Source organism: Coprococcus sp. TF11-13 (assembly GCF_003481085.1).
In the GTDB taxonomy this organism is placed as follows: Bacteria; Bacillota; Clostridia; order Lachnospirales; family Lachnospiraceae; genus Coprococcus; species Coprococcus aceti.
In genome coordinates this window covers 461,371-519,041 of sequence record NZ_QUKK01000001.1, presented here as the reverse complement: position 1 = coordinate 519,041, position 57,671 = coordinate 461,371, and the positions used below count along the sequence as shown (strand labels likewise).

At 42.3% G+C, this 57,671-nt stretch carries 56 protein-coding genes, 1 tRNA gene and 1 pseudogene (2 of these 58 only partly in view); 10 read left to right on the top strand and 48 right to left on the bottom strand.

The annotated features are described in order from the left end of the window. The 9 genes and pseudogenes from rhuM to pflB form a co-directional block, all read right to left on the bottom strand. Positions 1-230, bottom strand: the 5' portion of a protein-coding gene (rhuM, locus tag DXD11_RS02280; RefSeq protein WP_330426597.1) for a RhuM family protein. It extends 268 nt beyond the left edge of the window; the window shows 230 of its 498 coding nt (coding positions 1-230); its start codon is at positions 228-230; its stop codon lies off the left edge, out of view. Positions 231-609: 379 nt separating this feature from the next. Next, positions 610-1,230: a DUF6796 family protein gene (locus tag DXD11_RS02275; RefSeq protein ID WP_147343964.1), complete on the bottom strand. Its 621-nt coding sequence runs from the start codon at positions 1,228-1,230 to the stop codon at positions 610-612. A 304-nt stretch (positions 1,231-1,534) separates the two neighbouring features. Further along, entirely contained in the window at positions 1,535-2,134 is a 600-nt protein-coding gene (locus tag DXD11_RS02270; protein ID WP_118016602.1) for a TetR/AcrR family transcriptional regulator, read from the bottom strand. Between the two features lie 23 nt (positions 2,135-2,157). Beyond that, a complete protein-coding gene (locus DXD11_RS02265; RefSeq protein WP_118757691.1) occupies positions 2,158-4,395 on the bottom strand; it encodes an ABC transporter permease in 2,238 nt (745 codons plus the stop codon). Position 4,396: 1 nt separating this feature from the next. After that, positions 4,397-5,095 carry an ABC transporter ATP-binding protein gene (locus DXD11_RS02260; protein WP_118757690.1) on the bottom strand — a complete coding sequence of 233 codons (699 nt, stop codon included), beginning with the start codon at positions 5,093-5,095 and terminating at the stop codon, positions 4,397-4,399. 388 nt (positions 5,096-5,483) lie between these two features. Beyond that, positions 5,484-5,870, bottom strand: a pseudogene (locus DXD11_RS02255) (L-2-amino-thiazoline-4-carboxylic acid hydrolase); the annotation flags it as partial. Between the two features lie 121 nt (positions 5,871-5,991). Beyond that, positions 5,992-6,627: a DUF6796 family protein gene (locus DXD11_RS02250; RefSeq protein WP_118757688.1), complete on the bottom strand. Its 636-nt coding sequence runs from the start codon at positions 6,625-6,627 to the stop codon at positions 5,992-5,994. 314 nt (positions 6,628-6,941) lie between these two features. After that, the gene (locus DXD11_RS02245; protein WP_118757687.1) at positions 6,942-7,784 is read right to left on the bottom strand and encodes a radical SAM protein; all 843 of its coding nucleotides are present in this window, start codon (positions 7,782-7,784) and stop codon (positions 6,942-6,944) included. A gap of 210 nt (positions 7,785-7,994) precedes the next feature. Further along, on the bottom strand, positions 7,995-10,271 hold the full coding sequence (gene pflB, locus DXD11_RS02240; protein WP_118757686.1) for a formate C-acetyltransferase: 2,277 nt from the start codon (positions 10,269-10,271) through the stop codon (positions 7,995-7,997). A 402-nt stretch (positions 10,272-10,673) separates the two neighbouring features. Between pflB and DXD11_RS02235 the strand changes: the two genes are divergently transcribed. Continuing rightward, on the top strand, positions 10,674-11,369 hold the full coding sequence (locus DXD11_RS02235) for a Crp/Fnr family transcriptional regulator (protein WP_055222757.1): 696 nt from the start codon (positions 10,674-10,676) through the stop codon (positions 11,367-11,369). Positions 11,370-11,558: 189 nt separating this feature from the next. Here DXD11_RS02235 and ftsH read toward each other — a convergent pair whose 3' ends face one another. From ftsH to DXD11_RS02180, 11 genes are all read right to left on the bottom strand, one after another. Next, positions 11,559-13,379: an ATP-dependent zinc metalloprotease FtsH gene (gene ftsH, locus DXD11_RS02230; protein WP_118757685.1), complete on the bottom strand. Its 1,821-nt coding sequence runs from the start codon at positions 13,377-13,379 to the stop codon at positions 11,559-11,561. A 285-nt stretch (positions 13,380-13,664) separates the two neighbouring features. Next, entirely contained in the window at positions 13,665-14,510 is an 846-nt protein-coding gene (locus DXD11_RS02225) for a TIGR02452 family protein (RefSeq protein ID WP_055222759.1), read from the bottom strand. A 167-nt stretch (positions 14,511-14,677) separates the two neighbouring features. Further along, positions 14,678-15,634, bottom strand: a complete 957-nt coding sequence (locus DXD11_RS02220) for a hypothetical protein (RefSeq protein WP_118757684.1) — start codon at positions 15,632-15,634, stop codon at positions 14,678-14,680. A gap of 16 nt (positions 15,635-15,650) precedes the next feature. Further along, positions 15,651-15,872 (bottom strand): helix-turn-helix domain-containing protein, encoded by a 222-nt coding sequence (locus DXD11_RS02215; protein ID WP_055222763.1) that lies wholly within the window; start codon positions 15,870-15,872, stop codon positions 15,651-15,653. 21 nt (positions 15,873-15,893) lie between these two features. After that, positions 15,894-16,748, bottom strand: a complete 855-nt coding sequence (locus tag DXD11_RS02210; protein ID WP_118016610.1) for a hypothetical protein — start codon at positions 16,746-16,748, stop codon at positions 15,894-15,896. A 374-nt stretch (positions 16,749-17,122) separates the two neighbouring features. Continuing rightward, positions 17,123-17,680, bottom strand: a complete 558-nt coding sequence (locus tag DXD11_RS02205) for an HD domain-containing protein (protein ID WP_118757683.1) — start codon at positions 17,678-17,680, stop codon at positions 17,123-17,125. A 78-nt stretch (positions 17,681-17,758) separates the two neighbouring features. Then, positions 17,759-18,523: an alpha/beta fold hydrolase gene (locus tag DXD11_RS02200; protein WP_118757682.1), complete on the bottom strand. Its 765-nt coding sequence runs from the start codon at positions 18,521-18,523 to the stop codon at positions 17,759-17,761. A gap of 48 nt (positions 18,524-18,571) precedes the next feature. After that, positions 18,572-19,519: a cation diffusion facilitator family transporter gene (locus DXD11_RS02195; RefSeq protein WP_118757681.1), complete on the bottom strand. Its 948-nt coding sequence runs from the start codon at positions 19,517-19,519 to the stop codon at positions 18,572-18,574. A gap of 199 nt (positions 19,520-19,718) precedes the next feature. Further along, positions 19,719-22,355 (bottom strand): pyruvate, phosphate dikinase, encoded by a 2,637-nt coding sequence (gene ppdK / locus DXD11_RS02190; protein WP_015534133.1) that lies wholly within the window; start codon positions 22,353-22,355, stop codon positions 19,719-19,721. Between the two features lie 436 nt (positions 22,356-22,791). Further along, a complete protein-coding gene (locus DXD11_RS02185; protein ID WP_118757680.1) occupies positions 22,792-24,036 on the bottom strand; it encodes an aspartate aminotransferase family protein in 1,245 nt (414 codons plus the stop codon). A 53-nt stretch (positions 24,037-24,089) separates the two neighbouring features. Next, a complete protein-coding gene (locus DXD11_RS02180) occupies positions 24,090-25,487 on the bottom strand; it encodes a glycine--tRNA ligase (protein WP_118016614.1) in 1,398 nt (465 codons plus the stop codon). Between the two features lie 273 nt (positions 25,488-25,760). Between DXD11_RS02180 and pdxR the strand changes: the two genes are divergently transcribed. Next, positions 25,761-27,167: a MocR-like pyridoxine biosynthesis transcription factor PdxR gene (pdxR, locus tag DXD11_RS02175; RefSeq protein WP_118016615.1), complete on the top strand. Its 1,407-nt coding sequence runs from the start codon at positions 25,761-25,763 to the stop codon at positions 27,165-27,167. Between the two features lie 90 nt (positions 27,168-27,257). Here the strand turns inward: pdxR and recO are convergent, their stop codons facing one another. The 8 genes from recO to DXD11_RS02135 all read right to left on the bottom strand — a co-directional run bounded on the left by recO (position 27,258) and on the right by DXD11_RS02135 (position 36,745). Then, positions 27,258-28,001 (bottom strand): DNA repair protein RecO, encoded by a 744-nt coding sequence (recO, locus tag DXD11_RS02170; RefSeq protein WP_118757679.1) that lies wholly within the window; start codon positions 27,999-28,001, stop codon positions 27,258-27,260. Positions 28,002-28,098: 97 nt separating this feature from the next. After that, positions 28,099-28,998 carry a GTPase Era gene (era, locus tag DXD11_RS02165; RefSeq protein ID WP_015534137.1) on the bottom strand — a complete coding sequence of 300 codons (900 nt, stop codon included), beginning with the start codon at positions 28,996-28,998 and terminating at the stop codon, positions 28,099-28,101. A 143-nt stretch (positions 28,999-29,141) separates the two neighbouring features. Continuing rightward, positions 29,142-32,051: an insulinase family protein gene (locus tag DXD11_RS02160; protein WP_118757678.1), complete on the bottom strand. Its 2,910-nt coding sequence runs from the start codon at positions 32,049-32,051 to the stop codon at positions 29,142-29,144. 108 nt (positions 32,052-32,159) lie between these two features. Then, positions 32,160-32,663 carry a cytidine deaminase gene (locus DXD11_RS02155; protein WP_118016618.1) on the bottom strand — a complete coding sequence of 168 codons (504 nt, stop codon included), beginning with the start codon at positions 32,661-32,663 and terminating at the stop codon, positions 32,160-32,162. 185 nt (positions 32,664-32,848) lie between these two features. After that, complete coding sequence (locus tag DXD11_RS14665; RefSeq protein WP_270227137.1) at positions 32,849-33,526, bottom strand: DUF4190 domain-containing protein; 678 nt, start codon at positions 33,524-33,526, stop codon at positions 32,849-32,851. Positions 33,527-33,690: 164 nt separating this feature from the next. Then, a complete protein-coding gene (groL, locus tag DXD11_RS02145) occupies positions 33,691-35,322 on the bottom strand; it encodes a chaperonin GroEL (RefSeq protein WP_118757677.1) in 1,632 nt (543 codons plus the stop codon). A 91-nt stretch (positions 35,323-35,413) separates the two neighbouring features. Continuing rightward, complete coding sequence (locus DXD11_RS02140; protein WP_015534141.1) at positions 35,414-35,701, bottom strand: co-chaperone GroES; 288 nt, start codon at positions 35,699-35,701, stop codon at positions 35,414-35,416. 168 nt (positions 35,702-35,869) lie between these two features. Next, the gene (locus tag DXD11_RS02135; protein ID WP_118016620.1) at positions 35,870-36,745 is read right to left on the bottom strand and encodes a DNA-3-methyladenine glycosylase family protein; all 876 of its coding nucleotides are present in this window, start codon (positions 36,743-36,745) and stop codon (positions 35,870-35,872) included. 147 nt (positions 36,746-36,892) lie between these two features. Here DXD11_RS02135 and DXD11_RS02130 point away from each other — a divergent pair, with 147 nt between their 5' ends. Beyond that, on the top strand, positions 36,893-37,612 hold the full coding sequence (locus tag DXD11_RS02130) for a DUF6062 family protein (RefSeq protein WP_117548826.1): 720 nt from the start codon (positions 36,893-36,895) through the stop codon (positions 37,610-37,612). Positions 37,613-37,666: 54 nt separating this feature from the next. Here the strand turns inward: DXD11_RS02130 and DXD11_RS02125 are convergent, their stop codons facing one another. Both DXD11_RS02125 and DXD11_RS02120 read right to left on the bottom strand, forming a co-directional pair. Beyond that, positions 37,667-38,314 (bottom strand): hypothetical protein, encoded by a 648-nt coding sequence (locus DXD11_RS02125; protein ID WP_118757676.1) that lies wholly within the window; start codon positions 38,312-38,314, stop codon positions 37,667-37,669. Positions 38,315-38,410: 96 nt separating this feature from the next. Next, positions 38,411-40,087, bottom strand: a complete 1,677-nt coding sequence (locus tag DXD11_RS02120; RefSeq protein WP_055144198.1) for a glutamine--tRNA ligase/YqeY domain fusion protein — start codon at positions 40,085-40,087, stop codon at positions 38,411-38,413. A gap of 201 nt (positions 40,088-40,288) precedes the next feature. Between DXD11_RS02120 and DXD11_RS02115 the strand changes: the two genes are divergently transcribed. Continuing rightward, positions 40,289-40,361: transfer RNA gene (locus tag DXD11_RS02115), tRNA-Thr, on the top strand. Positions 40,362-42,445: 2,084 nt separating this feature from the next. Here the strand turns inward: DXD11_RS02115 and DXD11_RS14660 are convergent. The 4 genes from DXD11_RS14660 to DXD11_RS02100 all read right to left on the bottom strand — a co-directional run bounded on the left by DXD11_RS14660 (position 42,446) and on the right by DXD11_RS02100 (position 44,268). Further along, complete coding sequence (locus tag DXD11_RS14660; protein WP_279220439.1) at positions 42,446-42,574, bottom strand: hypothetical protein; 129 nt, start codon at positions 42,572-42,574, stop codon at positions 42,446-42,448. Between the two features lie 254 nt (positions 42,575-42,828). Then, positions 42,829-42,990 (bottom strand): hypothetical protein, encoded by a 162-nt coding sequence (locus tag DXD11_RS14175; protein WP_158579415.1) that lies wholly within the window; start codon positions 42,988-42,990, stop codon positions 42,829-42,831. 188 nt (positions 42,991-43,178) lie between these two features. Beyond that, the gene (locus DXD11_RS02110; protein WP_118757675.1) at positions 43,179-43,787 is read right to left on the bottom strand and encodes a hypothetical protein; all 609 of its coding nucleotides are present in this window, start codon (positions 43,785-43,787) and stop codon (positions 43,179-43,181) included. Positions 43,788-44,052: 265 nt separating this feature from the next. Then, positions 44,053-44,268 carry a hypothetical protein gene (locus DXD11_RS02100; RefSeq protein ID WP_118757673.1) on the bottom strand — a complete coding sequence of 72 codons (216 nt, stop codon included), beginning with the start codon at positions 44,266-44,268 and terminating at the stop codon, positions 44,053-44,055. A 180-nt stretch (positions 44,269-44,448) separates the two neighbouring features. Here DXD11_RS02100 and DXD11_RS14170 point away from each other — a divergent pair, with 180 nt between their 5' ends. The 3 genes from DXD11_RS14170 (at position 44,449) to DXD11_RS02090 (ending at position 45,498) form a co-directional block, all read left to right on the top strand. Continuing rightward, complete coding sequence (locus DXD11_RS14170) at positions 44,449-44,619, top strand: hypothetical protein (protein ID WP_158579414.1); 171 nt, start codon at positions 44,449-44,451, stop codon at positions 44,617-44,619. Then, positions 44,600-45,037 carry an HIRAN domain-containing protein gene (locus DXD11_RS02095; RefSeq protein ID WP_118757672.1) on the top strand — a complete coding sequence of 146 codons (438 nt, stop codon included), beginning with the start codon at positions 44,600-44,602 and terminating at the stop codon, positions 45,035-45,037. Before DXD11_RS14170 ends, DXD11_RS02095 begins: the two co-directional genes overlap by 20 nt. A gap of 74 nt (positions 45,038-45,111) precedes the next feature. Continuing rightward, positions 45,112-45,498, top strand: coding sequence for a S24 family peptidase (locus tag DXD11_RS02090; protein WP_330426608.1), 387 nt, complete (start codon positions 45,112-45,114; stop codon positions 45,496-45,498). A gap of 754 nt (positions 45,499-46,252) precedes the next feature. On the opposite strand, the gene DXD11_RS02085 is transcribed toward DXD11_RS02090, so the two are convergent. The 8 genes from DXD11_RS02085 to DXD11_RS02050 form a co-directional block, all read right to left on the bottom strand. Further along, a complete protein-coding gene (locus tag DXD11_RS02085) occupies positions 46,253-46,534 on the bottom strand; it encodes a BRO-N domain-containing protein (RefSeq protein WP_118757670.1) in 282 nt (93 codons plus the stop codon). Between the two features lie 92 nt (positions 46,535-46,626). Continuing rightward, on the bottom strand, positions 46,627-47,460 hold the full coding sequence (locus DXD11_RS02080) for a sigma-70 family RNA polymerase sigma factor (protein ID WP_118757669.1): 834 nt from the start codon (positions 47,458-47,460) through the stop codon (positions 46,627-46,629). Between the two features lie 14 nt (positions 47,461-47,474). Continuing rightward, positions 47,475-48,110 (bottom strand): replicative helicase loader/inhibitor, encoded by a 636-nt coding sequence (locus DXD11_RS02075; RefSeq protein WP_118757668.1) that lies wholly within the window; start codon positions 48,108-48,110, stop codon positions 47,475-47,477. Then, the gene (locus DXD11_RS02070; protein WP_199688719.1) at positions 48,110-48,949 is read right to left on the bottom strand and encodes a phage replication initiation protein; all 840 of its coding nucleotides are present in this window, start codon (positions 48,947-48,949) and stop codon (positions 48,110-48,112) included. The genes DXD11_RS02075 and DXD11_RS02070 overlap by 1 nt, the downstream gene beginning before the upstream one ends. Before the next feature lie 14 nt (positions 48,950-48,963). After that, positions 48,964-49,266 (bottom strand): hypothetical protein, encoded by a 303-nt coding sequence (locus DXD11_RS02065; protein ID WP_118757667.1) that lies wholly within the window; start codon positions 49,264-49,266, stop codon positions 48,964-48,966. A gap of 33 nt (positions 49,267-49,299) precedes the next feature. After that, positions 49,300-49,647 (bottom strand): hypothetical protein, encoded by a 348-nt coding sequence (locus DXD11_RS02060; RefSeq protein WP_118757666.1) that lies wholly within the window; start codon positions 49,645-49,647, stop codon positions 49,300-49,302. An 11-nt stretch (positions 49,648-49,658) separates the two neighbouring features. Then, on the bottom strand, positions 49,659-49,829 hold the full coding sequence (locus tag DXD11_RS02055; protein WP_243105796.1) for a helix-turn-helix domain-containing protein: 171 nt from the start codon (positions 49,827-49,829) through the stop codon (positions 49,659-49,661). Position 49,830: 1 nt separating this feature from the next. Continuing rightward, the gene (locus tag DXD11_RS02050) at positions 49,831-50,013 is read right to left on the bottom strand and encodes a hypothetical protein (RefSeq protein ID WP_118757665.1); all 183 of its coding nucleotides are present in this window, start codon (positions 50,011-50,013) and stop codon (positions 49,831-49,833) included. A 322-nt stretch (positions 50,014-50,335) separates the two neighbouring features. Between DXD11_RS02050 and DXD11_RS02045 the strand changes: the two genes are divergently transcribed. Together DXD11_RS02045 and DXD11_RS02040 are read left to right on the top strand one after the other, a co-directional pair. After that, entirely contained in the window at positions 50,336-51,064 is a 729-nt protein-coding gene (locus tag DXD11_RS02045; RefSeq protein ID WP_158579413.1) for a helix-turn-helix domain-containing protein, read from the top strand. A 152-nt stretch (positions 51,065-51,216) separates the two neighbouring features. Continuing rightward, positions 51,217-52,485, top strand: coding sequence for a tyrosine-type recombinase/integrase (locus DXD11_RS02040; RefSeq protein ID WP_118757663.1), 1,269 nt, complete (start codon positions 51,217-51,219; stop codon positions 52,483-52,485). Positions 52,486-52,804: 319 nt separating this feature from the next. On the opposite strand, the gene DXD11_RS02035 is transcribed toward DXD11_RS02040, so the two are convergent. From DXD11_RS02035 to cysS, 5 genes are all read right to left on the bottom strand, one after another. Further along, complete coding sequence (locus DXD11_RS02035; protein WP_015534147.1) at positions 52,805-52,984, bottom strand: hypothetical protein; 180 nt, start codon at positions 52,982-52,984, stop codon at positions 52,805-52,807. A 201-nt stretch (positions 52,985-53,185) separates the two neighbouring features. Beyond that, a complete protein-coding gene (locus DXD11_RS02030; protein ID WP_117548824.1) occupies positions 53,186-53,776 on the bottom strand; it encodes a sigma-70 family RNA polymerase sigma factor in 591 nt (196 codons plus the stop codon). Positions 53,777-53,787: 11 nt separating this feature from the next. Further along, positions 53,788-54,570 carry a 23S rRNA (guanosine(2251)-2'-O)-methyltransferase RlmB gene (gene rlmB, locus DXD11_RS02025; protein ID WP_015534148.1) on the bottom strand — a complete coding sequence of 261 codons (783 nt, stop codon included), beginning with the start codon at positions 54,568-54,570 and terminating at the stop codon, positions 53,788-53,790. Then, complete coding sequence (locus DXD11_RS02020) at positions 54,560-55,117, bottom strand: Mini-ribonuclease 3 (protein WP_015534149.1); 558 nt, start codon at positions 55,115-55,117, stop codon at positions 54,560-54,562. The genes rlmB and DXD11_RS02020 overlap by 11 nt, the downstream gene beginning before the upstream one ends. Further along, positions 55,102-56,493, bottom strand: coding sequence for a cysteine--tRNA ligase (gene cysS, locus DXD11_RS02015; RefSeq protein WP_015534150.1), 1,392 nt, complete (start codon positions 56,491-56,493; stop codon positions 55,102-55,104). The genes DXD11_RS02020 and cysS overlap by 16 nt, the downstream gene beginning before the upstream one ends. Before the next feature lie 276 nt (positions 56,494-56,769). On the opposite strand from cysS, the gene DXD11_RS02010 reads away from it, so the two are divergent. Next, the gene (locus DXD11_RS02010; RefSeq protein WP_015534151.1) at positions 56,770-57,072 is read left to right on the top strand and encodes a DUF1292 domain-containing protein; all 303 of its coding nucleotides are present in this window, start codon (positions 56,770-56,772) and stop codon (positions 57,070-57,072) included. 11 nt (positions 57,073-57,083) lie between these two features. Here the strand turns inward: DXD11_RS02010 and DXD11_RS02005 are convergent, their stop codons facing one another. Beyond that, positions 57,084-57,671, bottom strand: partial view of an ATP-dependent helicase gene (locus DXD11_RS02005; RefSeq protein WP_118016623.1) — the 3' end only. 1,410 nt of this gene lie beyond the right edge of the window; 588 of the gene's 1,998 nt are visible here — the last part of the coding sequence; its start codon lies beyond the right edge, outside the window; it ends in the stop codon at positions 57,084-57,086.

Below are 57,671 nucleotides of genomic sequence, written 5' to 3'. Positions count from 1 at the left end.
ATCTTGTTAGCCCACCTTCTAAATGCAATACCACGTTTAGAGTTCACACGATATCCAACAGAAAGAATCATATCCAGATTATACATCTTTGGTTTTCTTCCTCCAGTACTTTTGTCGGAAAATCCGACAGAAGTTTCATCCAGCTCTCCAGAAGATAAAATATTAGAAATGTGCTCACTTATCGTAGCATGTTTTACTTCAAATAACTCTTCCATCTGTTTCTGTGTCAACCAAACCGTCTCCTGTTCAGGACTTATCTAAACTTCAACATTTACATCTCCATCTGAAAATAATACGATCTCATTCTCCATTCATAACCCTCTCATTTCAAAACCACACTCACTGTCACCCACATATTTTCACTATATACTATCTCTCATTATATCTTAACAAATCCATTTAAGCTATAACCTCATAATATAAAATGAACCCGCCAGCCCTGTAGTAGTTGCTGACGGATTCGTTCTTTTCTAATATTCTCATTTCCACACATCTTCAATCCCGGAAATGCAGGTGTTAGGTACATGCGAACCTATCAGGCATAGACAGACGCCCCATAGTTCTTTGTCTGCCTCCTGCATTATTAATTACATTTGCCGAGCTATCAGTTCATATCAGGAACAATAAGCCTGCAAACATAACAACTCCTATAACATTTGCTTTTGCCGGCAGTTTCGTTGGCATAATGACAATTGCCAGTGGCAGCAGATTGAAAATACATGCCCAGGCTGGAAGTGATGTTGTTCCAGTCACAACTGCTATCAGAAAACTGACAGCAAATACCAGCATTCCTGCATATCCCAGATACATAGTGTAGCATGTTGTCTTGAAGAAATCCCATACCGCACACAATGCCTCCTCTGTCAGATTTAATTTTACAAAAAACCATTCCACCAGACAGCAGAACAGATGATGCAGTGCCAGATTGATAAACATAACAAGAGTTGCAACAAACATTATCATATAATACGTTTCAGAAAACTGGCGCATCCAGTCACACAGAGCCAGATATCCGAAAATCTCAAGTGTCATGGCAACTACGCCGAGCGCCATGGCAAACGACAGATTTTTAAGCGGCATCCCCTTAAATGCAGTACTTGTTTTTTTATAATCCTTAAAACTGGCAAGATCCACTTTACCATTTGGTGCATATGTCAGTAAACAATCCGAGATTCCACAGAACACATGACCAACCAGTGCCATGATCATAAATATTTTCCATTGTAACATTGTTATTATCCCCCTTGTTATCTATTTTTTTATATCCCATAATTTTTCAATCAATCAATCATTCACTAGGATTTTCCTCTCTAAGATATGACTGCCCTGAATGTTAGTTTTTCCTAACCAGATTACCATATTTTTTTTCCAAAGTAAATAATTGCAGATAAATAACTGTTCATAAAAAAAACAGATGACTGAATTTTCAGCCACCTGTCAGATATTATCTACTTCTCAGATTAATATTGATTACCAAACATATGTTCGATTCACATTATCCTTTTTTCCTTTGGATAATGCTGTGCTAGCTTATTCACCTACTGTCAATTTTTCCGAAAATCTCATACAATATCAGATCTCTCATACGTTCCATCGTCTCTTCATAGACAGCCTGGTGAAGGATATCTCTTCCCTCCGCAGCAAGCACATATATCTTGATAAGATTTGCCACAAGTGGAATGTTCACATCTGGGCGGACGCCCTCCATAATCTGAAAAAAACGCTTTCCGATACCTGTCTCTTTATTAAGATCAGGTCTTGCCTGCTCCGGAAGCATCTCAAGTAGTCTCTGTTCATCCTCCGGTGTCAGACTTGGGAATACACTGTATCTGTCATCTATCATCATCTTCAGATACGTCCTCGCCTCAGCAGGTCCAGCCTTTTCTTTTCCATTAAGTGCAAGCTGCAAATATTCCGGAATCTTTCTCCGCCTGTATGCCATCACTTCATACACATACTGCTCCTTTGACTCAAAGAAATTGTAAAATGTACTTACACCGATTCCGGCAGCCTCTGTAATTTTGGCAACCGACATATGTGTCATCCCATATTCCTTCAGCAGATCAAATCCCGCATCCAGCATTTTTTCTCTGTACTCTGTCCGCTCTTCCTCTGTAAATACACGCTTTGCCATGTGGACCCCCTTAAGGTAAAATTCTACTCATTCCTATTATTTTCCTTCAAAGCCTCCACCATGTCAATCCTTGATATTTTTCTTTTCTGAAGAAACAGTGACAACTCATACGTGATCCATGTAAGTACAAATCCAAGGACAATAGCTTTTACAGTCAGGACAGGAGCCAGGAGCATTCCATAATTTTCTATGGTGTCTGAATATCCAACCTTTACAAATGCATAAGCTGCCGGAATTCCTATCAGGAAACCTACGCATACAAGAATATGATTAACATTGAGCACTCTGTTTACTATCTCTTTTCTGCTAAACCCAAGAACCTTCATGACTGATATATTGGTCCCGGTCTCGGACACGATCATATTTATGACCAGATACAGGATAAATACTCCAAGCACTATTCCAAGTATCTCTATGCCGATAATGATAGCCTTCATCGGTCCCATCAGGTTTTCCATTGTATCCGCAGATACTTTCATACTCGTCTCGCTGGCCACCAGATTCTTGTCGAGATCCAGCTTTTTATCACTTATGATACAGTTATAGGTCCCCGGATCAACACCTGCAAGTTTTGTTGCATTATCCCTGGAGGTGTACAGATAGCAATGGGTATTGTCCGTCACCACGCCGCTTATCTTAACCCTGTGTTCCTTTAGATCTGCAATATTGTAAAATGTCAGCTCATCTCCGGCATTTACCCCATAAGTTTCAGCAGCCGCACTTGTGAGATAACATTTGTCCAGATCCAGTTTTTCGCCTGTATCCGTCTTATCTATAAAATACTTAGATCCTTCATCTATCCCCTGTGTAGACAGCTGAACAGTATTTCCTTTGATCTCATAATAATTCTGGAACAATGCCTCGCCTTTATCCGGAGATCCATTTCCAAGAGTTTTTAATCTGTAAAGATATTCATATTTAACCGAGCTTGTGAGCCCGTCATGCATAAGAATGTCGAGACTGTCTCTCATGATAAATCCGGCAAGAATACAAAAGGCTGCCACACATACACCGATGATCGTAACTACACTTCTGCCCGGGTGCCCTATGACACTTCTCACTCTCATCTTAAGCTGCGTTTTTGCATGACTGTTTCTCATTATACGGATTGCCCTGCTGTCCCTGCCTGTATTTCTGAGAAGGTCAACCGCAGACTTCCTGAGCAGCTTTGCAGCCTGCAGGGCTATCGCCAGGCAATATGCAAAAGATGGCAGAATAAGCGCAGCCAGTATGGACGCTGTATCATACCGCACTGTATAATCAATCGTCTCAAAATCGTATGCTATATAGAAATATGTTATAGCCTTTGTGACCGGGATGGATGCTATCGTTCCAAGTACACTTCCCACAATTCCCGGAATCAGACCGAATCGCATATAATGTCCTATTATCTGCTCTCTGGAAAATCCGAGAGAAATGAATGTACCGAGAAGATACTGTTCATTTCTGATATTTCTTCCCAGCACCATCACTATAAGTGCCAGTACTATTATGAACATAACCGGCGCATACATGGCAGCTATTTTTGATACTTCGTCACCCTCATTTATAGGCATTGATATTCTCGTATTCGTGGTTGCCGCCAGATAATTTGCTATGACATACTCGTCATTCAGCTTTTCCCTGACTTCCTTCTCATTATCCCTGTTATATTTTATCGAATAATACCCAGTCTCATCAGCTGATATCTTCTCATAATCATCATGTGTCACAACCATGACCGCAAATTTTGATTTTTCAACGTACCCCGACTGCTTTTCAAGCATATATATGTAATCTGCCTTTGTCGCAAATGCTGATACCTTATATGAATAATCGCCGAGGCTTACCTCATCGCCAACTTTAATTCCATGAAGATCTGCAAAATTCTGAGTTAAGAGAGCCTCGCCGCTTTCCGGCATGCTGCCGTCCCGGACATTACACAGATTGAGTTTTTCCGGCATATCAAATACTCGTACCGTAAGCCCATCCATGTCTCCGCCACTAAACTTCATATCTTTATATCTGCTATATTCCATAACCACATCATAATCACTTTCAAGAGTCTTCATGTCGTCCTCTGATATCGGATTATACGTTACAAATTCAGCGTCCTCAGTCTTATACTTCGCCACAAAATCATTTATAACCTTCTTCATGTTGTGTCCTGTCGATAACGGTGCAATAATAAGTATCGATATGAGCACAGTAAGAATGGTGCTTATTATATAGAAGGATATATTTTTCTTTACGCTGCGCACAGCTCTTTTGTTGATCGTCATATTACAGCTCCATCTCCTCTACACTTTGTTTATTTTCATTTCTTACATTTGCCACTGCCTTACCGTCCTTGATCCTTATAACACGATCCGCCATTCCTGCAATATTCTCATTGTGTGTAATTATCACAATTGTTGTTCCGTATGTATCGTTCATCGCCTGAATTCTTCGCAGCACATCCCGTGATGACTTTGAATCCAGCGCACCCGTTAGCTCATCACACAGAAGAAGATCCGGTTTCTTCACCATCGCCCTTGCGATAGCCACCCTCTGCTGCTGTCCACCGGAAAGCTCCTTTGGAAAATGCTTTTCATATTTTACAAGTCCCAATTCCTCCATGAGTTCATCTACTGGTAATGGCTCTTTTACAAGCTCAGCCGTCATCTCGATATTCTCTCTGGCTGTAAGGTCAGGTGTGAGGTTATATGACTGGAATATAAATCCAAGTCTGTCTCTCCTGTAAAGTTCAAGTTCTTTGGCAGACATCTTTTCCAGATCCACCCCATCCACCATAAGGCATCCTTCCGTGGCCTTATCAAGTCCTCCAAGTATGTTCAGAAGTGTACTTTTACCACTTCCACTAGGGCCAAGGATCACGACTATCTCTCCTTTTTCCATACTGAAACCCGTGTGGTCCAGGGCATATACTGTTGCCTCTCCCTTTCCGTATTTCTTTACAAGGTTTTTTCCTTCAATATACATTCTGCATCCTCCATACTTTATGTGAATATTTTTTATATTTCATTCGCATATATGTTAGTCTACGCTAACCAGGATGTCAATAGTATTTGCGAATATTTTTAATATTTTATTCGCATATAATTTTCACTACGTTAAAAATATCAGATTATGAGAATACCTCTCTTCAAAATTCTCAGGTTATCGTGTCAATTTACCGTGTCAATCGCCAAGTCTTGTACAGCCACCGATTCCAACTCGCACTTCGCAAAAAAAACAGGCTTACGTCGAGTAAACCTGCTTTAAACCTTATTTTTCAATATATTTTAATCTTGTACCAACTCTCTTCTGGCAGATATATTTATCCTAACCCCCAGACTTCCCTGCAGTTCTTCTTGAGACATGCACTGTATCACTTCTTATAGAAATGAAAATCACAGCAGTCCCCTCCGTATCCAAGTGTCTTTGTGCGTGAGAACCCCAGCTTTTTCAAACCGCCATACGTCACATCGTCGACATCACAGAACAGCGAACACAGCTCGCTGCAGCCATTTTCCACACAGGCTGTATGCCAGAGACATTTTGTGATCGTGATGTCATAGTAATCTTTCCCGCTATCCTGCGTACTCACCTGTAAGTCAGTCGTTCGCATGATTTTAAGAAATATTTTACTGTATATGGAGTAAAAGCCAGGTACTATCTCCATCTTTGCAGTTGACGAATGTTTCTTTGCCGCAACGATATCCATCATATATTTGCGCATATATCTGTACACCTCATCACCTGCTAAACTTTCATATGATTTTTTCCTTAACTTGAACTTTAACCCTTTTTTACCATTCTACACATTTGATTTGCATTATATCTTCTTTTGCCTGCACTCAGCAATCGTTTACAGATTAATTCTTGTTAAATATGGTTTATACCCCTGCAATAATAAGCAGCACCGAAAGCAGCACAAATCCAAATCCGAGAGCTCCGATGATTCTGACACCACACTTCTTGAGTGGCATGAGAACTATAAGTGAACCTATAGGATTAAGGAAGGCGCACCACTTTGGAACAGGAAGTGCCCCGGTAAGGATCGCTGCTATCACTGTAACCGCAATGCCGAGCCAGAGCATTACGCCTGCCAGGTACATTGGCGGATTAAAAATCGGATCGATGGCTTTGATAACCTCTTTGCTTTCATCGTCAGACATTTTCCTGCAGAGTTTCTGGTACAGGAGCGGTTTCAGACAGAACACAACATGACTCATAAGACCTGTATAACATCCAAGCAATGTTACGATCTTAAGAATACATGCAAGCGTTGTATTCTCTTTTGATATCATATCAGCAAGAAGCCACATGACTATATATCCTCCCGGCTGTCCTAGGAATGAAAGCCAGAACGACACCTTAAATCTCTTTGAGGTCGCATCTGCCCACCAAGGACAAACTCCGGCAAGATTAATATTTTCACTTTGATTTGGCATGACAAGCGGTACATCCGCAAAAGCTGCCAGAAATCCACTTATTATTCCAAATATTCCCCATGCAACATAACTATTCATGATTTTATCCTCCTTAACTGAACACCAGCCATGCAAAATTTGCCTTCGGCAAATGGCTGTAGCTATATCTCACGTATTCATAGAAAACCTAACACATCCATCTTTTTCTATGTCAGATTGTTTCAGTTTCCTAATTCTTGTTTGTCTTCACTAACCATATTATAACACCCAAACAAAAAAATCTATTCCAAATATCCGTTTTTATTCCATTTCTAAAACAAAACCTGTGTACACAAAAAACAAGTGCATTTTAGCCGATTCATAATCTGATTATGTTTCGGCAAAATGCACTTGTTTGTCAAAATTATTATATTTTATTCCAGAATACCCTTTGCAAGCTTCTGCTCCTCATCAGTAGGCGGGTCGATTCCCTCAAGCTTATATGGTATTCCAAGTCTCTCCCACTCAGTGATTCCGAGCTTGTGATATGGAAGTACCTCAACCTTATCGACAGTCTTAAGAGTGTCGATGAACTCCTTTGTCTTCTTCAGATCATCCTCATCAGTTGTGATGGTTGGCACCAGTACGTGTCTGATCCACATATGCTTACCCTGATCTGACAGGTACTGTGCAAGATCAAGAATGTTGCTGTTGGAGAATCCTGTGAGATCTCTATGCTTGTCATCATTGATCTGCTTGATATCGAGCAGGAACAGATCTGTGAGCTTCATCAGCTCATTGAACTTGGAGAAGAATGGTTCCTCCCTTGTAAATGGATTGCCGGCTGTATCTATTGTCGTATGAATACCCTCAGCCTTTGCAAGCTTAAAAAACTCGATGAGGAAATCCATCTGCAGCAGTGCCTCACCGCCGCTCACTGTTATACCACCGCCGTTTTTCCAATATGGCTTATAGCGGAGTGCCTGCTTTAACAGATCCTCAGGAGTCCTCGCCTCGATCTTGACGCCCTTATCCTTCAGCAGCTTTGTATTCTCCTCAATCTTCTTCTCCAGTTCTTCTCTCTCAGCATCGCTTGTTTCATCTGAATAAAGCTTACTATAGTCTGTCACAAGATTCCATGTCTCTGGGTTGTGACAATATTTACATCTCATCTTGCAGCCCTGTAAAAAAACTACAAATCTTATGCCCGGACCATCTACTGCTCCAAAGCTCTCTGTCGAATGGACATATCCTAAAACCTGTTTCTTTTCAGACATATTTCACCTCTAAGTTCTTCCTATTCAAATACAATTTTCAATTAATGAAAGTAATTACAAACAAAACTACATGTCTATTATCTCTTGTAAAACTGATATAAATACATATTCTTAAAAAAAGTCCCGGAGAGGTTATCCCCGGGACCATGGTTCTTGTTATATCTGACAAAGCATCTATAACTTCACTGAAAATCCAGCGTCAGCTAAGAATTAAAGTGAGTCATGGAATGTTCTGTTGATAACATCGAGCTGCTGCTCACGTGTAAGTGATATGAACTTAACAGCATATCCTGATACACGGATTGTGAAGTTAGCGTACTCTGGCTTATCTGGATTCTCCATAGCATCAAGGAGCTTATCCTTACCAAATACGTTTACGTTCAGATGATGAGCGCCCTGATCGAAGTATCCATCCATTGCGCTTACAAGCTTTGTAGCTCTCTCTTCCTCATCATGTCCAAGTGCTGATGGGTTCATTGTCTGTGTATTTGAGATACCATCCAGTGACCACTCATAAGGAATCTTTGCAACAGAGTTAAGTGATGCAAGAAGTCCTGATGTCTCAGCGCCGTAGCTTGGGTTAGCACCTGGTGCAAATGGTGTCCAAGCACGTCTTCCATCTGGAAGGTTACCTGTGTACTTACCATAAACTACGTTAGATGTGATTGTAAGGATAGATGTTGTAGGCTCTGAATTACGATATGTGTGTCTCTTCTTGATGTCTGTAAGGAACTCATGAAGAAGCCATACACCGATGTTATCAGCTCTGTCGTCATCGTTACCATACTTAGGGAACTCGCCTTCGATCTCGAAGTCCTCAGCAAGTCCTGTCTCTGCGTTACGGATAACCTTAACCTTAGCGTACTTGATTGCTGACAGTGAGTCGATTACGTGTGAGAATCCAGCGATACCTGTTGCAAATGTACGACGTACATCTGTATCGATAAGTGCCATCTCAGCTGACTCATAGTAGTACTTGTCATGCATGTACTGGATGAGGTTAAGAATATTTACATAAAGTCCTGCTAACCAGTCAAGCATCTTCTTGTACTTAGCAAGTACTTCATCATAGTCAAGGTACTCTGATGTGATAGGTGAGTACTCTGGACCTACCTGCATTGGCTTACCAGTCTTCTTGTCAAGGAACTTCTCATCCTTACCACCATTGATAGCGTAAAGAAGACACTTAGCAAGGTTTGCACGAGCTCCGAAGAACTGCATCTCCTTACCAGTCTGTGTAGCTGATACACAGCAGCAGATTGAGTAATCATCGCCCCAGATTGGCTTCATTACATCATCGTTCTCATACTGGATTGAGCTTGTTCTTACAGAAATCTTAGCAGCATACTTCTTGAATGTATCCTGAAGAGCTGATGAGTAAAGAACTGTAAGGTTTGGCTCTGGAGCTGGTCCCATGTTCTCAAGTGTATGAAGGAATCTGTAATCGTTCTTTGTAACCATTGAACGTCCGTCAACACCGATACCACCAACCTCAAGAGTAGCCCATACAGGATCTCCTGAGAACAGCTCGTTGTATGACTTAATTCTTGCGAACTTAACCATACGAAGCTTCATTGTGAAATGATCGATAAGCTCCTGAGCCTCAGCCTCTGTAAGCTTACCAGCCTTAATATCTCTCTCAATATAGATATCAAGGAATGTAGATACACGTCCAACTGACATAGCTGCACCGTTCTGAGTCTTGATAGCTGCAAGGTATCCGAAGTATAACCACTGAACAGCCTCTTTAGCGTTTGAAGCTGGCTTTGAAATATCATATCCGTATGACTGAGCCATAACCTTCATCTCTTTGAGACGCTTGATCTGCTCTGAAAGCTCTTCTCTCTGACGGATAACATCATCAAACATGTTGCCATCGCCACAGTTAGCCTTATCCTCTTCCTTCCAAGCGATAAGCTGATCAATACCGTAAAGAGCAACTCTTCTGTAGTCACCTACGATACGTCCACGACCATATGTGTCAGGAAGTCCTGTTACGATATGTGTATGACGAGCTGCCATCATCTCTGGTGTGTAAGCATCAAATACTGCCTGGTTGTGTGTCTTGTGATACTCAGTGAAGATCTTGTGGAAGTTCTCGTTTGGAGTATATCCATACATCTGAAGAGCCTCCTCAGCCATCTTGATACCACCATAAGGCATAAATGCTCTCTTAAGTGGCTCATCTGTCTGAAGACCTACAACCTGCTCAAGATCCTTTGTCTCTGGATCAATGTAGCCTGGGCCATAAGATGTGATGCTTGATACAACATCAGCATCCTCCTTTAAAACTCCACCGTTATCTCTCTCAGCCTTCTGAAGTGCCTGAAGCTTATCCCAAAGCTTGTTAGTAGCATCTGTTGGGCCTGCAAGGAAACTCTCGTCTCCATCGTACTGTGTGTAGTTGTTCTGGATGAAGTCTCTTACATTACACTCTTCCTTCCAGAGTCTACCTGTGAATGATTCCCATTCCTGGTTCTGTAACATGATAAAATTTCTCCTTTCAGTGTTTTAATATGTGAAAATGTGACACACTATTTACTTATTATACAGAATAATCCTCTATAATTCAATAATGCTTATCACATTCCTTGCTTTTCATTTGTAAGTATATTATACTTTACTCATAAATTCGGTTGTTATAACCACATAATGAAGATTTTAACAACTTTTTTTGAAAAAATTTGAGAAAATATATGAATAATATATATTGTGTATGGACAAGGGATAATTTATTACACATATACAATATACTGTGTTTTGAAAAAATATACATCCTATAGCTGAAAGCCTGATTGCACCCCTGCATCATGACACCTTGTCACTAGAATATACTACGCTGCAGACTGCTGCTCTGCATAGAAATAAATAATAAGATGGAGGTTATGTATGAAACTTAAAATTCCTCAATATCAATTGTCTGAAGTACTCAACATGATGGCATTCAAAGGAATCTCGGAAGCCGATATCAAAACCATGATGGATCTCGGGATCCTGCGCGAACACTATTACAGATACAACTCCACGATATTCAAAGCCGGCGAGATAACCGAGGAGCTTGGAATAGTCATCAAAGGCCGGGTGATTGTTGAGAATGTTGACTACTGGGGCTCCAAAAGTATCCTGAGTTCAGCACTTCCGGGAAAGGTGTTCGGTGAAACATACGCCCTGTCCGGACACAAACTCATGATCGACGCAAGAGCAACAGAGCCTACTATCGTATTCCTGCTCAACGCACAGGATATCATGTCCGGCAAATACAACAGTTATCCGTGGCATCTGCAAATGCTCAAGAACCTTCTCCTGCTGTCATCGAGAAGGAGTCTCACACTCTCACTTCATATCTTCTATATAAAGCCAAAGAAGATACGTGAGCGTGTCAGCTATTATCTCTCAGGACTTGCCAGCTCTCTTGGAACAACTGAGTTCGATATCCCATTTAACAGGGAACAGTTTGCCGACTACCTGAATGTCGACAGAACCGCACTGTCAAAGGAGCTGTCCAACATGCAGAGTGAAGGACTTATAGAGTTCAAAAAGAATCATTTCAAGCTGTTGGAGCTTGACCACGAGGAATTGACGTAATATCACGTCACTATATTTTTGTAAAATCTGTCCAATACACCGACATAATTTTTATTCCAAGTTTTTTGTCTGTCACAATAATGAATTATAACTGTATTATCCTTAATACAGTACAAGTCTATCTTATGGTTACCGGGTGCGGAATTGTAAAATGTCAGCACCCGGAAACTGAAATTATATCTAAGAGAATCATGAATTCAATATATTCATAAACTCCTCGCCTGTGATCGTCTCCTTCTGATACAGATAATTGGAAAGCTCATCAAGCTTCGCTCTGTTCTCGAGGATAATGGTTGCCGCCTTCTCATGCTGCTTTCTTATAAGCTCCACAACCTTCTTGTCTATGAGTGTCTGCGTCTCTGCCGAGCACGAAAGTGATGAATCACCGCCAAGGTATTTGTTGGTCTCTACCTCCATGGCTACCATATCAAAATCTTTGCTCATCCCATATTTGGTGATCATAGCTCTTGCAAGCTTTGTTGCCTGTTCTATATCGTTGGAGGCTCCCGTTGTAATAGACCCAAATACTATCTCCTCCGCAGCTCTTCCGCCTGTGAGTGTCGCTATCTTATTCTCAATCTCCTCCTTGGTCATAAGATAGTGATTACCCTCATCCACCTGCATGGTGTAACCAAGAGCTCCCGATGTTCTCGGAACTATGGTTATCTTCTGGACAGGCGCTGAATCAGTCTGCTTGGCAGCTACAAGCGCATGTCCGATCTCATGGTATGACACGACAAGCTTCTCCTTGTCTGTAAGTATCGCATTCTTTCTCTGGTAACCTGCAATTACGACCTCTATGCTCTCTTCCATATCGGCTTGTGTCACGAAGCCTCTGCCGGCTCTGACAGCCCTGAGCGCCGCCTCATTTACAATATTTGCGAGCTCGGCACCTGATGCACCTGATGCCATTCTGGCTATCTTATTGAAGTCTACATTGTCTCCTATTTTGACCTTCTTGGCGTGAACCTTAAGTATATCCTCACGTCCCTTGAGATCAGGAAGTTCTACAGGTACTCGTCTGTCAAATCTTCCCGGTCTGAGCAGTGCAGGATCAAGCGAATCCGGTCTGTTGGTTGCTGCAAGGATGATGACACCATTGTTGCCCTCGAATCCATCCATCTCGGTGAGGAGCTGGTTAAGTGTCTGCTCTCGCTCATCATTGCCGCCTATCTGTCCATCTCTCTTCTTACCTATAGCATCTATCTCATCGATGAACACTATACATGGAGCCTTTTCCTTTGCCTGCTGGAACAAATCCCTTACCTTTGAAGCACCCATACCTACGAACATCTCAACGAACTCTGAACCGGACATTGAGAAGAAAGGTACATTCGCCTCTCCGGCTACAGCCTTGGCAAGCATGGTCTTACCTGTTCCCGGAGGACCCACAAGAAGAATACCCTTTGGCATGGAAGCGCCGATCTCCTTGTACTTTCCAGGATTGTGAAGATACTCAACTATCTCAGTCAAATTCTCCTTTGCCTCATCCTCTCCGGCGACATCTGTAAACTTTATTCCCTCTGTGGAATTAACATATATCTTCGCATTACTCTTGCCCATTCCGAACATCATGGAATTCTTACCACCCCCGGCATGCTTCATCATCTGATTGGCAAGCATTCTTCCAAATAATGTAAATATAAGTATCGGTATAATCCAACTGAGTATAAAGCTGAGTATCGGCGATGTCTGCTTGATCTCCTGACCTGAGAACTTGGCACCCGACTTGTAAAGTCTCTCGGTTAAGTTCTCATCACTCACCATAGCTGTCTTGTACACCTTCTTGTCATCCTTGCCTGTGAAATAGATGACATTTGACTGGGTCTCAATATCTACCTCGTCGATCTTCTTGTCCTCTGTCATGGATATGAATGTACCGTAATCCACATCCTCTATACTTCTCTCAGTAAACCAGGGAACAACTATAATATTAAGAAGCATGATTACTGCGAGCACGATCAGATAATAAAATATCAGCGGCTTTTTTGGCTGTTTTACTTCCTTCATATAAAAATCCTCCTTGTAATATTTTTTAGGATATATATGTCTGACACAATACACAAACGCCATTATCCTATATATTATTCTAACCTTATATCACAAGGAGGATTTATTCAATTAATTATTTCTAAAATTTGTATAACTCTTTTAATAATCTTTTAATAATCTTTCACTATTTTCTCATTAATACTAATCCTGTAATCAAAACTCTTGCCATTTCCTGCTCATCCTCTTATATCCACATCGCCGCCCTCATGGCATGATGGTATACACCATAGGCACAAATTTCCTTTACAATGAACTTAATACGCTGTTAAACACCCTGTAATTGAAATCATCATTTGGTCTGCAGTATACAGCAAACTCGATATTCTCAAATGCGTATATATAATCACTTAGAACATTTGCAGCAGCTGATGCCACCGCATGAGGATCGTTGCGGAATGCACCACAGCCAAATGCCCCGAGTATCACTGTGTCCGCATGGTTCATAACGGCGCTGTCAAGTATCCTTCTGAGTCTTTTCTCATGAATAATCTGAAGGTCATAATTGCTTACTCCCGCTGCGCTTGCACCATTCTCGCAGTTATATATATTCCCTGGAATTTCCCGTAGATTCGGCGCAGCACATGTGATCACATCCGCTTTATACCAGTCCTTTTGCTCCATGAGTTCCGGCAGATCTGTATCCGTCTTAAACACCACTATACCAGGTGTGTATATAATATCATCATTGTGTATAGGATCTTTTGCCGCTCTGTGAGGAGTATAGAACATTCCCCACATATCAGGAGTGTTCAAACAAAAATACAGATTAGAACATCTGCAGAGACATTCCTCCTGTGCACTCGCTCCATATACAACTCCGCCACCCGGATTTACCGCCGATGCAAAGTTATGCACAGCAACATGCTGTCCCTTATAATATGCTGCTGCCTCATATGTTCTCTTTCTGGATACCACAATCCTGGTCTGTTTCTTATAAATATTAAGATTAAGTCCCGGAATCTTCTCACTTTCTGCAATAAATCGCTGCCCTGACACCGATTTCTTTGTAGCATCTGACAATGCAGCATCCGTCTTGCACATATACTCTGTATTCTGAAATATAATTTTGTTCATCTCTTTGCGATCCATCTGTAATCCTCCTTAATTCTCACTGTCATACATGAAATTATGATAATATGCCCACGCTAAATGTTCACGTTTTTCAATTTCATTCATTTTTTCTAGTCATAATTTTAAACCACAGGGAACCAATTTACCATATCCCTGTGGTTTAATCTTAAATTAATATTCACCTGTTATTCTATCTCAACTACGCCCGTATCCAGAAAGAATTTGCCAGTGCTCACACTATATTCATACACTGAATCTTCTTTATCCACAAATGAACTGTGCATCTTACCAGTCACATCCGCATAGGACACGATCACATACTGCCAGTCACAGTCAAACTTTATTGTATCTGGTATATCCCCAACATCATAGGTTTTGGCGTCCAGCTCTTTGTTATCCTCAGACATAGCTGTAAATGTATACTTTTCTCCTGCTCGTTCAAACTTCCATTCCACATGTATGACCATTTCGTTTTCATCACTTGACGAACTTTCACTACCCGAGAACGAAGTCGTCTTATACGACTCTTTTACATCCATTGCACCTGATCCGTTCTCTGCAGTCTGATCCGTGGCCGCACACCCCATTGAGCTGCCACTCGTTATATAATATGTTCCATCTGTTTTCTCATATACCTTATTGAGAATTATTTCCACATCACCATCTGAGTCTGCATAGCTATCCTTATTGTCCAGATCATAGTACACGCATCCGTTCACTGTCCGGCTTCTGGTGACACTTCCATCTGCATTCTCATTATACCCAACATTGCTGATACCAACACTTATACCATCAGATACCAGAGTCTCGTACATATCTTCCCCCTCGCCTGATCTGGCATAGATCATATAACATCCGTCAACATCAATGTCTTCATCTGTTATCTTAAGTGTACCTGCATCAATATCGATTTCGCACGGAACATCGGTAACTGTCCCAAGCCTTTCTGTTGTTACAAACACTCCAACCAGTAAATCTCTCTCATCAGTTTCAATCATTTCCTTATCCGCAAGCGAGCAGCCTGAGAGCATACATATTCCAAGCATTCCAATAATACCCACAGCAGCCAGATTGCTCTTTCGTATCACTCTATGTGTCTCATCTGATTTCCTGTCTGTTTTCTTACCCCTGCTAACTTTCATCACAGCTCCCGCCTCCTTAGTCTTCTTCTATAAGTTCACCATCAAATGTCAATATGTCTCCAACATCGCAGTGCAGGTAATAGCATATCTTGTTGATCGTGGTAAACCGCACACCCTTTGCTTTCCCGCTTCTGAGAACCGACAGATTTGCCTCTGTTATCCCCACTAGTTTGCAAAGTTCCTTCGATGTCATATTATTCTCTTTTAAAACCCTGTCCAGAGTTACTTTGATCGCCATACCTGCACGTCACCTCAAATTCTATATATATGAATCATTTTCTTCTTTTATCGCTTTTGTCTTAGCAAGGTTTCTGACACCCATATACACAACGACGAGTATTATCAGCTCATATAATGGAAGTGATATCTTGAAATCTGCATTTGAAAGAGTCATCATGATAAAAAGCTGAAGCACATTCTTCGAGAGTTCAAGAATCACCATGACTGATATCGCACTCTTGCTCGTCTTTGAAAGTCTCTCTGCCATATGGATTGTTTCATCCGAATACTCATTTTCTATTATGCTGTTGCAAAGCCTGTATCCCCTGATCAGAACCCATATGACAAGAGCAGCATTTACAAGCTGGAAAATAAACAGGATCACTGCCCATCCGGCATCACCAGGCATAGCACCGGCATTTGTCCGATTTGTTCTGACAAGCCCCGGCAGTGACACACAGACAATCACAAAAGCTGTGAATACCACTATCACACATATTATCTTCTTGATGATTTCTACTATCTGAGTGCTATCCGCCTTGTCTATACTCTCCACGATCCTGAGCACAGCATAACATGCCAGCACCGACCATATCACTGAGCTTATTGCAAGATTCAGCATATCTGAAGTTACCAGAGCATTTCCATCTATGACATACCCTGGATTTATCATCATATATATTCCTATGAAAAGCACTGCTGAAAGTCCCAGCAACAGGTAGTCAGCATCAATTTTTCTATTTCTTATACAGAGCACGATGAATCCAGCAAGTGGCACACAGCCTATCAGACAGAACATACATATTGCAAGGACATTCTGTGCTCCGCCCGCAAGAGACATCTCCCTGAGCCACTTTGCTATGTATGCAAATGCATTTAAAACACCATTAACCATAAAAGCCTCCAATCGCCAAGTAAATTATTGTTTTTCGATAATTATCTTACTTGTATAGTACCACATGATTATCGTTTGTCAATAATTATTATTGTTTTTCGATAATTAATTACAGTTGATACAAAATGTGTCTCCATATATTCGACTTCATCGCCAGCATGACCGACGACTATTTCATAGATCTGTATGAATACCTTTTCCCAAATGGGCCATACAAGGTCGACTATGTCGGATACTTTGACAACATCTGATCATAAATGCAAAAACAAATACCTCCCGGGCTGATCGTTATATTCCATCATCCGCCTGGGAGGTATTATCACATATTTTGTAATAAAAAATAACTTTTCACTATCAATTACTGGCACTATCGACTACTTGCCGGTCTGATCTGACATTTTCTCTGCAAGTTTCTTACATTCAGCCTCAAATTCACCTTCCACTTCTCGCCATGGTCTTTCGGCCACAGCAGGGACTGAACTAAGGTTGTCCGTATTCCTGTACTCCTCGCCTTTCATCAGATTCTTAAGTTCGAAATTCATCATCTCATCATCTATCTGTTTCCACATAGCATTCTCTTCTTCGCTCAGATCAGCAAGTCCAAATCGCTCAAATATAACGTTCATGATCGAACTCTCAATCTCAAGATAATTGGACAAATGTGCTTTTACCGGTCTGATTATGTCTGATATATACGCCTCGCTGGCATCGTGCAACAGACAGGCAAGCTGTAGCCGCTCTGACCATCCCCTTGACTTCGCCTCATTCATACAGTTGATGGAGTGCTGTGCCACAGAAAAGAAATATGACACATGCCCTCCGCCGCGGCACGTGAGGCTTAACGCATGCGCAATATCCTGTATTGATATGTCTGAAGCTGTCATATTCATCGGATCTATTTTGTTCCCCGTATACGTGTCCATCGTTGCCATATCACAGTCTCCTTATCCTTATTTATCAGCATTTTAAGATAGTATATCCTTGTCGTATCATATTCCACTTTTAATTCATTAAATGTCAAGCAATTCAGAAATAATATCATTGAATTGTCTGCTCTGATCTATGTTGCACACGTGACCGCAATGCTCTATTATTATCAGCTCCGCATCTGTCAGATCAGTTTCCTCCACGATTCCATTTATAAAACACAGATCACCACGCCCGGAAATATATACATTCTCCTCGTGTAATCTGCTCACGAACTCGTCACAAAGTGAAAAATGCTCAATAAAAATATTCATATACGCCTTAAATTCATGACTGTTTAATGCCTTGGCACATTTGCAGAACACCTTCCTGCTTGTCTTGCTGACTTTCCATGGCATAAATAACTTTGCCATTATTCTGTAGACGACAGGAAATGGCAGCTTGTCACCTATCTTAGCAAAGACATTGACAGCACGCCTGAGTGGTTTTCCAACCGTGCCAAGCGCACCCACAAGTATTGCTTTATCTATGTAACTTTCGCATCTCATCTCCATATATTTGATAAATATAGTTCCAAGTGATACGCCCATAAAAACAGCTCGCTGTATCCCCCGCTCATCAAGCACCTGCGTTATCTCACCCACGACAACATCCAGCGTACTTCCCATCTTGGACAATTTCAGTTCACTGTCTCCATGACTTGGCAGAGTTATCGCCAGAACATTAAACTTCTTCTGAAGCAAGGGAATCTGATTCTTCCATACCCTGTTGTTCCCTCCAAATCCATGAAGCAGAACTATATATCTATCGGTATCACATGAGCTTTTAAAAACTTCATAATGTAACATATACTTGCATCCCCTTGATCATTTATATTTTGTATTACAGCTTTACTATCAATCTGGTATGACCTCTATATACACCTGATCATACTTATCCCTAAGCTCCTGTTTTATCTCGTCTCTCACCTTATGAATGATACTTATATGTATCACATCCGTCTGATTTCCTATATATACCTCAACCCAAAGCTTCCGCCCGGTCTGGATGACATCCAGAAAAGTGACCTCATATGGGTAATCCTTCATATGCTGATCCACTATGCCTCGTATCTGATTAAGCGTCTCTTCCTCCGGAGCAAAAAGAATAAGATTCTTGATACTCTGGAATATCTCGCACACCGGCTCTTTTATGAGAAGAAGTGCCATAACCACCGCTACTGCCGGATCAATATAAGGGGTCATAAAACGCAGGCTTGTATGCAAAAGAACAGTCTGTACCGCAAATGCTATAGCAACTCCCATACTGCTTATTACGTCAAGCTTCCACATATACAGCTCCGCTTTGATAGTTGTAGACTCATATTTCTTACTGTAATGGCCAAGTATCGCATACATAACCGCACAGCATACACATACAAGAAATTCAAATACCGCTATGCTCCCCGCATCTACATCATGTCCCCCATGAAACAACAGCTTTATATTCTCAACCATGAGATTACATGTGAGAGCAAGTAATACACTGTACTTTACAAGTAGGAAAAGCGATTCCACCTGCGCATAGCCATATGGATGTTTCTCTGTCACCGGTTTATACAGAAGCGGAACCAGCACCATGAATGGTCCTATCATGACCAGATCTGCAGAGTCGAACAGGCAGTCCGTCCAAAGCGAATGTGAATGGGTATACCATGCCATCACGCCCTCCGCAAGTATGAAGAAGACACTTCCCATAAAAGACAGACGAAGTATTCTCTTCTCTATGGCAAGCTTGTCCTTTCTCGACCTACGTTCCTTCTTCTTAGCTTCTCTTTTACTAATTTCTACATCTCTTTCATTCATTATATATTCTTCCTATGTTTAATTTCCATAGACCACAATATCATCAGTACATAATATAATCAAGTATCGGCTATTGATTTCTCCTTTTTGATATGCATATTTTTTTACAAAAAAGTCCCTGTAACCACCTCATGGCAATTACAGGGACTCATATTGTCTTTATTAAGCTAATTACTTACAAGTTCTGTTCGTCCGAATCCTACTTGTTAGCGATTGCAGCCTGAGCAGCAGCAAGTCTAGCGATAGGTACTCTGAATGGTGAACATGATACATAATCAAGACCAATCTTGTGGCAGAACTCAACTGATGAAGGATCTCCACCGTGCTCACCACAGATACCGATGTGAAGCTTTGGATTAACTGGCTTACCAAGCTTAACTGCCATATCCATGAGCTTACCAACACCTGTCTGATCAAGCTTAGCAAATGGATCGTTCTCGAAGATCTTAGCATCATAGTAAGCATTTAAGAACTTACCAGCATCATCTCTTGAGAATCCGAATGTCATCTGTGTAAGGTCGTTTGTACCGAAGCAGAAGAAGTCAGCTTCCTTAGCGATCTCATCAGCTGTAAGAGCTGCTCTTGGGATCTCGATCATTGTACCAACCTCATACTTAAGATCTACGCCAGCAGCAGCGATCTCAGCGTCAGCTGTCTCAACAACTACCTTCTTAACGTACTTAAGCTCCTTAACCTCACATACAAGTGGGATCATGATCTCTGGCTCAACTGTCCAATCTGGATGCTCCTTCTGAACCTCGATTGCTGCACGGATAACAGCCTTTGTCTGCATCTTAGCGATCTCTGGGTATGTTACAGCAAGACGGCATCCTCTGTGACCCATCATAGGGTTGAACTCATGGAGTGAGTTGCAAAGTGCCTTAATCTCCTCAACGCTCTTGTTCTTAGCAGCAGCAAGCTTCTCAATGTCAGCCTCCTCTGTTGGAACGAACTCATGAAGAGGTGGATCCAGGAATCTGATAGTAACTGGGTTACCCTCAAGTGCCTCATAAAGAGCCTTGAAGTCTCCCTGCTGATATGGAAGGATCTTATTAAGAGCTTCCTCTCTCTCTTCTACTGTATCAGAGCAGATCATCTCACGGAATGCTGCGATTCTCTCTGGATCAAAGAACATATGCTCTGTACGGCAAAGACCGATACCTTCTGCACCAAGCTCACGAGCCTTCTTTGCATCTGCTGGTGTATCTGCATTTGTTCTAACCTTAAGTGTTCTATACTTATCAGCCCATGCCATAACACGGCCGAATGTTCCTGCGATCTGAGCATCAACTGTCTTGATAACTCCATCGTAAATATTACCTGTTGTACCATCGATTGAGATGTAATCTCCCTCATGGAATTCCTTGCCAGCGAGCGTGAACTTCTTGTTCTCCTCGTCCATAACGATATCGCCACAACCTGATACACAGCATGTACCCATACCACGGGCAACAACTGCAGCGTGTGATGTCATACCACCACGAACTGTAAGAATACCCTGTGCTGACTTCATACCTGTGATATCCTCAGGTGATGTCTCAAGACGTACAAGAACTACCTTCTCGCCTCTAGCTGCCCATGCCTCAGCATCGTCAGCTGTGAATACGATCTTACCACAAGCAGCACCTGGTGAAGCGCCAAGTCCCTTGCCCATTGGTGTAGCTGCCTTAAGAGCTGCTGCATCAAACTGTGGGTGAAGAAGTGTATCAAGGTTACGAGGATCGATCATTGCAACTGCCTCTTCCTCTGTCTTATGTCCCTCATCAACAAGGTCACAAGCGATCTGAAGAGCTGCCTGAGCTGTTCTCTTACCATTTCTACACTGAAGCATGTAAAGCTTCTTGTTCTCAACTGTGAACTCCATATCCTGCATATCATGGTAGTGATTCTCAAGAGTCTCACAAACCTTGATGAACTCTGCATAAGCATCTGGGAACTCCTGCTCCATCTGAGCGATTGGCATTGGTGTACGAACACCGGCAACAACGTCCTCGCCCTGTGCATTGATAAGGAACTCACCCATAAGCTTCTTCTCACCTGTTGCAGGGTCACGAGTAAACGCAACACCTGTACCAGACTCATTGTTCAGGTTACCGAATACCATAGGCATTACGTTAACTGCTGTACCCCATGAATAAGGGATATCGTTGTCTCTTCTGTATACGTTCGCACGTGGGTTATCCCATGAACGGAATACAGCCTCGATAGCTAACTTTAACTGCTCAACTGGGTCTGAAGGGAAATCTGTTCCTAACTGGTTCTTGTACTCTGCCTTGAACTGCTCAGCAAGTGTCTTGAGATCCTGTGCTGTAAGCTCTACATCGAACTTAACACCCTTCTCTTCCTTCATCTTGTCGATGAGCTGCTCGAAGTACTTCTTACCAACTTCCATAACAACGTCTGAGAACATCTGGATGAAACGTCTGTATGAATCGTATACGAAACGCTCGAATGCTGGATCTGGGTTGTGTGCTATCATAGCAGCAACAACGTCATCGTTAAGACCAAGGTTAAGGATTGTATCCATCATACCTGGCATAGATGCTCTTGCACCTGAACGAACTGATACAAGTAATGGATTCTCAAGATCTCCGAACTTCTTGCCGTTGATCTCCTCCATCTTCTTAACGCCATCCATAGCCTGAGCCATGATCTCGTCATTAATCTTACGGCCATCCTCATAGTACTGAGTACAAGCCTCTGTTGTAATTGTGAAACCCTGTGGAACTGGAAGACCAATTGCTGTCATCTCTGCAAGGTTTGCACCCTTACCACCGAGAAGATTACGCATGGTCATGTCGCCTTCGCTAAACATATAAACCCACTTGTTTGCCATTTGTTTGTTACCTCCTACGTAAACTTTATATTTCATGGTGTGAAGTCCCCGTGAAGTCTCCACACGCGCTAGACTGATTATAACATATATGTCAACATTAGCAAACTCTTTTTTCTATATTTTGTGTATAAACCAGTCCATTTTTACATATAGTTGAATTATATGTATATTCCATTATATTACGCTTAATTACAGCAACATTTGTGTGCCGACCTGAAACAGACTGGCAACTGATCTTCGCTGACCAGTATTCAAAAATTTCCAAATTGGCAAACTGCCCGCACAGCCCTATTCATCCCGTAAAAAACATAGGCTGCGGAAAACTCCGCAGCCTATGTTTAACTTTATATCATGTCGCCTGCAGGCTCCATGTGGATATTCACATTATACCAGTCCTACACAAGTGCGGCTGTCACAATGCACATTTTATTACAACTTACTCGCCGTCAATAGCTTCCTTAAGAATATCAAGACCTGCAATAAGATCCTCATCTGAGATGATAAGTGGTGGCATGATCTTAATGACCGCGTTGTCACGGCCAGCTCTCTCTATTACAAGGCCCTTCTTGAAAGCTCTTGCTGTGATGGCACCTGCTGTTGCATCGTCCTTAACCTCTACACCCCAGAGGAGTCCGATACCACGTGTTGCAATTACATTCGGATCACCGTCTATATTCTTCTCAAGATACTCTCTAACTATCTCACCCTTACGTTTTGTCTCTGCCTCGATGTTGTTGTCAAGCATGAACTCAAGTCCTGCCTTTGCAGCTACCATTGAGAGCTGGATTCCACGGAATGTACCTGAATGCTCACCCGGCTTCCAGAGATCATACTCTGGCTTGAACATTGCAAGTCCCATTGGGAATGGATATCCGCCGATTGACTTTGAAAGTGTGAACATATCAGGCTTGATTCCTGCTCTCTCAAATGAGAAGAATGTACCTGTTCTTGCACAGCCAACCTGTACGTCATCAACAACCATAAGGATGTCGTTCTTATCACAGAACTCACGGAGTGCCTTGAGGTACTCTACTGAGAATACATTTACACCACCATCTGCCTGTACTGTCTCGATAAAGATTGCTGCAGGCTTCTCAACACCTGAGTGATCGTCATCAAGAAGTGTCTGCATGAACTTGATCGTATCAAGCTCTGGGAACATGTATGGGGCTGGAATGTGATATACGTTGTCAAGTCCAACGCCTGCTCCTGCACGGCTTGCAGCATCGCTTGTAAGTGATATAGAACCAAGTGTCATACCATGGAAACATCCCATATATGCCCAGATCATCTCTCTCTTCTTGACCTTACGCGCAAGCTTTAAGAGTGACTCAACGGCATTTGTTCCTGTAGGACCTGCAAACATGATCTTATAATCAAGTCCTCTCGGCTCAAGAACCTTCTTTTCGAAGAATTCGATGAATTCAGCTTTTGGTGCTGTCATCATGTCAAGAGAATGCATGATTCCATCGCTCTGGATGTAATCGATAACCTTCTCCTTTATATAATCATTGTTATGACCATAGTTCAATGCGCCTGCTCCTGCAAAGAAGTCTATATACTCCTTACCATTCTCGTCATACATCTTGGCTCCCTTGGCCTTTGTAAATATCTCTGGGAAACTTCTGCTGTACGATCTTACATTTGCCTCGTATTCTGAAAATAACTCTTTACTATGCATCTTAATGCCTCCTGTAATTCAGTGTCCCGTATTATCTCCGATCACACCATCAATTAATATTCAAACTTCTTCTCAAAGTAAGCCTTCAGATCCTCGATCTTGACTCTCTCCTGCTCCATGGTATCCCTGTCACGAACTGTAACAGCTCCATCCTCTACAGAATCAAAGTCGTATGTTACACAGAAAGGTGTTCCTATCTCATCCTGTCTTCTGTATCTCTTTCCTATATTGCCTCTGTCATCAAACTCACAGTTGTAGTACTTTGAAAGTTCTGCATAGATCTTCTCTGCACCCTCGTTGAGCTTCTTGGAAAGTGGAAGCACACCGATCTTAACTGGTGCAAGCTGTGGGTGGAAATGAAGGACTGTACGGATGTCTGGCTTCTCCTCTGTTCCGATGTTCTCCTCGTCATATGCAGCACACAGGAATGCCAGTGTAACACGGTCAGCACCAAGTGATGGCTCGATTACATATGGAATGTACTTCTCCTTTGTCTCATCATCGAAGTACTCCATTGACTCTCCTGATGTGTTCTGGTGCTGTGTCAGATCGTAATCTGTTCTGTCAGCGATTCCCCAGAGCTCTCCCCATCCAAATGGGAATAAATACTCGATATCAGTTGTTCCCTTGGAGTAGAAACACAGCTCCTCAGGTGAATGGTCACGGGCTCTCATCTCATCATCCTTGATTCCGAGATCCTTGAGCCAGTTGATACAGAAGCTTCTCCAGTACTCAAACCACTCCATATCTGTACCCGGCTTACAGAAGAACTCAAGCTCCATCTGCTCGAACTCTCTTGTTCTGAATGTGAAGTTACCAGGTGTTATCTCATTTCTGAATGACTTTCCTATCTGACCGATTCCAAATGGAACCTTCTTTCTTGAAGTTCTCTGTACATTCTTGAAGTTGACAAATATACCCTGTGCTGTCTCCGGTCTCAGGTATACAGTGTTCTTGGCATCCTCAGTTACACCCTGGAATGTCTTGAACATAAGGTTGAACTGTCTGATACCTGTGAAGTTGTGCTTTCCACATGTCGGACAGCAGATATTGTTCTTCTCAACGTACTCTTCCATCTGCTCGTTGCTCCATCCGTCTACCGCGCCCTCTGGAACAACTCCGTTTTCAGCCATAAAGTCCTCTATAAGTTTATCTGCACGGAATCTCTCATGACACTCTTTGCAATCCATAAGAGGATCAGCAAATCCTCCAAGGTGGCCTGAAGCAACCCATGTCTGTGGGTTCATAAGGATAGCACAGTCAACTCCTACATTGTAAGGGTTCTCCTGGATGAATTTCTTCCACCATGCTTTCTTTACGTTGTTCTTGAGTTCAACTCCGAGATTACCATAGTCCCATGTATTTGCGAGACCACCGTAAATCTCTGAACCTGGATAAACAAATCCTCTGCTCTTTGCCAATGCAACGATCTTGTCTAATGTCTTTTCCATCGTAATCCTCCAAATCATATTCGAATTTGCATTTTTTTCGCTCTATCCGCCTTATTTTATACTCATTCAAATATTTTTGCAAGGTTCACGGCATATTTTGTAATATTATTTATACAAAGCTACTATAATTTGTGCCGTCAGACATCACCTTATGACTTCTTCTTATTGCTTACTCGCTATGACTCTTGTATAATAGCACCAGATTGGTTCTTTCTAAAGTTCCAATTTTAAGTATTTTTATAGAACCAATTTGCACCAGAAAGGAACACCAGAATGATTTCAATAGACAAAACTTCTAACAAGTCTCTATATGAACAATTATATGAACAAATGAAATCCGAGATACTTAATGAGCACTATGCTGCAGGTGAAAAGCTCCCTGCAACAAGGCAGCTCGCCGCCGAACATAAGCTGAGCCGCAACACAGTAGTATCTGCTTACAACCAGCTTGAACTTGAAGGATATATACGCTCCGTGACAGGCTCCGGCTACTACGTTGAGAACATCACTGCATTTACCCCGGACAGAAAAACAAGACAAAGCCACAATATACAACATTCTTGCAGGCAGGCTGGAAAGACATTTGACTACACATTAAGCTACGGCAATCTGGACTATAACTGCTATCACTCCAGGGCCTGGCGCAAATGCCTTATGAACGCCTGGGACATGATATCCATGGCCGATACCGCCTCCTACCAGATGTCGCAGGGAAGCTACACCCTCCGCAGTCTTATCACCGAATATCTGTACATGTCCAGGGGTGTCAACTGCACTCCTGAGCAGATCATCCTCACAAGCGGACACCAGAGATCCATAGACATAATCACCCATATATTCAGTCCGTCAGACTATTCATTTGCCATAGAGGACCCTGGCTACAACGGAACATGGGAGATCGTCAGCCAGAGTCCTTTCAGGATCATTCCAATACAGCTTGAGGACGACGGTGTGTCCATAGAACACATCCAGCGTCTCAGGGACACTCTGCTGTATGTAACGCCATCCCACCAGTTTCCGATGGGAAGCATACTACCGATAAGTAAGAGACTGGAGCTCATAGAGTGGGCGGCTCAATCTGGAAGTTATATCATCGAGGATGATTACGACAGCGAACTCAGATACCAGAGCAGACCGATCCCATCCCTGCAGTCCATCGATAACAGTGATCACACTATATATCTCGGTACATTTTCCAAATCCATGTCACCAGATCTTCGAATATCATATATGGTGCTTCCTGCAGATCTGATGAAGGCATATGAATCCAGATATTCACACACCAACTGCACTGTTCCAACCGTTCTGCAGCTTGCACTTATTGAATTTATACAGAGTGGTAATTATCAGCGCCACATAGGCGCCATGAAGAATCACTATAAAAAGAAGCATGATTATATATTGAATTATGTGAAACAGAATCTTGAAGATGATGTGATCATGTATGGTGCCGGAGCCGGTCTCCACTTTGTGGCAGAGGTTAAGAACTCAAAGCTTACCCAGACAGAGCTCATATCAGCTTTTGAGCAGAAAGGCATACGAATCTTCTCCACAGAACCATTCTGGATAAGAAAGAATCTCTGTCCTGAGAACCAGCTCCTGTTTGGTTTCAGTGCTATACCGTACGAAAAGCTTCCCGGTGCTATGGATACATTTTCCAAAATAATACACACTCTTTAATATTGACATCTTCAGGCCGGCTATTAACAAAAAGAAGAGAATCTTACTTGTTGTGATGTGATTCTCTTCTTTTCCTATAATTACATTATGTCACGGCAATGAGTCTATGATCTCCACCGATTTGAACTTCCTGTCCACATACATATCCATGAACTGCTTCGACACTAGCTGTATCTCCACCAGTACAGGATCTGACACATTGAAGTTGTACATCTTGCCAAGCGATGCACCATTTATGTATTGTATCGTGTATACTGCGTCATCCGATAGATGAAGCGGATGTTTTGCCCGGCCTTTGCATCCATCGCAGAGCAGTCCACCCGATGCTGCATCGAATACATTTGACACCTCAGCCTTGCCACATACCGGACAGTGGAAGCTCTGTATTCCCTGTCCGAACACATCCATAAGCTTTATCTCGTACACGCACCTGATGAGCTTTGCCGGCATCTGCCCCTTCTCCAGAGCCTTAAGACTCACATACAGAAGATTGAGGTAATCTGCTGCCCTGTCACCCTCATGGGTCATGAATCTCATGACCTCACAGAAGTACGATGCATAGCAATACGCGTCTATGTCCATGGTGAGCTTGTGAAAATATTCGTCAACATCTATATTCACAAGCCTGTATGAATCCCGCCCCGGGATCAATGTAAAACTTCCCATGACAAACATCTGTGTCTTGGACTGGAGCGGATTCGTTCCTCTCCTCACACCTGTTGCAAATACTGTGATCCTGCCCCGTTCTTTGGTGAGGGCCACCATTCTCCTGTCATATTCGCTCTGGAGGCTGCTGGACAGTACAATTCCATGCAATATTACTTCTTCTCTCAATTGTATATCCACCTCCATAACAAATTTAACATGACAAGATCGGCAAACTGTGCACTGCCCGCAGCGACTGCACATTCACCGATCCTGTTTGCACACACTACTCGTCTCTAAACCCAAAGTTCCTTAGCAATGTATCTGTATCTCTCCAGTCCTTCTTGACCTTTACCCAAAGCTTCAGATTGACCTTGGTGTCGAGAAGTCTCTCTATTCCATATCTCGCATGAGTACCGATCTTCTTCAGCATGACGCCCTGCTTTCCTATGATGATTCCCTTGTGAGAATCCCTCTCACATATGATAGTGGCATCAATATCGATCAGTCCGCCATCTGGTCTCTCCTTCATGGAGTCAATGACCACCGCAATTCCGTGAGGAACCTCCTTGTCAAGCTGACGAAGTGCCTGCTCTCTGATGAGTTCGGCAACGATCTGTCTCTCCGGCTGGTCAGTGATCGTATCCTCATCGTAATACTGCGGTCCGTACGGAAGATACTTCATGATGGTATCTATAAGCTCATCCGTATTCTTGCCCTTGAGGGCTGACACAGGAACTATCTCCGCAAAATCACAGGCATCCTTGTAGGTATTTATCGCCTCAAATACCTTGCTCTCCTCTACATTATCTATCTTGTTCACAACCACAATGATCGGAGTCTTCACATGCTGGAGCTGCTCTATAATGTAACGCTCTCCCGCACCGATAAATGTTGTGGCCTCAACTATCCAGAGAACCACATCGACCTCATCCAGTGTACTCTCGGCAACCTTGAGCATGTACTCTCCAAGCTTGTTCTTCGCCCTGTTGATTCCCGGTGTATCCAGGAAAATGATCTGTCCCTTATCACTTGTGTACACAGTCTGTATCCTGTTTCTTGTTGTCTGTGCCTTGTTGCTTGTTATCGCTATCTTCTGTCCTATCAGTCTGTTCATAAGTGTCGACTTTCCAACGTTTGGTCTGCCTATGATGGACACGAAGCCTGATTTGTATTCTTTATTCATATATCTCCTTCATCCTGCATGCGAAAGCTAACCTACGCATACGCATCTAGCTTTACTATGTCATGACCCTAATTCGCCGCTCGCAAGTCATGCAAGCACGCCCACTCACTTGCGCTCATTATAATATCGACTGTCGGCTATACCTAGAAAATTGCAAGTACATCCTTGAAGTTGTCCTTATTCTCCTCTATCCTGCTCTCACCGCCGATGGCACAGATGATTCCTGAATCTGTAACAGCCTTTACGAGTGGAGCAAGAGCTCTGATGGCATCTCTGTCTGTGGAGAGGATCTTATCACGCTCTCTCTGGATCTGCTCATCTGTAACACCCATAAAGTATCTCGCCATGTGGCTTATGCCCTCTGCTACAGGTGTTGTAGGTGCATCTATCTGAGCCATGGTTCCAATGATATACTTTGTCATATCCCTGTCTGAGCACTCAAAGTTCTCCACGAACTTATACGCATTCTTGAATATGTCATATGTCTCCATGAGGTTTGGATCCCTGTATGAACTCATATAACATGTTCCATTCCTTAGGAATGAGCACATGGCACCATATGCGCCGCCCTTCACACGGACATTCTCCCACAGATAACCATATGAGAATATGATCTTGAGAACGCTCAGTGAGCTGTCGTACTTGTAACCGGCATCCTCAAAATTACCCGCTATAGCAACATACTGAACCTGGCTTGCAGTCTTGAAGCCCTCATTCTTAAGCTCCTTCTCAAATACTTTCACATCCTTATGTGCAGGTCTTGTGGAGAGTGCCATGCCAAAGTCGGCAAATGATTCCTCAAGCAGATCTGTCACATCCTCATCTCCTGTATATGAAACCGTAAGCGCACCCTTTCTGAGAACCTCTGCAAGAGCATACTGAAGCTTCTCAATGAAGTCGTCATACTTCTCGTCGAAGTGATCCACTATGTCGCACAGGAATTCATAATAAGCAATTCCACATGTCTCATCCGTGAATCTTGCCCCCTCATCTATATATGACATGGCTCTTGTGTATGCGGTCACATGGCCGGAAGCAGCCATGCCATTCTTCATGCTCGACTTCTCCTCCGTCAGGAGCTCCTTCAGTCTCTTCCTGTCATCAATCTTAGACGAGAACAGTATCTCCTTCATGAGCTCTACAGCATACGGAAGCTTCTCATAGAGCGCCTTCATTGATACATAGAAAAACTTCTTGATATCAGTGTCGCTGGCATATCCAACCATGTCAAACTCTATTCCGCCGATATTGCTGTCTATCTCATTTGAGAGCTGTCCATAGGTGTGCTTCTCTGTATCAATATATTTGAACAAACATGTCAGTGTAGCAAGGTATGGCACAAGGTCATTATCTATATCGTTGATGTTGAAATAGAATCTCAGGTATCCTATACCATTTGTAAATATATCGTGGCTTACAACCGGAAGTCCGCCGATCTCAGACTCAACATTCTTGAGCTTCTCTGCCTCTTTGTCAATGTCATCTATCGCCAGAAGCGGAACCTTGGCAAGATCCTCTGCGGATGAAGGAGTCGCCTGATACTCCTTGAGCGCCTTTGTATCCTCCACGATCTTCTCAAGCTCCTCATGGCTGAGCGTAGCCTTGTATGCAGCAAGCTCATCAGCGATCTTCTTCTCATTCTCCTGATCAAGGCCTTTCTTTGGATTCATAGTGAGATACAGACCAAATGTATTATCTATAAAACATTCCTTTATAAGCTGCTCAAAGTATCCGTTCTGAAGATCCTCTCTCAGCTCCTTGTACACATCATTCATCTCGAAGAACATGAGTGCTTTGGTGTCGTCATACAGCCAACTGTTGAACGCATCCAGTCCGTACATGAGTCCCTTAGGAAACCTTCCAAAGTTGGCCTCCTTGTGCTTGAACTCAAACTTGTTGATTGCTGCCTCAATAGCTGCTTTATCTACACCATGGCTGAGCTCTTCAAATGTGTCATCTATAACCTTTATAAATCTGTCCTTGTCATTATTATCAGCGCCTCTTGCTATGATGGAGAATGTGGTCTGCTGACAGCCATTGTCAAATGAGCTGTAGACCTCCTCACCTATTCCCGCATCAGTCAGTGCTTTCTTCAAAACCGCACCCGGCGCATCCATGAGTACGTACTCAAGTATTTCAAGGGCTGTAACCTTCTTCTTCTCGGTGCTGAGTCCTGTTATCTTGCTGTATGTGAGTATGGAATTGTTCTCCTCAGGATCAGTGTCAGCTATGGAGTAATCCATGGTGATGTCCTTCATCTCGTCAAATGGCTTCTGAAGAGGTATCGCTGAATCAATCTTCTTGTAATCGTAATGTGACAGATACTCCTCATCTATAAACTCCAGCTCCTTTGCCATATCACAGTCGCCGTACAGATAGATATAACTGTTCGATGGATGATAATACGTCCTGTGGAAGTCCCTGAATCTCTCAAGGGTAAGTGTAGGTATAAACTCTGGATTACCACCTGAATCATTGCCGTATGGAGTGTCCGGCATGAGCGATGACTCTATACCCCTGTACATGATAGACTCAGGACTTGAATACACGCCCTTCATCTCATTGTACACAACTCCGTTATACTTCAGATCTCCATCCACAGAGTCAAGCTCATAATGCCAGCCCTCCTGCTTCATGATCTCATCATGTATATAAATATCCGGATAGAACACAGCATCCAGATACACACTCATGATATTCTCGAAATCCTTCTGATTGAAGCTCGCTATAGGGTATACCGTCTTGTCCGAATATGTCATGGCATTCAAGAAGGTGTTCAGTGAGCCCTTTGCCAGCTCGACAAATGGATCCTTGACCGGATACTTCTTTGAACCACAGAGCACTGAATGCTCGATTATGTGAGGTATTCCTGAATCGTCATATGGAGGTGTTCTAAAGCCTATATTGAACACCTTGTTCACATCGTCATTCTCAATGATGAGAACCCTTGCCTTTGTCTTTATATGCTCCAGCACATAGCCCTTGCCATGTACCTCCGGGAGATCCTTCTCCTCAACTATTCTGTAAGCCTTTACATCCTTGATATTTCCCAATTCATATTCTCCTTCTATATCTTTTTTATATCATTATATATTTTTTCGATATACGCTTTTATATCGCCATGAATTTGCGTGATGACATGCACACATCAGCGTACTTCATTATTCCATCTGTCCGGCACCAAATGAAGCTGGTAGAAACTCTGACAATCTTCTCATGTCGTAATCATCCTCTGATCGTGCTGCGATAACATACATATCCGCAGAAAATTCTGAGAGCACCTGTCTGCATATCCCACATGGATATGTTATTCCGTTTATCCCTGTACTATTCAGGCCACCGACAATAGCAATCGCTTTGAAATCTTTATAGCCACTGCTCACTGCATTGCACACCGCCGCGCGCTCTGCGCATATGGTTGCACCGTATGAGGAGTTCTCTATATTACAGCCTGTAAATACCCTGTATCCGTTCGCGTTTTTATCGTTGTTGTCCGATTCTCCGCCAACACATTCCGCTTCATCCGAATAATTCTCACGACCTGCCAGGAGTGCTGCTCCGACCTTAAACTGTGAATACCTGGCATATGCCCTCTCTCTTGCCTCCAACGCCTTCACGATAAGACGCTTGATGTCTGTATCTCCAATAATATAATCATTCTCCATAATTACATATCCTCCATACTGATATCTTCGCACTCTCATAATAATAACACTAACAGGCCTTTAGATTCAATCACCCACACAGTATTAAACGTTCAAATATTATCAGCTTGACACACATGACAAGAGGCCGCCTGAAATCCGGCGACCTCTCCAGTCCTTATCTGTATTCAGATGTACGACTTTTCTTAATAGCTTCCTGACTGTATCTGTCTGAGTATTTCATCCACCATATCCTGATATGTGTCCGATGTAAGAACCAGGATAATACAGAACACCAGGAACACAAGTGCTATTGCGCTCATTATAATTCCTGCGATAGCCATTCCCTTGCCAGGCTTCTTATCCTTAAGACTTATGATACCTGTTATCAGTCCCGCAATGGCTGTGGCAATTCCCACATATGTGATACAACATCCAAATGTAAGTGAGAAAATACCAAGCACCATAGATGCTATGGATACACCCTTGCTCTCCTGTGGCATGTTGTTCTGTGGATATGCAGGGCCCCCACCCATGTTCAGATTCTGATTCGCATAATTCTGTCCGTATGGATCTCCCGGCTGTCCATAGCCCTGTCCATACTGTCCATTTGGCTGGCCGTACTGCCCATAGTTCTGATCGTACTGTCCATTCGGCTGTCCATAATTCTGATCATACTGTCCACCCGGCTGACCATAATTCTGTCCATACTGGCCACCTGGCTGACCATAGTTCTGATCGTTCTGTCCATACTGAGGCGCACCTTCATATGGATTCTGCTGTCCCACCTGTCCGTTGTCTTCTGTTGGCTGATAGCCACCAAAGCTGTTGTTATCTTCTCCCATCTCTTCCTGCCTTTCTTTTATAACTTTTTTATAACCCATACTTTCCCTTAGTCGAAAAATATCTGTTTTGATTATCTCACACATGCCGATTAGTGTCAATTAACCTGTATAAAAAAGAAACACACCACCCGGTTACGGATGATGTGATCTTTTTTTATTTTAGTCATTGCATTTTACTGCGAAATCATGTCAGACTCTATTCCTTAGAAGCCCATTCCGCCGCCCATTCCTGCTCCGCCTGCCGGCATTGCTGGAGTATCTTCCTTGATATCAGCTACAACTGACTCTGTTGTAAGCATTGTTGAAGCAACTGATGTAGCATTCTGAAGTGCACTTCTTGTAACCTTAACAGGATCTATGATTCCTGCCTCGATCATGTTGACATATGTCTCATTGTATGCATCAAAGCCGACACCAACCTCAGACTCTTTGATCTTGTTGATGATGACTGATCCCTCAAGTCCTGCATTTGCTGCGATGTGGAACAGTGGAGCCTCCATAGCCTTGAGAACTACCTTAGCACCTGTCTTCTCGTCGCCCTCAAGATCCTTTACAAGCTCTGCAACCTTCTTTGCAGCGTGGATGTATGCTGAACCACCACCTGAGATGATTCCCTCTTCAACTGCTGCTCTTGTGGCATTGAGGGCATCCTCCATACGGAGCTTAGCTTCCTTCATCTCTGTCTCTGTAGCTGCACCAACTCTGATAACTGCAACACCACCGGCAAGCTTTGCAAGTCTCTCCTGAAGCTTCTCCTTGTCGAACTCTGATGTTGTCTCCTCAAGCTGAGCCTTGATGACATTTACACGGCCTGCGATATCTTCCTTAGCGCCCATGCCGTCAACGATAACTGTGTTCTCCTTTGTGATCTTAGCGCTCTTTGCACGGCCAAGGTCATCAAGAGTAGCATCCTTGAGCTCGTATCCAAGCTCCTCAGATATAACCTTACCGCCTGTAAGAATAGCGATATCCTGAAGCATCTCTTTTCTTCTGTCGCCATAACCAGGAGCCTTTACAGCTACTACCTGGAATGTACCACGCAGCTTGTTGACGATAAGTGTTGTGAGAGCCTCGCCCTCGATATCCTCAGCGATGATCAGCAGCTTTGAACCGCTCTGAACGATCTGCTCAAGAAGTGGAAGGATCTCCTGGATATTTGAGATCTTCTTATCTGTAATAAGTATATATGGGTTATCAAGCTCTGCAACCATCTTCTCCATATCTGTTGCCATGTAAGCTGAAATATAACCTCTGTCGAACTGCATACCTTCTACAAGGTCGAGCTCTGTCTTCATTGACTTTGACTCTTCGATTGTGATGACTCCATCCTTTGACACTTTCTCCATAGCGTCGGCAACCATCTGTCCAACCTCATCGTCACCAGCTGAGATAGATGCAACTCTTGCGATCTGATCCTTTCCGCTGATAGTCTCACTCATATCAAGAATAGCCTCAACTGCCTTGTCGCAAGCCTTCTTCATTCCCTTTCTGAGAACGATAGGATTAGCACCTGCTGCCAGATTCTTCATTCCTTCATTGATCATAGCCTGTGCAAGAACTGTAGCTGTTGTAGTACCATCACCTGCAACATCATTTGTCTTTGTTGCAACTTCCTTGACGATCTGAGCACCCATGTTCTCAAATGCATCCTCAAGCTCTATGTCCTTTGCTATTGTAACACCATCATTTGTGATGAGTGGTGAACCGTATGACTTTGCAAGTACAACGTTTCTTCCTTTAGGTCCAAGTGTAACTCTTACTGTATCTGCTAACTGATTAACTCCTGCCTCAAGTGCCTTTCTAGCTTCGGCACCATACTTAATTTCCTTTGCCATTTCTATCTACCTCCATGTTATATTACATATATATTATCCATATATCATCCGCATATGTCTCCCGCAGCTCACGCTGTCTGGATATATGCTTTTACTTCTCAACGATTGCAAGGATGCTGTCCTGCTTGATAACTATGTACTCTTCGTCGTCAAGCTTAACCTCTGAACCAGCGAACTTCTGATATATAACTGTATCTCCAACCTTAACGTCCATAGGAACCAGCTTGCCATCAACAACTGCTCCAGGGCCAACCTCTATAACCTCTGCATACTGTGGCTTCTCCTTTGCCTGGCCTGGTAATACGATTCCTGACTTTGTTGTCTCCTCTGCTACTGACTGCTTTAATACTACTCTGTCTCCAAGTGGTCTTAACTTCATGATATATACCTCCTGATTTATTTTTATTATATTTCTGATTCTTGTTTTTAGCACTCAATTTATGTGAGTGCTAACACTGTTTTATATTCTATCCATTTCTATAAAAAAATCAACCCTTATTTTCTAAAAAATATATAAAAATATGTCTGTCATCTACCGTAATACATATCACTTAAAAAGATTCGTTCTTGCATAGTCAAACAGATACTGCTGCGCATATCCCCCGAGATTTCCGAACTTTTTCACGGCAAATGCCTCTATCTCCGGCTTTTTTGTGTCCTTGCCATCAAAGTACATGCTCTCCATGATCCTCTTCATCCACACATCCACAGGGAAAGCCTCACGTCTTCCAAGTCCAAAGAGCAGGACACAGTTTGCAACCTTCTCCCCTACTCCCTTGATCGTCATGAGAAGTTCCCTTGCATGTTCTATGTCAAGTGCATCAAGCTTCTCCTTTGTGACATTTCCCGAGTACACCGCCTCCGTCGCATTCATTATGTATGGAGCACGGAATCCGACCTTGCACTCCCTGAGCTCATCCTCTGTGACCTCATGAAGTCTGTCTACATCAGGAAACACATAAAATGCCTCGCCATTATATCCTATGACCTCATCACCAAATCTATGCGATATATTTTTCACACACTGTTTTATCTGAGGGATATTCTTGTTCTGGGATATGATAAATGATATAAGCGTCTCAAAGAAGTCCTGATTGAGTATACGTATTCCATCCTTCTCATTCACAGCCGTCTGAAGTGCGCTGTCCGCCTTTATGACACTCTCCTTGATGAGCCCGTAATCGTTGTCCATATCCAGATAAGGACGCCATATTCCTTCATAATCTTCCATGGATGAACCATATATCCTGAGCACGCCGCCTGACTGTTCCATCTTCACAGCCCTGCCAAATGCTATGACCTCATACACTTCATCATCAAGCTTGTCAAAATGAAAGCACTGACCACACTCAAGTATCTGAGAAAGTCTGAAATCCTTCACTCCGTCTACCGTAACTATATTGCCATCACAACTTACATTCATCTTCCGTACACCTGCCATTTCATATTTGTATAATTGTGCTTTTTGTCTTATAAATTTCTCCAAGCTATTGTATAATACCTGTATATTATTTTCAATGTCACATAAGCAGTGTGGCAAAAACTGACACTATCACAAACAGGAGGATCTATGGCTGAACAGATATACACTATACCAGTAAACGATGCATTTGACAGCGGCTGCGAATGCCCTATGTGCCAGATGCAGAAGGATCTTGAACGAAATGCAATTGAATATACGATGGGGCCAAGCTACATGGAGGACGACAACCGTGCCATGACTGACAAGCTTGGTTTTTGCAGTCATCATCTGAGAATGCTCTATCAGGAAAAGAATCGTCTGGGTCTGGCACTCATGATGAACACCCATATGAATAAGACTATACAAGATATGAGGGCGCTGGCTGCCAAAGGTCCCGCCGCCAAAGCCGGTCTGTTCGGCAAGAACACACCAAATGCACCTGTTGTCGATTATATAGAGAATATGGAGAAAAGCTGCTTCATTTGTGGACGTATGGATGACATGTTCGTACGCTATGTAGACACTATCTTCCATATGTGGAAAAGAGATTCCAAGTTCAGGGACAAATTTGCTACGAGCAAAGGCTTCTGTACATACCACTACGGAATACTGTACAAGACAGGCCAGAACAAACTGAGCAAGGAACAGTATGCGCAGTTCATCGAAATCCTCAACAAGGTATACTTTGACAATATGGAACGTGTCAATGGTGACCTGAGCTGGTTCATAGACAAGTTTGACTACAGATACAAGAACGAGCCATGGAAGAATTCCAAGGACGCCCTCCCGAGAGGGATCATCAAGATTGGCCACACATTTGTAGAATAATAAACACATGACAATAAATAAAAGCCGCCTTACATATCTGTAAAGCGGCTTATTTTAACTGACTCTCCATGCAATGAGACCATCCGGAAGCGCCGGCTTTATCATGCCAGGCCTTCTGCCTGTGTTCTCTATGCCATGAGCCTGTTTCATTCTCTCATGGAGATATGCTCTGTATTCTGTGAGAAGCCCGGTAAATATCGGTCTGAGCTCAGGGCACCTTCTGAAATCCCCCGGCTTGACAAGTCCCGGTTTCTTGTGGAATATATCCACACTGGCATTTTTCAACACCGATGCCACGAACTGTGAACAGAAGAAATTGTATTCCCTCTCATACGCAAGATGGAAAAATACGCTGAATACACCCATGAAGTTATATCCGTATCTGTCCGGATGCTTCTTGAATCTGGCGAGCTCCTGCTGTATCCTGTCATACTGCTTACTCGTGACCTTCAGCTCATACACAGCGCATCTGGTTCCCTTGTGCTTTCCAAATATTCCCTTTTCTATGTTCTCACTGATAAATCCACTGTTAAATGGATTGTATACACCTTTCCTTGCAAAACTGTACATCTCATCAAGACTTATGTCCAGTGCCAGAGATGTGTGACAATACGGCTCTCTGGTCATAAGCTTTATGAGATTTGAAGGAACTGTTTTTGTCTTTGACAAAAGTATGTATACCTTCTTACTCTCATCTTTCATATTTTTGTTTCCAATCACCTATTTTGATGTACGCATATCCCCCCACAGGATAAGCGCCAATCCCCACATCATAAATTATAAACGCATCCCCGGTAATTACTTGCCCGGCTTGTAAGAACTCTTGAGTGACACGATCCTGTTGTATACAGGATGCTCCGCTGTAGAATCCTTTGAGTCAACACAGAAGAAACCATTTCTCAGGAACTGGAATGCCTCTCCCGGCTGAGCCTCCTCAAATGCCTTCTCAAGCTTACATCCCTGTTTGATAACAAGTGAGTTTGGATTGAGATTCAATGTACCATCGTCGTTGAGCTTCCCCTTCTCCTCATCGATGATATTCTCATACAGACGAACCTCTGCATCTATTGCGCTCTCTGCCGATACCCAGTGAATGGTTCCCTTGACCTTGCGTCCCTCAAAGCCTGAACCGCTTCTTGTCTCTGGGTCATATGTACAATGTACTGTTGTGACATTGCCGTCCTCGTCCTTCTCAAATCCCACGCACTTTACGAAATATGCATTCTTAAGACGAACCTCGTTGCCAGGGAACAGTCTGAAATACTTCTTAGGAGGCTCCTCCATGAAGTCCTCTCTCTCTATATACAGATACTTGCTGAATGCTACCTTTCTGCTTCCGAGCTCCTCGTTCTCCTGATTGTTCTCGACATCGAGGTACTCAACCTGATCCTCAGGATAGTTGTCGATGACAAGCTTTACAGGATCAACAACTGCCATGTATCTCTTGGCTGTGAGCTTCAGGTCGTCTCTCACGCAATACTCAAGCATAGCGTAATCAACAGACGACTGGCTCTTGGATATTCCAACCAGCTCCATGAACTTCTTAATAGCTGATGGTGTGAAGCCTCTTCTTCTGAGGGCTGCAATACTTACAAGACGTGGGTCATCCCATCCGTCTACTATTCCGTCCTCGACAAGCTTCTTGATGTATCTCTTACCTGTTATGACATTTGTCAGGTAAAGCTTTGCGAACTCTATCTGCTTTGGTGTGCCCTCAGGTGAATCCTTGTAACCGAGCTCCATAACCACCCAGTCATACAGAGGTCTGTGATCCTCAAACTCAAGTGTACATATAGAATGTGTAACACCCTCGATGGCATCCTCGATAGGATGTGCAAAGTCATACATAGGGTAAATGCACCACTTGTCACCTGTGTTGTGGTGGTTCATTCTCGCTATTCTGTAGATAATAGGATCTCTCATGTTGATGTTAGGGCTTGCCATATCTATCTTTGCACGGAGTACCTTACTTCCGTCAGGGAACTCACCGTTCTTCATTCTCTCGAACAGATCAAGATTCTCCTCTATGCTTCTGTCTCTGTATGGGCTGTTCTTGCCCGGCTCAGTGAGAGTTCCTCTGTACTCTCTGATTTCATCTGCTGTGAGGTCACACACATATGCCTTGCCCTTCTTGATGAGCTTTATGGCAGCCTCGTACATCTGGTCAAAGTAATTTGATGCAAAGAACACTCTGTCTCCAAAGTCTGCTCCCAGCCACTTAACATCTGCAAGTATTGACTCTACGAACTCTGTCTTCTCCTTTGTAGGGTTGGTATCGTCAAATCTGAGATTAAACTGTCCGCCATACTGCTGTGCCAGTCCGTAATTCAAAAGTATTGACTTGGCATGTCCTATATGTAAATATCCATTTGGCTCTGGTGGGAATCTGGTAACGATCTTCGGCACCTTACCCTCTGCGATATCTTTCTCAATTATCTGTTCAATGAAATTCTTACCTGTCATCTCTTCAGCCATTTCCAAACTGCCTCCCGCTTTTTTTGATAATTCTAAATGTCTGCAACCGAATTTGCACACGATTACAGTTAGTTTACCATACTTTTACTGCTTGTACCACAATTATCTTTTGATTTGTCATTATTTTTCGCACAAATGTAAATATTTTACTTGATTTTTGATGTCCATTTTGTTATAGTTATTATTGCTTTTGAAAAGCAAGCTACTATAGCTCAGGTGGTAGAGCGCAACATTGGTAATGTTGAGGTCACGGGTCCGACTCCCGTTAGTAGCTTTTTTATAATCTTCAGTATTTATGCCGCTTTGAGCGGTTTTTTTATTGCCTGAACTTCTATATAAATCATGCAAAAATCTGTTTTTGTCTACTATTTGTCTACTATTTCAAATTTTTTATGATCTGCTGCCTTAATCAGCATGTTTTCCTATCGGCAGCAGTCCAGATAATATCTATCAATCGGTCATGCACCGGATCCATCGCTATCCTTGACGATGTAAGTTAGGCTTACACCGCTCTCCACCACTGCTGCCATTGTCACCACGCTGTTCCAAGCTCGGCAACATTTTGTCGCTGAGTTTGCCATGTTTTTTACCTTTTGTATACACTCTCCGTTTATAAGAAAAGGGTGTCCATACTATGGACACCCATAAAAAAGGGAAATGATGGCGCAACCCAAAATGCGGGGGTCACGTATCACTTCCCTATATATTTTATTATACATACCTGCTCCACAATGTCAACATTTTCCAACTAGCCAAGGTCGGCGTTTTACCGACCTTAAAGACGTAGAGGTTCAACATTCTTCAACAACCTGAACTAACACTAATAATATTACACTTGAGGTTTTCTGAGGTTCTGACGTTAACATCTGTTAACATCTGAGGAGGAGTTTCACTTGGTCAGATGTTAGCATATGTTAGCAATTAAGGGTGTCGCATTTTGCTACTCCCTGAACAACCGTACCTGGTGGTACACTTGTACCCTGACAGACCGATTCGTTCGGGGAGCTCTGTATATTTTTTCAATTTGAGGTTTTCTGAGGTTGTATATATCCCTGAAGGTCAACTTTCGTCATGTTCCTATTGCTATCAAGGGGTCATAGTTTTAATGACACCTTAGAACAACCGTACCCCAAAGTACCCTTGTAATCTCCATAACTATTCGTTAGGGAGCCCTGTATATATTTTCAAATGTCATGTTTTGACAAGTTTTCTATTGTTGCCGATGTCGCCAAATGCGGCAACAACAAGGGGGTAACAAAATGTGACACCCTATGTTTGCTATAGGTTTTGGCAATAACATTCAATTACATCTAACCTGTAGTAGTTTATGAATAGCGTCACGAATCGTTACGCTATATACATATGGGGTACTAATAATAACCCCATACACCGATGGCCTCGCCAGTACCGACCTCATACCTCAGATACCAAAACGGTACTTGAGGTCCTGATTCAGGACTCCATCCAGAACGATACATTCGTATTCCCCAAATGGGAATACGGTCAGAACACACAAGGAGCACATCTGCAACACTACCTAGATTAAACCTAGGCAGTCATCAAGCACTACCACGAATCAGGGGAGTGTTTCAACACACCTACCCTGATTCAGGGGGAGTGCCCAAAACGTCCCCCTTCAGCACACCAAAAGCCCCTACAGGTCTGCAAATGTTCTTTTTGAATATTACATGTGTATATTGGTTTTTCTTGGCCTGTATATCCTCTAATGTTGGGTTTTGCCAAGTTGTATATATTACCATATGTCAAGTTTTGTAAGGTTCTATACTCTCCAACCTTAACATTTATTAACACCCTATACACGGAAAACCCTGGAAGATCACACCACGACCGAACCTCATCACCATTACATCCCTCACCTGCTACCGGATGTACTATAGTTGCTGTGCACCTATAGATACGGGGCATTATAAGGGTGTATCAAATGTGACACGCCCTACCAACTATCTACTCATATTTCCTTGGCAGCAGATCATACATTTTTGTATATCGAACCTGCAATTTTATGTAATTTTTGTGTGATAATCTGTGGATTTTATGCCAAAATCTGCATGTTTTATTCTGTTTCCTGTACTACCCCCACCTATGCACATCCGGATCTAGTAATTTGTAGTATGCCCTGCTGCCTATGTAACGCCAGCTTAGTATTATTCCAAATAAAAAGCACCCTGCTATTACAGAGTGCTCAGCCACTTATCTTTTCAAAACATTCCGGCGGATATAAATAATCCTCTCCACTATCATCAATTATCCTATAACAACCTCTTTCTACGGACACAACCTCATATATCTTACCTTCCGTCAAAATAAAAGAATTGGTTTTGCCAATATATTTTATTTTCATTCTATCCATTCTTTTAAATTTTTACTTTCTTCCTCTAGTTTTCTTAAAATCTCTTCTCTTTTTTCTGGAGACATTTCTTCATGTATTATTGTGTCTTTGCCAATATCTCTATTTTTATCCATCATTGCATACCACCTATCTAAAATCAGAGAGCCTCACGCACCCCTGCGGAGTACGTTAGACTCTCTACTGCAAATCGGCAAACATAACAGCTTGTTTATTTACCGTATAAGCCATTTTGTTGTTTAATTCATAGACTTTCACGTCTTTATAACCATGTTTGCTATATAGAGCTCTCAGCCATATCATTTCGCATATCAGTATATAACTCGTGTACAGAGATGTCAAATGCACACCATATTACATTTTCTCACGATGTTTAAAATACGCTTTCTATTTCCTCTATGCTAATTTCTTCTGTATTTATATCTCCGTTACTACCAATGTCAACAATAAATTCTTTATCCGGGGCCAATATTTCAACTATTGAAGCTATATTGCCATTTTTTAATACTACTCTGTCATACAATTCTATTTTCATTTTGCATAACTCCAAATACTCAAATCTTCCACATCATGCTTGACTTTGCCTAGAACATAATATAGTATCAACAAATAAGAGCGTTCTGTTCCCCCATTTGCCTCTACCTTGTAGAGTTGCCGGGAGTGGAATAGCTCTTATTGTTTTGCTCATATGGCAGCAGTCCATACATCTCTCACATGATACATTCAACTGTTATCCCTGTTAAACCACTCCATGAGATTATCTATCACCTCTGGATCATCTGAATAAATAAATGCTCCATCGTCATCATTGAAAACTATATCAAACTCTCCCACACTGCCTTGGCAATGAAAAGATTGCTCCAACGGATCGACTAATGATCTCTGCCGGTCACCGACAATATAGCCTGCTGCCTTAAGGTCATCTATAAATATGTCCTGTACCTGCTCCGATGGTATTATATCAAAGTTCTTGAAATATATATGATCCTCGTCTCCTGCATCCTGGTATACTTCCATCCACAGAGATCTAATCTCCTGTTCGTTCATCTCGTCATAATCGCCATAAGGAGAGAACATGATGCTGCCATCGTCTATAGTTATAATGTCTCCATAATCCTTGTGGAATATTGCCATATCAGCACCGGCCAGCTTATCCTTCAGACTTTCAGATCCAAGCATTCCATTCTCATACAGATCATCTATATTCTTGAACCTATATAGCTCCTCTGTATCACAGCGGCTTATCTCTGCCGGCTTGTAAGATATAATATAGTCATCTATGCGAAGAACTCTATCCTGTTTCAGTTTATGCAAAAACGTGCTTTTTAACATGCTCTCCCTCCTTTGTCTATGTAGTAAAATGGCCATCTGCTATCTGCATCCATTCAATCACTGTTTGATTTTATCACTTAGCATTTGTATATAGATTCTCGAATAAGAATCCATGGTCACCAGCTATATGTTCTCGATGATCTATTTTATTCCAAAATACATCAACCGGTATTCCTTCAGGATATGCCTTGCAATAAAATATATCATCTGTCAGTTTACCTATAAAGTTTTTACAATCCATGCATTGTGAGAATATAACCATATATTACTTGCCCTTGTCTCTCTCCATAGTCTCATCTATGGCACGATTTATAAATGCAGTTGTACTCTCTCCCATCTCCGTGGCATGTTCCTGAACCACTCCTCTTTTTTCAGCAGTCATTCTAACTTTTATTTCGACAAAATTCTTCATATACCTTTTATGTGCTTCTGCTTGTGCTGGTGTAAAGCCTCTATAATCGCTCTTTTTTTCATTCCCCATAATCTCAGCTCCTTCCTATAAATTACTAACTTTAGATATATTATACCATTGTCGTTTATATACGACCATATACATAATTACTAAATATATGGTCGTATCTTTGTATGAAATGCCACTAGATAGATACGACCATATACATTATAATATACTCATAAGATACAGAAAGGAGCAACACACAACATGTTAATAAGGTCAATAATCCTTGCTCTCTCATTATCAGATAAGAGCTACAAAGAATTCACAGCCCAGCTCAAAAGGAACAAAGAGATTGATCAGCATTTTGCTGAAACGTTTATAGAGCTTACAGAGGAGCTCAGAAAGGAAGGTACACATGAGGAAACACATTGTTAATATCCGCAAAGCCGTTTGTATCATGGCGAACGGACTTCACAAAGCCGGTTATAGCTTATCCAGAGCATTCAAGAAAGCATGGAGAACCGCCAAGGGAACAGCCATCAAGGCAGCAGGCGTTACATACGAAGGCAGGCAGGAGGTTCTAAAGTACCTCTCACAGTTCAGGCCAGAAAACCTCACTGTGACCCTTGAAAGAGACACATACAACACATATGACAGAAACGCCATCCGCATAGTTGTACATATCCCATATCTGAAGAAAAAAGCAAAGATCGGCTATGTACCAAAGGCGTATAGTTCAGAGATTGCCAGACTGATGGACCAGGGCGTTAATGTCAGAGCCCGTCTGCTGGGTATTATAGGCGGTTACAGTTACAAAGAGACCTTTGGAGCATTACTTGACGTTGCAATATAAAAATAGCCCTTCTGCTGGTGACACAACAGAAAGGCTCATGATAAGGGTATCAGATGATACATCCCCACCAATAAATCAATGGGATTATATCATCTGCTGCCGGAAAGGTAAAGGATAAAATGGATACAATAAGTAAATTACTGGGATATACCCCGGAGAAGATGGCTGGAGACACCAAAATTGTGGCTATGAAGATAGTTGATAATGCCATGGAGCCACGTATATTAGCGGGTGATATTGTGATTGCCCGGAGACAGACTGATTTTACAGATGGAGATCTCGCACTGATATGCGTATATGGTATGGGGCATATCTGCCGTAAGATAAGGTGTCACACTGATGGAATAGAGCTTATAGCAAGCAACAACTCATATTCCGCCATACACCTCAGTAACGAGGACATAGCAGCCGGCAAAGCCTTTATGATCGGCAAAGTTATAGAACTGAGAGCTACACTATAGCAAACTATAAACGGCCGCTATATATCCTATCTTCTGTCCGGCTGGGAACCGGAAGAAGATAAGGCGGTGTACTCTAACAGAGAATATTTTACCAGACAAATTATTGTCTTGATTGTGGGCACGTTCTGTTATAAAATTCATCTATATTGATTATGCCTATAGGGCACGAATTGTCATTATTTATGAATTTAAGCCTCGCAAAATGCGGGGACTTTTACGTTATGTGGGTCTTTCCATTTTGGAAACAATTCACTTTCCAGGATCCACGGTGTCTAAAAATTGAATAGTGTATTTAATCGGGCAGCCGAGGGGTGTTACACCATATCCGTTCGAGTCTTGGAAGGGAGTGGTGCCTTATGAGTACATATGAGGAATTCATGGTTATATTAACCGTTGCGATACTTATTGTGACAATTCTGAATCATAGAAAATAAGAAAAACACCTCGGCCTGACAAGCATACGAGGTGTTTTCATTTAGTCATGTTTGCCGGACGGATAGGTGGTTTCTATCGCTCGGCTGTCTTGTTAAATACATTATACAATATTTTAGGCATTTGTCAAAATAAAAATCCCCCAGGTGCTGGAACACCTGAGGGAAGTTACCCACAAACCGAAGGCTTATGAATAACGTATCAGCAAACTACATTAGGCCAACAAAAGACAAGGTACTCTTTTGACTAAACCCAAATGACATATGAATAACCATGATTGCACAGAGGGCAGCAGGTCAAGTATCTGCTGCCTTTCTGTATGTTACAATAATGATCCGGTGCTTGACAGCTTGCTTGAAATGATAAGGCTGTATAACCCAGATTCATTGATTATTTCCATTGTCTGAGTTCCTCCAGGGGTGACGATTTTTGTCACCCCTTTGTCGTCATCATCAATATAATCTCTCAAAGCCCTCTGTAGATTACTATGTCCTAGTATCTCCGCCACATCTTTCCCTACAAACCAAGGCTCACCGTTCTTTATTACTGTTCTAAAATTTGTTTTTCCCCGGCGGCCTAAGTCTAACTTAGTGCGTTCGCCCAATTTCTCATAACATACACATAATCCTAGCTTCGATATAGCTTTGAACCTATGACAGCAGTCTCACCGCCTTAGCGTATAGCATACATAGAATATCACCACCAGGATCTAGTATCCCATGACCATACTTCTGCAGGTTTGGTCTGCTGCCTTTCGGTTGAAAATCCTGCATATTCTGCATAATCCTTCACCACAGTATTATACTTGAGTTTTCTTATTGCTCTATACTCTGCATTGTCCACCGCCCACCGTGACATACCCAGCCGTCTCCCTGTTTCCTCTCGGCTCAGATTCAGCCTATACCGCAAATACATTATGTCATACTCTCTGGGCTTTAATTTGCGCTCTATTTCCTGCCATAACTGCTCATATGCCAGCTTATCCAATACGCTGTCCAAATCCTCACATTCAACGCCTATGGAGTCATTTAGACATTCATCATCCCTATCTCTGAGCTGCTGATTGAGGCTTTTCGTCTCACTGCAGCTACCAGCGAACATGAACCGCTCAAGTTCTTCTACCTGCTTCACGTTCAGCCCCATGCAGATAGCAAATTCTCGTGTGGATGGTTCACGGCCAAATCTATGCATATATGAGTTGCTGACCTGATTATATTTCCATATCTGTTCTTGTTTATATACAGGAATCCGAATAACACGCCCACTATCCTGTATATATTTTTTTAAATGATTAGCAAGGCAGGCTGAAAAATAACTAATGAACTTTATATCCTGTTGTTTGTCGTATTTTTTCACTGCTTTACATAAGCTTATATATGCCTCCTGTGTCAGATCTTCCACGGGCGCACCCCACGAATATCTATTTGCCATCTTGTATATAATGCCTCTATTATGCTCATATAACTGGTACATATTCTCTGTGATGTTCACACCTGATTGGATTTGTTCAACCAATTCTTCGTTTGTCATCACAGCCCACCATTCTATCTATTTTTTTCTAATCCTATCCGGACGCTCTCTGGCCTTTCTTCCATCGCCTTAATTTCGTTTTCTTTCCTTTCAGGCATGGATTTTATCGCCTGATTCCTTAAATCAACTATTTCAGCCGAATAGCCTTGCGTGGCGTTCTGAATAAGTTGTCTTGCATCGGTTGGCATTTTTGCGATTTCCTGCGACCTTGCAACCTCTGCACGATAACAACGCTGAAATTGCGACATTACAACCTGCTCATTGTAATCTTCATCTAACGCCCAGACCCGGAGTTGACTCGGAAGTCCAACTGCTTTCTGAACCAGGGGCGGCAGTTTTGCATATTCTTTCACCGAATTGTAGGCACTGTTCCGAATCGCCCGGCTGACCAATGCCCATGCCTCCATTTCGTTCAACTCCTGCGGTTGGGTGATTGAGTGAATTTTATCAATCAGTTGTCCAGGGACCGGTGCGAACCCGCTTGTATTTGTTTGCATATAGACCTTAAATGCCATAGCAATTTCATCTTTGCTATATTCCTCTAATGCTATAGTCCACGCATTGACCGCTGCTGTTCTGCTTGGTGGGTTGTAATTCGGATATGTAGCCTGCACCATAGCAAGCAAATCTTGCACTTCTTCCCTTGTCATTAACTATTCCTCCATTCACTTAAAATATCCCGCTCACCATTACTTGAAAATGGCTGCTGATTGTTATGTACACTCCGTGACTGCCCTCGGCTCTTATCGTCATCCTTAAGCGCATATAGGCCTGTCCATCCCTGCATTATCGACTGATTGAGAATCTGTACCTGTTCATGCTTATCATGTGATAGCGACTCCAGCTTGTTTATCATCAGCGTTATTGCTCTGTCACTCATAGGCTTCTTGACACCCTTACGGAACTTTATAAACTCATGTATCGCCTCGTCCAGTTCTGGATCATCGCTATACTTGATCTGATCATGTTTCCTGTCTTTAACATTTTGATTTTCAACATCTTTCCCTGATGCTGATCTATCCATGGTAGATTTACTGTCCTTACCTAACTCTACCCTATCCTTACCTAACCTGTGGCAACCATCGGTATGCCTTTTGTCGACCGTTTGGTTATCTTTTGGTATACCACATGTCAAGCTAGTAGAAGATGCGGCTACTATATATTTGTCATTATCTACTTCTACAGTATCCAAATACTCTTTGAATCTAGATTCTGTATATCTATCCTTACGAAGATAATTATTTGCCTTCCAATCAGTTATTAGTATTACTCCATTCTCAAAAGGAATAATAAAGTCATTAGAAACCAATAACTGCAGATCAGTTGCACAACTACCACATATCATGGCCACTTTCTTTGGTGATGAAACAAACCCATCATCGTCAGCTCTCATTCCCAAATGAAAATATAGATTCTGTGTAGTAGGTGGCATATCCATAAACTTATCAGTATCAACCACATCTAAGCTAAACATTCTTCGTCTCGCCATTGCTTGGCTCCTCTCTACTCCTCAGAAGTCTCAGATGTGAAAGGCTCAATATCTTCATCTGCCAGATCATCAAAATAATCATTGTCAGCCATACACAAGCCCTCGTTATCATCAGCACCGATTGACACCTCTTCTTCTCGGCCTGTTTCTCCTATATCCTCTATAAGATCATTCGCTGTGAGAACCATTGTCGCCATCTCTTCTGCCTTGAGACTATCTGCACTATTTACCAATACATGATTGACCATTCTATCAAAGGCTATCGCCTTCATCTCCATCTTACTTACTATTACACAATTTCTGTCATCGTTACTCATCTTTGCTACCTCCTATAGTCTATTTATCATTTCCTAATTTCTTGCATATTCTGCAAATGCGCCCTTGCAAGCCATCCTTGCATATCTAACAGTTCTGTCACCTGCCAGTTCCGGGCATTCTGCCTGTATTTTCTGTCTTGTTCTTCTCACTGTCTCAAATGTTGGCAAACCATATTCAGCAAGTGCCGTTGTAAAGAACTGCTCAAAAGATACTTGAGCAATATTCACACCTCGCCTGCTGCCGACCTCTTTACATACAAGGTAATACAGTATATTATCACTGCTCCTTGCATTCTCATTCTCCACAAGGATCTTGAGAACTATATCATGTGTTGTCTTTATTTCTGCCTTTTTCTTTGTTTTTATATGCTCTGCTGCCATTGTCCCACCTCCTAGTTTGTATCGCCTGTATTCAAATACTCCGCCAGCTTATCAGCATTCACAAGTACCTTTGTGCCTGTATGTACATGAACAATCTTGTTTTGTTCACACCAACTGCGGAGCCGGTAACAGGGAACACCAGTCATGGCAGCAGCCTCTTTTATCGTCACCATCCTTGGCATATTACACCCCCTCTTTCTGTATATCCTGTATAATAGCTATAAGCCTATCCTGTTCCTCTTCTGGGAGCTCTGTTCTGAGCCGTCTGCTCAATGTCGCCTCATTTATTCCAAGTCTGTTTGCAAGCTCCCAGTTTCTCACTCTACGTAACATCAATTCATTTCTCACTCTTTCATTACTTCGCATAATCATTATTCCTTTCTATTGTCGTTTATAGATATTATTTGTCACGGCCGCTTGACTAACATTATATAAATGTTATAATATATACAATCAACAAATGATTGCTTTATATTTACATGTTATCACATTAATAATCTGTGATAAACAGCTTTGTATTTTTGCTTTTTGATGTGATTTTGCATACTTGATTATTTTTTTGATATGCGTTGATACAGCTATGCAAAAGCACCACACGTTGCCGTGGCTGTCTCAGGGTGATTTGTGGTAACTTACGGAAATACAAAAATTCAAACATGAATAACATTTTAGAATTGGAGGTTGCAATGTGATTAGTGATCAGTGTAAAAAAGAATACTTCTCAAAGGTATTTACAGAGCTTTTGAACCAATGGAAAAGAGAACACAACAAAAGCCAAGCCGATTTTGCAGATATTATCGGTGCTCACCCTAATAGCATAAGCCGGTATAAAAAAGCACAGGATTTTCCAAACGAATCTACTTTAGGTGCTATTGCGAAAGAATTTGGTGTAAGCATTGATGTATTTTACCCTAACACCGATATTGAAAAGTTTATCTATGACTCCAGATTTTTTGATAAAATCGCCAAGGCATGGAGTACACGATATATTGATGCATTTGAAAAATATGGGATTAAGTATACGTTTTTTGAATTTCTGGAATACTCCACATTTCACTTTGGTGTTTTTGATTTTGAATGCGGTCCGCTAACTGAACAATTATGGTTAAATCCAAACACTAATGATTATGTAAAACCTGATAACGCCTCTCTACAGGCGTATGTTATGACAACTTTTTCTCAGTATGGATACTGTGATATGTCGATATCTGCAAATGCAAATACCAAACAAGTACAACTTGTGGCTGTTGATCCTGCTACGCTCAATGGTTACATGCTTGGTTTCACTCATAACGATCTAATAAATATCAAGGATATGCAAGAGAAAACCACTGAATATTTGCAATTATTGAATGTAAAAAAGCGAATAGAAAACCATACAGATTTATCCATTTTTAAAATAGCTGGCAAAGAATGATGTTGTTACACATAAAAAAAGAGCCACTGACGGCACTCAGTGACTCTAAGCATATTATCACAAAGGATTGTACCTCTGAGCATAATAAAAAGCAAACTCATTATATCAGAGGTCACGATCCTATTCAAGAACAGAAAGGAAAGTGAATCACTATGGCAAGTATCAAACAAAGAGGCAATAGTTATCTGGTCACTGTCTCCCTGGGTTATTCCAGCAACAAGCAAAAGATTACCAAGTCCACAACATATACCCCCACGGCACAAACTCCGGCAAAAATACGGAAAGAGGTCGAAAAGTTCGCCATCGAATTTGAAGAGCGATGCAAAAGTGGAAAGTATCTGGACGGCGAAACCATGTCATTTATGGTTTTTGTCGATGAATGGAAAAAACGATATGCAGAAAGCAATCTGACACAAGCTGTTATTGAGAGCTACACGGGTGTTATAGATCTGTACTTTAAAGACACCATCGGAAAGATGAAACTCAGTAAAATAAATGCGCTGCACCTTCAGGACATATACACCACGATGAAAGACAGGGGATTGTCTGCTGCCACAATCAGAAGAGCCCATGCGATAGCATCAAGTGTATTCTCTAAAGCGTACAAGTGGAATCTGATAGATGATAACCCATGTAAACGTGTGGAACTCCCGGCGGTGAATAACAACGCCGCCGAAGAATGCTTTAATGTGGAACAGGCTAAACGCTTTCTGGAATATCTGGAACAGCCGTATGAGGTAAAATACAGCCCTAAGATGAAAAACGGGCGTATTGCGGCAGCAGGCTATACCACAACCATGACCACACCAGAACAGATGATAGTATATTTTAACATGGCCATATATGGCGGTTTTAGGCGTGGTGAGCTTATCGCTCTCACATGGAACGATATAAACTTTGATAAAGGCTATATATCCATCAATAAATCATGTGCCAAGGTCAAAGGTGGCCAGATACAAAAGGATCCTAAATCAAAATCCGGCATAAGGTGCGTTCCTCTCCCACCCAACTGCATGGCTATGCTGAAGAATTGGAAACAGCACGAAAAAGAATATGCCTTCAGTCTCGGCACATATTGGAAGGGCGCACCATTATCAGACTTCGGCTGCTGCCATTTGTTCATTCAGGAAGATGGCCAGCAGATGCACATTGATACACCCACCCACAAATTCAGAGAGATCATACTCAGGTACAACGATTCATGCACGGATGAAAAACTATTGTTACCAGAAATACATCTGCATGGACTGAGACACACGTTTGCTACACTTATGATCTCCCTCGGCTATGATGTGGTGACTATATCCAAAATGCTCGGACATTCCAAAGTATCTATCACACTTGATGTTTACTCTCATGCCCTGAAAGAAAATGAGGTCAAGGCAAGCAACGACATGTATAAGCTCCTTGCAATCAACTAATCTATACTCCCCCGGTATGTCACAAATTCAATACATGCCGGGGTATTTTATGCCTTCTTTTCTGTCTACTATCTGTCTACTATATCTCAAAAAACTTGGAAAATGTGAATTTACAATATTGAACGATATTGAACGGAAACCGCATAAAATAACACTTTTTCAGCACAATGCAGAACGATAGAAAAAGCTGTAAAACAGCTCACGAACCATTGGTAATGTTGAGGTCACGGGTCCGACTCCCGTTAGTAGCTTTTATTTTTTTGTCCGTATTTACGCCGCCCTGAGCGGCTTTATTTTTATCCACCGCAGACCGGATCACTTACTTTCCGCCCGCAGTCTCAGCTTCATATATTCCATCCCAGTCCGTCAAACTGTTCTTAAACATATCCACAAATGGTATATAAGTGAATACGATAAGAAGCAATACCGGCAAAGCCAGGAACAATACGATCGTTCCCACCTTACCTTTACCTTTTTTAGCTTTGCTCTCCGCTCTCATGTCACCACTCCTTAATCTGATGATCAATAAAAATTAATCATTTTTACCTTTTGTTACTTTCGATTAAGGTTGGCTATACATTTATTTTAGTTTATTTCAAGCTAATATGCAGGCTTATTAGCAAATTTTTTGCAAAAAAAGGAAGCGGCACTATGCCGCTTCCTGTCTTTGATTAAACAACTTAAAATTTTATTATTCTAATTACACATCCCTGAGCTTAGCTCTGATCCTCTGAACCGCATTGTCTATGGATTTTGCCGGTTTGCAGAGTCTCTCCCCTATCACTTCATAAGAAGCGCCTGTTAGATATTCGTCAAGAACATGCTTCTCAAACTTAGAAAGCTTACTGTCGATGAGCTTTATAAGATCTGACTCACGCAGCTTCGCCATCATTATATCCTCAGGATTAGTTATGACACCCGAATCTATCTCATCAAGCGGGCTGGAGTAATCTCCCCCGCCATCGCCATAGATCGATATATAGTAGTTCAACGGTCCGTTTTTCTTGTTGTTTGAATTGTTCACCGCGGTAATGAGCTGCCTTCTCACGCACATGAACGCAAAGGTCTTGAATGTCGCGCCCTTGTCAGGTCTGTAATTATTCACAGCCTTGACCAGTCCGATCATGCCCTCCTGTATAAGATCCTCCTCATCAGCACCTATGATATAAAGGCTTCTGCTCTGTCCCGTTATCATTGGGCCATAGCGCTTGATAAGTGTCTCCATAGCATCGTTATCCTTTTGTTCATTTATAAGCTCCAGCAGTTCATTATCTGATAATTCCGAATACATATACTCTACCTTTACTTGTTCATCCTCTGTCTTACGACCTCATAAGCCAGAACTCCGGCAGCAACTGACGCGTTGAGTGAGTCTATGTCTCCCTTCATAGGAACAGATACGACATAATCACACTTCTCCTTGACCAGTCTGCTGACGCCGCTTCCCTCATTACCTATGACAAGTCCAAGGGAACCTGTGAGGTTACACTTGTACATGAGTTCTCCGTCCATATCCGCACAGGCGAACCACATGCCTCTATCTTTCAGCTCCTCTATGGTCTTGCTGATATTTGTCACCTTTGCAACAGGTGTATAATTGATAGCTCCCGCTGATGCCTTTACAACTGTAGCTGTGATTCCGACTGCACGCCTCTTAGGTATGATTACACCGTGGGCACCACAGAGATTCGCTGTTCTGATGATCGCACCAAGATTGTGTGGATCCTCTATCTCATCAAGTATGAAGAAAAATGGATCCTCTCCTCTGCTCTCAGCCAGTGCAAACATATCCTCTATCTCTGCGTACTTATATGCCGCTGCATGTGCAATCACTCCCTGATGCTTGCCAGCCTGTGACATCTGGTTTAACTTTTCCTTTGAGAGGTAGTTTATCACTGTATCCTGCTTCTTCGCCTCCCTGACTATGCTGTTCACGATTCCATCCCTGCATCCGTCAAGGACATACAGCTTATCTATGGTCTTGCCTGATCTGAAAGCCTCGAGGACTGCATTTCTTCCCTCTATGACAAATGCTTCCTCATCGCTCTCTGTCTTAATGTTATTCTCAAATTCTCTATTCTGCATCTTTTTCTCCATCTGTACTCTCTGTACTCTTTTCAAGTGTTGAGGTATCCTCTATTGTATCTTCCTGTGCTGCTTTGCCCGGATCCTTGTGCTGCTGTTCTGCCCTGTCCGTTTCAACTGGATCATGGTTCAGTATGATCCTCGTGATCTCAAACATCCTGTCATACTGCTTATCAAGATACAGAAAGCCTATAAGGCACTCAAAGCCCGTTGCCATTCGGTACTGTCCCACAGTCGCATTCTTGGCTGTTGAATGAGTCTTGGTGTTCCTGCCTCTCTTGTATATCCACTCTTCCTCCTCGGTGAGCAGTCCGTTGTCCAGAAGATACATTATATATCCCGCCTGAGCCTCCGCCTTCACAAGCTGGCTCACCTCTTTGTGGTATTTGTATGCCTGCTTGTTATCCTTTGTGACAGCAAGGGTCTTTATGAGAAGATCAAACACGCTGTCACCTATATATGCAAGTGAAAGCGGTGAATACTCCCTTGGATTAGTGTATGTCACCCCGAGTATCTCAGTAAAGTAACTGTCTATGCTCTTTTCCATTTTACGCCCTCTCTGGTATCCTCAAGGATAATTCCCATATCACTGAGCTGGTCACGGATCTCATCTGCCCTAGCAAAGTTCTTTGCCTTTCTTGCAGCCTGTCTCTCCTCGATAAGAGCCTCTATATCTGAATCAAGTATCTCTTTCTTCTTCTCTGTGATGATTCCAAGTATGTCGCAGAGCTTTGTCACTGTATTGAGCACAAGCTCCACAGTAGCCTTTGTTGACTCCTCTGTCACATTTACATTTGCATATTTTACGAGCTCAAATATAACTGAGATCGCATCTGCAGTGTTGAGGTCGTCATCCATGGCTGCCTCATATTTCTTCACAAATGCATCCATCTCGTCTGCAACTGCCTTATCTACTTCTCCTTCTGTTCCGCTTATAGACTTCAGTCTGTCAACTGCTGTAAGGATTCTCTCAAGGCCGTTCTTTGAAGCCTCAACAAGGTCTGCTGAGAAGTTGAGCGGACTTCTGTAATGGGCTGACAGCATGAAGAATCTGATAACCTGAAGAGGGTACTTCTCTGCTATCTCTCTGACTGTGAAGAAGTTGCCAAGTGACTTGGACATCTTCTCATTGTTGATCTTGAGGAAGCCGTTGTGCATCCAGTATCTTGCGAACTCTGTGCCATTTGCAGCCTCACTCTGTGCTATCTCGTTCTCATGGTGTGGGAATACAAGATCCTCTCCACCCGCATGTATATCTATTACATCTCCGATATATTTCTTGGACATAACCGAGCACTCAAGATGCCAGCCTGGTCTTCCATCGCCCCATGGTGATGGCCATGATGGCTCGCCCTCCTTCTTTGGCTTCCAGAGAACGAAATCAAGCGGATCCTCCTTCTCATCAACACCTGATACAAGAAGGTCTCTGTTACCTGAACGGAGGTCATCGATATTCTTCTTGGACAGCTTGCCGTAGTCCTTGAACTTTCTGGTTCTGAAGTATACGGTTCCATTCACCTCGTAAGCGTATCCCTTCTCTATAAGAGTCTTTACCATCTCAATCATATCCGGTATCTCTTCTGTTGCCTTTGGATGTGTTGTCGCCTCACGCACATTGAGAGCCGCCATATCCTTCTTGACCTCTGCGATATATCTCTCTGATATAACGCTGGCATCCACCCCCTCCTCATTTGCACGCTTTATGATCTTGTCATCGACATCAGTAAAATTCGATACATAATTGACATCATAGCCCTTGTACTCCAGATATCTTCTGAGCGTATCAAATACTATCATTGGTCTGGCATTTCCTATATGGATATAATCATATACAGTAGGACCACATACATATATTCCCACCTTACCCTCGTTGATAGGCACAAACTCTTCTTTTCTTCTTGTGAGCGTGTTTAAAATCTTCATAAATATAATGTCCTTTCTATATTGGTCGATAATATATCTGTAAGCAAACAAAAAACTTCGTCCCAATATACATATGATATGCATATAGAGACGAAGTATTATCTCCGCGGTTCCACTCTGATTGTATTAAATACTACAATTCCTGTTCTTCGCCTTTTGTGTCTAGTATATGTGCGGGTGCAGGCTTTGTCAATAATTTCATTTTATAATTGTACTGGACATAGCACCAATTATTTACTAGAATAAACTGAATAAAACAATCAGGAGGATACCTATATGTCAGATATAAACAATAACGAAACCGACGAAATGGATATCGAGATGATCGATATAACATACGAGGATGGAACATCCTGCACATGTGAGATCATTGCCAAATTCGAGGTAAATGACATCTCTTATGCCGCTCTGCTTCCTGCAGATGACGAGGATGCCGATATCATCGTGTACAGATACAGCGAGCAGGGAGACGATGTCACCCTCGACGAGATCACCGACGAGGCTGAGTTCAACGATGTCGCTGACGCCCTCGACGAGATCCTGGACGATCTGGAATTCAATTCAGATGACGAGGAATAATATCCGTACATCTATGCGTTTTCTATAAGCTCGTTATTTATCGTGTATTCAAGGCTGAGCGTCTTTGTTTCATGTATATCATCGAAGTGGACACACAGCTTTCTGTCATCTACATATGTGATGACTCCGCGTCCATACCGCTTGTGGATTATGGTGTTTCCTGTTTTTATCAGAGACCTGTCCACAAGCATTTCCTGGACAAATCTCGAGGTCACCGCTTTTCTTCCATACATTTTCTGGGGAACATACACATACAGTCCATACTTAGCCCTCGTGACTGCCACATAGAACAACCTGCGTTCCTCCTCTATATTTCCATCTCCAACCGATTTCTTATGAGGCGTTATGTCCTCAACAGCATCCATTATGAATACATATGAATACTCAAGTCCCTTTGAACAGTGCATAGTCGAAAGTGTGACTGTATCACCCGCCACACTGCCCTGCCTGCTCTGCTCTCTGAGCTGTTTTGTGTATTCGTCTATATACTCCATCCAGCCGTCGAAGCTCAGGAAGTCTTTTGCACTGTCCTGTATCTCCTCCAGGATATCAATATAATCATCCTCACTCACGCCCCTGTACTCAGCATATTCCCTCAC

What these genes read in the sequence shown, in the direction of transcription:
- DXD11_RS02275 (WP_147343964.1), bottom strand. Translation starts at nt 1,230, where the DNA reads ATGTTACAATGGAAAATATTTATGATCATGGCACTGGTTGGTCATGTG.
- DXD11_RS02270 (WP_118016602.1), bottom strand. Translation starts at nt 2,134, where the DNA reads ATGGCAAAGCGTGTATTTACAGAGGAAGAGCGGACAGAGTACAGAGAA.
- DXD11_RS02265 (WP_118757691.1), bottom strand. Translation starts at nt 4,395, where the DNA reads ATGACGATCAACAAAAGAGCTGTGCGCAGCGTAAAGAAAAATATATCC.
- DXD11_RS02260 (WP_118757690.1), bottom strand. Translation starts at nt 5,095, where the DNA reads ATGTATATTGAAGGAAAAAACCTTGTAAAGAAATACGGAAAGGGAGAG.
- DXD11_RS02250 (WP_118757688.1), bottom strand. Translation starts at nt 6,627, where the DNA reads ATGAATAGTTATGTTGCATGGGGAATATTTGGAATAATAAGTGGATTT.
- DXD11_RS02245 (WP_118757687.1), bottom strand. Translation starts at nt 7,784, where the DNA reads ATGTCTGAAAAGAAACAGGTTTTAGGATATGTCCATTCGACAGAGAGC.
- pflB (WP_118757686.1), bottom strand. Translation starts at nt 10,271, where the DNA reads ATGTTACAGAACCAGGAATGGGAATCATTCACAGGTAGACTCTGGAAG.
- DXD11_RS02235 (WP_055222757.1), top strand. Translation starts at nt 10,674, where the DNA reads ATGAAACTTAAAATTCCTCAATATCAATTGTCTGAAGTACTCAACATG.
- ftsH (WP_118757685.1), bottom strand. Translation starts at nt 13,379, where the DNA reads ATGAAGGAAGTAAAACAGCCAAAAAAGCCGCTGATATTTTATTATCTG.
- DXD11_RS02225 (WP_055222759.1), bottom strand. Translation starts at nt 14,510, where the DNA reads ATGGATCGCAAAGAGATGAACAAAATTATATTTCAGAATACAGAGTAT.
- DXD11_RS02220 (WP_118757684.1), bottom strand. Translation starts at nt 15,634, where the DNA reads ATGAAAGTTAGCAGGGGTAAGAAAACAGACAGGAAATCAGATGAGACA.
- DXD11_RS02215 (WP_055222763.1), bottom strand. Translation starts at nt 15,872, where the DNA reads ATGGCGATCAAAGTAACTCTGGACAGGGTTTTAAAAGAGAATAATATG.
- DXD11_RS02210 (WP_118016610.1), bottom strand. Translation starts at nt 16,748, where the DNA reads ATGGTTAATGGTGTTTTAAATGCATTTGCATACATAGCAAAGTGGCTC.
- DXD11_RS02205 (WP_118757683.1), bottom strand. Translation starts at nt 17,680, where the DNA reads ATGGCAACGATGGACACGTATACGGGGAACAAAATAGATCCGATGAAT.
- DXD11_RS02200 (WP_118757682.1), bottom strand. Translation starts at nt 18,523, where the DNA reads ATGTTACATTATGAAGTTTTTAAAAGCTCATGTGATACCGATAGATAT.
- DXD11_RS02195 (WP_118757681.1), bottom strand. Translation starts at nt 19,519, where the DNA reads ATGAATGAAAGAGATGTAGAAATTAGTAAAAGAGAAGCTAAGAAGAAG.
- ppdK (WP_015534133.1), bottom strand. Translation starts at nt 22,355, where the DNA reads ATGGCAAACAAGTGGGTTTATATGTTTAGCGAAGGCGACATGACCATG.
- DXD11_RS02185 (WP_118757680.1), bottom strand. Translation starts at nt 24,036, where the DNA reads ATGCATAGTAAAGAGTTATTTTCAGAATACGAGGCAAATGTAAGATCG.
- DXD11_RS02180 (WP_118016614.1), bottom strand. Translation starts at nt 25,487, where the DNA reads ATGGAAAAGACATTAGACAAGATCGTTGCATTGGCAAAGAGCAGAGGA.
- pdxR (WP_118016615.1), top strand. Translation starts at nt 25,761, where the DNA reads ATGATTTCAATAGACAAAACTTCTAACAAGTCTCTATATGAACAATTA.
- era (WP_015534137.1), bottom strand. Translation starts at nt 28,998, where the DNA reads ATGAATAAAGAATACAAATCAGGCTTCGTGTCCATCATAGGCAGACCA.
- DXD11_RS02155 (WP_118016618.1), bottom strand. Translation starts at nt 32,663, where the DNA reads ATGGAGAATGATTATATTATTGGAGATACAGACATCAAGCGTCTTATC.
- DXD11_RS14665 (WP_270227137.1), bottom strand. Translation starts at nt 33,526, where the DNA reads ATGGGTTATAAAAAAGTTATAAAAGAAAGGCAGGAAGAGATGGGAGAA.
- groL (WP_118757677.1), bottom strand. Translation starts at nt 35,322, where the DNA reads ATGGCAAAGGAAATTAAGTATGGTGCCGAAGCTAGAAAGGCACTTGAG.
- DXD11_RS02140 (WP_015534141.1), bottom strand. Translation starts at nt 35,701, where the DNA reads ATGAAGTTAAGACCACTTGGAGACAGAGTAGTATTAAAGCAGTCAGTA.
- DXD11_RS02135 (WP_118016620.1), bottom strand. Translation starts at nt 36,745, where the DNA reads ATGAATGTAAGTTGTGATGGCAATATAGTTACGGTAGACGGAGTGAAG.
- DXD11_RS02130 (WP_117548826.1), top strand. Translation starts at nt 36,893, where the DNA reads ATGGCTGAACAGATATACACTATACCAGTAAACGATGCATTTGACAGC.
- DXD11_RS02125 (WP_118757676.1), bottom strand. Translation starts at nt 38,314, where the DNA reads ATGAAAGATGAGAGTAAGAAGGTATACATACTTTTGTCAAAGACAAAA.
- DXD11_RS02120 (WP_055144198.1), bottom strand. Translation starts at nt 40,087, where the DNA reads ATGGCTGAAGAGATGACAGGTAAGAATTTCATTGAACAGATAATTGAG.
- DXD11_RS14660 (WP_279220439.1), bottom strand. Translation starts at nt 42,574, where the DNA reads ATGATGGATAAAAATAGAGATATTGGCAAAGACACAATAATACATGAA.
- DXD11_RS14175 (WP_158579415.1), bottom strand. Translation starts at nt 42,990, where the DNA reads ATGAAAATAGAATTGTATGACAGAGTAGTATTAAAAAATGGCAATATA.
- DXD11_RS02110 (WP_118757675.1), bottom strand. Translation starts at nt 43,787, where the DNA reads ATGTTAAAAAGCACGTTTTTGCATAAACTGAAACAGGATAGAGTTCTT.
- DXD11_RS02100 (WP_118757673.1), bottom strand. Translation starts at nt 44,268, where the DNA reads ATGGGGAATGAAAAAAAGAGCGATTATAGAGGCTTTACACCAGCACAA.
- DXD11_RS14170 (WP_158579414.1), top strand. Translation starts at nt 44,449, where the DNA reads ATGTTAATAAGGTCAATAATCCTTGCTCTCTCATTATCAGATAAGAGC.
- DXD11_RS02095 (WP_118757672.1), top strand. Translation starts at nt 44,600, where the DNA reads ATGAGGAAACACATTGTTAATATCCGCAAAGCCGTTTGTATCATGGCG.
- DXD11_RS02080 (WP_118757669.1), bottom strand. Translation starts at nt 47,460, where the DNA reads ATGACAAACGAAGAATTGGTTGAACAAATCCAATCAGGTGTGAACATC.
- DXD11_RS02075 (WP_118757668.1), bottom strand. Translation starts at nt 48,110, where the DNA reads ATGACAAGGGAAGAAGTGCAAGATTTGCTTGCTATGGTGCAGGCTACA.
- DXD11_RS02070 (WP_199688719.1), bottom strand. Translation starts at nt 48,949, where the DNA reads ATGGCGAGACGAAGAATGTTTAGCTTAGATGTGGTTGATACTGATAAG.
- DXD11_RS02065 (WP_118757667.1), bottom strand. Translation starts at nt 49,266, where the DNA reads ATGAGTAACGATGACAGAAATTGTGTAATAGTAAGTAAGATGGAGATG.
- DXD11_RS02060 (WP_118757666.1), bottom strand. Translation starts at nt 49,647, where the DNA reads ATGGCAGCAGAGCATATAAAAACAAAGAAAAAGGCAGAAATAAAGACA.
- DXD11_RS02055 (WP_243105796.1), bottom strand. Translation starts at nt 49,829, where the DNA reads ATGCCAAGGATGGTGACGATAAAAGAGGCTGCTGCCATGACTGGTGTT.
- DXD11_RS02050 (WP_118757665.1), bottom strand. Translation starts at nt 50,013, where the DNA reads ATGCGAAGTAATGAAAGAGTGAGAAATGAATTGATGTTACGTAGAGTG.
- DXD11_RS02040 (WP_118757663.1), top strand. Translation starts at nt 51,217, where the DNA reads ATGGCAAGTATCAAACAAAGAGGCAATAGTTATCTGGTCACTGTCTCC.
- DXD11_RS02035 (WP_015534147.1), bottom strand. Translation starts at nt 52,984, where the DNA reads ATGAGAGCGGAGAGCAAAGCTAAAAAAGGTAAAGGTAAGGTGGGAACG.
- DXD11_RS02030 (WP_117548824.1), bottom strand. Translation starts at nt 53,776, where the DNA reads ATGTATTCGGAATTATCAGATAATGAACTGCTGGAGCTTATAAATGAA.
- rlmB (WP_015534148.1), bottom strand. Translation starts at nt 54,570, where the DNA reads ATGCAGAATAGAGAATTTGAGAATAACATTAAGACAGAGAGCGATGAG.
- DXD11_RS02020 (WP_015534149.1), bottom strand. Translation starts at nt 55,117, where the DNA reads ATGGAAAAGAGCATAGACAGTTACTTTACTGAGATACTCGGGGTGACA.
- cysS (WP_015534150.1), bottom strand. Translation starts at nt 56,493, where the DNA reads ATGAAGATTTTAAACACGCTCACAAGAAGAAAAGAAGAGTTTGTGCCT.
- DXD11_RS02010 (WP_015534151.1), top strand. Translation starts at nt 56,770, where the DNA reads ATGTCAGATATAAACAATAACGAAACCGACGAAATGGATATCGAGATG.